We start from the raw sequence: 44,633 nt of genomic DNA, 5'->3' as shown, positions 1-44,633 counted from the left end.
CCCCGGCGGTGCTGACCGGGCTGGCGCTGGGCGGAGTCGCGGAGACCGCGCTGGCCGCCGTGCTCTTCGCCGTCGGGCGGGCGGGGCTCTCCCCAAGGCGATCGGTTCTCACTAGGCTGATCCAGAAGTTTCCTCTGTTCAGGTGCTGGAGCCGCTCATGACCCCCGCCTCGCCGGATGTCGCCCTCGCCCGCCGTCAGTCGCTCGCGGACCTGCTCCGGCGCTCCGCCCGGCGGCACCCCGGCCGCCTGGCCGTGGCGGACTCGGCCCAGTCCCGTACGTACGCGGAGCTCGACGAGGACGTGACGCGGGTGGCGGGCGCGCTGGCCGCCCGGGGCGTACGTCCCGGGGACCGCATGGCGGTGCTGTCGCGCAACAGCGTGGACTACGTGCGGACGATCTTCGGTGTGGCCCGCGCCGGGGCCGTCCTCGTGCCGGTCAACTTCATGCTCGGGGCCGACGAGATCGCCTACGTCCTGTCCCACTCCGGCGCGGTCGCGCTGATCGCGCAGGACGCCCTGTTGCCGGTGGCGCGCGACGCGGCCAAGCAGGCCGACGGGCTGCGGCTGCGCATGGTGTACGGCCCGGCGCCGGAGGAGGGCTGGGAGCCGTTCGACCCGCTGCTTCGGGAGGACGTGGCCGAGCCGGTCGTGCCGATCGGGCCCGACGACCCCGCACAGATCCTCTACACCTCGGGCACCGAGTCACGCCCGAAGGGCGCCGTGCTGTCCCACGCCGCGCTGATCGCCCAGTACGCGAGCTGCGTCATCGACGGCGGCATGACCCGCGACGACGTCGAACTGCACGCGATGCCGCTGTTCCACTGTGCCCAGCAGCACTGCTTCCTGGTGCCGGACATCCAGCTCGGCGCCTCCAGCCACATCCTCCCCGGAGCCGACCCCACGGCCGTGCTGGAGGCGATCGAGCGCCACAGGGTGACCAAGTTCTTCGCGCCGCCCACGGTGTGGATCTCGCTGCTGCGCCACCCGGACTTCGACCGGCGCGACCTGTCCTCGCTCCGCAAGGGCTACTACGGCGCGGCGATCATGCCGGTCGAGGTGCTGCGGGAGATCGCCGAGCGACTGCCGGACGTGCGCCTGTGGAACTTCTACGGCCAGACCGAGATGGCCCCGGTCGCGGTGATGCTCCAGCCGGAGGACCAGATCCGCAAGGCGGGCTCGGCCGGCCAGGCCGCCCTGAACGTCGAGACCCGGGTCGTGGACGCCGACGGCAACGACGTCCCTCCTGGGGAGATCGGCGAGATCGTGCACCGCAGCCCGCACGCGATCCTCGGCTACCTGGACGACCCCGAGAAGACCGCCGAGGCGTTCCGGGGCGGCTGGTTCCACTCGGGCGACCTCGGGGTGATGGACGAGGAGGGCTACCTCACGGTCGTCGACCGGATCAAAGACATGATCAAGACCGGCGGGGAGAACGTCGCAAGCCGCGAGGTCGAGGAGGTCGTCTACGAGCACCCGGCGGTCGCGGAGGTCGCCGTCGTCGGGGTCCGCCACCCGAGCTGGATCGAGGCGGTCGTCGCGATCGTGGTGACGAAGCCGGGCATGACCGTCACCGAGGAGGAACTGCGAGCCCACGTCCGGGCCCGGCTCGCCGCGTTCAAGGTGCCCAAGGCCGTCGCGTTCGTGGACGCGCTGCCGAAGAACCCGAGCGGCAAGATCCTCAAGCGCGAACTCCGGGACCGCCACGCCGCCCTCGCCGACCGCATCCCCGGCACCCGCTGAGCTTTCGCCACGGACTGCACACTGTCGGAGCGGGCGGCAGGTCAGAGGTGCGGGGCATCACCCATGCGGCGAGCAGCGTACGGCCGCCTGGTCGGCTTCGCCTCGCCCATCTGCCCGAGAGTGCACTTCAAGATGCATTTCCTCGCCGGGCTCATTCAGATGAATCGGCTCCGCGGAACCACTTTGGGGCCGCGGGGTCGGTCATCCAGGACTGCCTGCATGCGTCGCGCATAAGGCACTCGAAATGGTCCGCCTTCGTATTCCTGCACTGCCCGAGGGTGTTCCCCGGTTCGTCCAGGCACTCCAGATAGTCATCTGTCAGACGACCGCACGTGTAAGGGGTCAGACCTGCTTCCGTGCATCTCAGCAACTCGAGAGCGACAACCCGGCAAGCGGACTCATCGGGCTGCCCATACCTCTCCCGGCAGTCATCGTCGGCTCTGAGCGCCGCCCGGCACTGCTCCGCGCCCCAGTGGACGTACTTCTCCTCGAAGCACTGACCGTAAGCCTCGAAGGCCTCCTGGCACGTCGGCACATCGCTGTCCTTCTGGCACGCGACGAGAACCGTCCTGACAGGCCGCTCGACGACGTTCATGACTACCAGGACGGCCCCGCCGAGCAACAACACCGACATCGCGGCAAAGAGCAGCCGACGCCGCTTTCTCACCATGTAACCATCCTCACCCGAGCCGACGCTCGGCCTCCGCATTACCGCACCCCATCGCCCGGCGCCATCACGGCCCCGGCAGGGCCTCGATGCGGCAGCACCATCGCGGCCACTCGTTGTAACTGACCTTGATGGGATTGCCGGGATGGTTCTTCCTCGCCTTCTCCCAGTCGTCGTTCACCTGGTCGGTCCGCCATTCGATCATCTTGTTCGCCACCGCGCCGACCACTCCGCAGACGGTTGCGGCCGTTTCTAGATGCGGGGCCGCGGCGGGAGCGACGACGGACGCGATCGACAGGAACTCGCAGGGCTTGGAGACGTCACCCTCCCACTTGTCCTGCAACTTCGCCTTCAGCCAGGCCTGTACTGAGGAATACGTGTCGTTACAGAACTTACCCCCGGTTCGTCCCGAGACCACAGTGCACTTATGGACGGGCTTGGCACTGCACGCCTGCTGGTTGGGGTCGTAGACACAGGCGTAGAAATCGCCGGCAAGGTTCGCGCAACCCTTCAGGTTACGGGTTTCCGCCAAGCAGTTGAGCTGCACGAGGGCGACAGAGAAGCATGATTCGGGAGAGCCGCCACGGTAACCGCACTGCATGACTCCCCAGCCGACTCCGTTGCAGGTGCTGACCGATTGCCCATAACCGGCCCTCCCCTCCTTCGAGTAGCCGCTATACCTGCACTGCGCCCATATCTCACGAACGGCTTCACATCCGGGTTGGCTGCCCTGGGGCCGGCACCGTTCGTACGCCGAAACCGCTCCTGCGCAAACGTCGCCGTCCCTGTTCTTGTCGTATATCCTCCGGCACAGCAGGTACTCCTGGTTCCCCTCGATGCACACCACACGATGCTTGGGGTAGGCGCGTTTACAGGACTCATAGACGGGATTGGCGTTGTCGCACCAGGTGCCCCCCTTCAAGTATTTGCATGCGGCGTTGATGCCCACAACCTCGCAGCCCAGCTTGTCCTTGCTGCCAAAGCGGCAGTCCAGATAGGCCTTGCCGGCGGCCTTGCAGGCACCGCTGTCATCCGAGCCAACATACCCCTCCACACAATCGGCCACGAAGGCCTTCTGCTCTTTGAAGAGCTTCTCTTCGTCCTTGCAGCTCTTTCCCTTGAAGTCGTTATTCTTACAGCTCGCGTACTCCGCCTTGGTCACCTCGATCTTTTTGGTCTTCGTCTTTTTGACCTGCAAGCTCCCGCTCACCGTGGCCGTCTTGGCCTTGTGCCCGTCAGGGTCGGTGTTGGTAAGGGGGTTGTCGTTGGCGTAGGTGTAGCGGTTGAGCTGGAGCGACGGATCGGGCGCGAGGGTCACGGTGTCGCGGGAGACGAAGCTGCCGGTGGTGGGCTGGTACCAGCGCGCCGCCATGTTGACCTTCTTGGTGCTGGGGTCGGTGTATCCGCCCTGGTATCCGAGACTGTGCATGGTGCCGGTCCTAGCGATGACCTCCCCGAACGGGTTGTAGGCGGTGGAGTCGGTCAGGGCGGTGCCGTCGGCCGTGAAGGTGCCGATGAGGTCGCCGTGCAAGTCGCTGAACGCCAGCTGGCCGCTACCCGCGTCGGACAGGCTCACGGTGCGCCCGAAGGCGTCTCTGCCGTACGCAGCCTTCTTAACGCCGCCGCCGTCCGTGACGGCGACCAGGTTGTTCGTCTGGCCGTCGTAGGCGAACTTCATCGTCTGCCCGCCCTCCGTGCGGCCGGCCATGCGGTCGAGGGCGTCGTAGTCGTACGTGACCGCGTCGTCCTGGATGAGCCGGTCGAAGGCGTCGAACTTGGTGATCTCTACCTTGCCGTTGGACGATTCGGCGAGGGTGCCGCGTGCGGTGTATGTGTAGGTGTAGCCGTCGCCGGAGGTGAGACGGTTGCGCTCGTCGTAGGTGTAGGTCTTGTCGCCCGCCCGGATGCGGTTGCCGGCGGCGTCCCACCCGTACTCGGTGGTCTTGCCGTCGGTCGCGGTCCAGGAGGTGAGGCGGTTGGCCCAGTCGTACGTGTACGTGTTGGTGCCCGCCCCGGCCGTGCCGGTCGTGGTCTTGGTGGTCATGTTGTCGTCGACGTCGTAGCCGTAGTCGATGGACGCGATCGGCGAGTCCTGGCCGCTCTTCAGCTCATCCTTAGTGAGACGGTTGAGCGCGTCGTAGGAGAAGCTCCGGCGGGCACCGTTCGCACCGTAGGCCATGCTGGTCAACCGGGCCGCCTTGTCGTACCCGTACTCGATCGTCGAGGACGTCACCGGGTCGGTCATGCTGGTGAGGCGGTCGGCGTCGTCCCAGCTGAACGAGGCCGTGCCGGTGGAGTCTGCCCGCTGGACGAGTCGGTTGTCGGCATCGTAGGCGTAGGCGCTGATGTCTCCGCCGGGTCCGCTGCTCTTCAGCAGCAGGCCGCGGTCGTTCAGCGAGAAGGCCAGTTCGTCGGCGCGTGTAAGACGACCGGCGAGGTCGTAGCCGAAGTTCTTGTCCTCCGTGGCCGCCTCGGCGCCGCTACCGATCTGCTTGACCAGCCGGTTCAGCTCATCGAAGGTCCGCTCGACCTTTACACCGCCGGGAAGCAGACTCGTGACCTGGTTCCCCGCCGCGTCGTAGATGTTCGTCCAGGTTCGGTCGGACAGGTCCGGGTGAGCGGCGGTGCTCGGCTCGATCACCGACTCCACCAGACCGAGGCTGTTGTAGGTGGTGTAGGTGGAGTTGCCCCGCCCGTCGGTCGCCCGGGTCTGCTGACCAGCGGCGTCATAACCGAACGACGTGGTGATCGTCTCGGTGGCGGAGACCGGCTCGTGCTGCTCGACCAGCCGGTTGGCCGCATCGTAGGCACGGGTGGTGGTGTGACCCGTCGCAGTGGTCTGGCTGGTCAGGTTGCCGGCGGCGTCGTAGCCGAATGCCCGGGTGCGCAGCACCGCGCCAGCGGCGTCGACGTCCGCCGTCTCGATCTTTCTGCCAGCCTGGTCGTACTTCACCGTACCGGACACGCCGAGGGGGTTGGTCGTCTTGACGACCGCCCGGACAGGTCGTAGCCGAAGGTCGTGCTGTTCCCCAGCGCGTCCGTGTGTGACGTCATCTCACCGAACGCGTTGTAGGCGCGGATCACGGCATCGCCTGTCGGACGGGTGACCTTGGTGAGGTTGCCCGCGTCGTCGTATTCGTACCCGGTGACGTAGGCCGCAGCGGTCGGCTTGCGCTCGAAGGTCGTGGTGGTGATCTGGCGGCCCAGATCGTCGTACGTCGCCTCCCAGCGCGCGCCGGTCGGATCGGTCCGGGCCGTCGCCTCCCCGAGCAGGTCGTAGCCGAAGCTCGTCACCCCGCCTGGGGAACCGCCGACCGGCGGATCCGTGACCTGCACCTGGCGGCCGAGGCCGTCGTAGAGCGCGGTGGTGGTGTGACCACGCGCGTCGGTCGAGCTGATCTGCTGCCCTGCGGCATCGTAGGAGACCGTCGCCGTAGGCGTGATCGCCTGACCACCCGGCGGGGTATAGGCGGGCAGGGACTGGGAGACTGGCCGCCCCTCCCGGTCGTAGACGGAGGTGGCGGTGCGTCCCTCCGCGTCCACCGCATGCGTCTGGTCGCCGAATGTGTCATAGCCCAGCCGGGTGGTGGGACGTGCGAGTGCGGCGACGCCACCGTCGCGCTCCACCTGCACCGGGGGCAGTTTGAGTTCGACCGTCCCGCCCACCGCGTCGTAGCGGATGTCGGTCGTGTAGTCCACGGCGTTCGCGCCGGAGACCGTTCCGCGCGGATCCGTGATCGCGGTGACCAGCTTGCGCTCGTCGACGGTGACCGCGGTCACCAAGTCCTGGCCGTCATTGTGCACGGTCTGCCTGATCGGTTGGTCATCCGCGTTGTAGACGTATTCGGTGTTCTCCCTACGGTCGGTTCCGGCCGCCGTCTTGGTGACGCTGATGACGTTGTCGTTGGCGTCGTAGCCGTACGCCGTCTTCCTGGCCAGCAGGCCGGGATCGGCTGTCTGCGACGTCAGACGGCCGGCCGCGTCGTAGACCGCGTCAATGCGCAGGATCCCGCCATCCGTGGTCTGCCGGATGACATGCCCGGCCGGTCGTACAGCTTGGCGTCCAGCACCACGTCACGGCGTGTGGACGAGCCGTTCAGCCTGGCCCCGCCGACGATCGTCTGCGCGGCCAGGCCATCGTCGTAGTACGTGTGCGAGGTGGTACGGCCCATGGCGTCGGTCGTTGATGCCAGCCTCCCGGCGGGATCGTACGCGTACGACGTCATAACCACGTCGGCGGCGACCTGCGGGTTGACCGGGCTGCCGGTCCAGCCCTTGAGGACGGTCGCGGCGAGCTCTCCGCGCGCGGTGTAGGAGTAGTTGTAGACCGAACCACGCCGATCGGTGTAGCTGACCTTCTGTCCCTTGTGGTCGTAGCCGAATCGCTCGACACCGCCCTCCGGACCGGTGACCGAGTCGGCCCGGCCGTAGTCGTCGTAGGTATAGGTGGTCGTGCGCTGCGGATCGCCGCCGGTCAGGTCGGACATGGTCGTGGTCAGCGGGTTACCGTCGGCGTCGTAGGTGGAGGTCTTCCGCATCGTGTGGGTCACCCCCGTGACCTCGTTCCTGACGCCCGGACCCGTGGCGGTCGCGGGATGACCCTGGGCGTCGTAGGCGATGGTCGTCGTCACCCCTTGCGGGTATGCCGCTGACACCTCCGTCTGGCTGGTCGGACGCCCGATCGCGTCGTAGTCGTACCTGTTCACCAGTCCCGTCGGGCTGGTCTCCTCCGCGACATCCCCGGCGGCGGTGTACGCGTACCTCGACTCGTTTCCCTTGAAGTCCTTGACGGACTTCACCAGGCCGGCAGGAGTGACGCCACCGCCGACCGCCTGCTCGGTCCCATCGGTGTAGGTGAGGGAATCTGAGCGGCCCTGTGGGAAGTCGGGCGTGGCGGGAACCTTCCTCATGGTCGGCTCCCCGTATGAGTTGTACGTCGTCGTTATCGCGTAGGTGTCATCGGTGGCCGAGGCCGATCTGCCGTCCCGGTACGCGGTGACCTGGTCGTTGCGCGGGTCGAAAGGATCATCCGCTTTCAGGTAGTAGGAGTAGTACTCCGTGAAGCATGCGTCACTGCTGCGGCATGTCTTTCTGGCCAGGGGATTACCGCGAGCGTCGTACGACAGCTCGGTCACTTTGCCGTTTGGGTCGGTGAGCTTCGCCGGGAAGCCGCCGGTGTCATAGCCATATCGGGTGGTCTTGCCCAATTGGTCGGTAGTGGAGACGACCTGATATCCGCGCAGGGCGTTGGTGACGTAGGTCAACGTGCCGTTATGCGGATCGGTCACCGTGGTCGTGGCCGAGGTCTGCGTGCTGGATTCCCGGGCATAGACCAGGTCCGACAGCTTCCAGGTGCCGCCGTCGTCGTCGGTGTGCGTCGTCAGCCGGCCGCCGTCGGCGGCGTAGGTGTTCTCCGCGTGGACGCGGCCCGACGGCTGGGTCTCCTTTGTCAGCTGCGGCTGTGCCTGCCGTGCGGCGTAGTGGGTGCGGACGGTGGCGACTCCCAGGGGCTTGTCGTAGACCGCGACCTCGTCGATGCTGCCGGCGAACGGGAAGGACGAGAACGACGATGTCGTGGACGGCCAGCTGGGGGCGCCGAACCCGGCGCCGATCCGGGTGTCCCACATCGTTTCACTGCCGGTGTGGGTGATCTTCCCGGCCAGGCCGCCGACCGGCTGCCCGTCGAGGAAGAGGGTCTGAATGTCCTCCGCGCCGGACAGCACCACATGGTGCCAGGCGCCGTCGTTGACTCTGCCCGCGGAAGTGATCGGCGCGGCCGTGCCGTCCAGAACTGGCCACGCAGTTTCCCGTCGGTGCCAACGTAGACAACCGGTGCGTACGCTTCCGGCGAGCTCTCCGGCCAGCTCTGGTAACCGAGGATCGTGCCCGAGCCGGTGGTCTTGAACCATGCTTCGACCGCCAGGCTGCCGCCCAGGCCGCTCACCGTCGCCTCGGGCAGCGCCACGTACGCCGATCCGGTAGTGCCCGCGAAGCTCATCGCGGTGTCCGGGGAACCGGCGAGGGCACCGGCGACGCCCGCGGTCGCGTTGGCGGTGTTGCCCCTGAGCATGCCGTCGCCCGCGCCGGCATCGACGCCGACGGAGCTGGGCACCTTGCTGTTCAGGGAATCTGCGGTCCCGCCGAGGCGCCAGTAGCCGATGGGCCCGGAGTCGAGGACGACGCTGCGGTAGCGGGAGGCGTCGGTGTAGGTGTAGGTGGTGCAGGCGCCGCCTGCGGCCGGGGGGCACGCCTTGACCAGCTTGTCGCCGTCGTACTCGTAGGTCCAGGCGATGGGCGTCCCGTCCACGGGGTCGGTGGCGACGCTTGTCACGTGGGCGCCGCTCCAGGTGAAGGTGAGCGAACGCTCGCCGGTCGCGGTGACCTTCAGCAGCCTGCCGTCCGTTCCGTAGACCAGATCCTGGGTACGGCTCCGCTTGTCGCTGACCTTCGTCAGTCTTCCGGAGCTGTCGAACCAATAGGAATTCGACCCCTTGTCCATCAGACGCCAGCCGGCGTCATCCAGGCTGACCAGGGTCGCGAAGGTCCCGGGCGGGGCTGCATAGGTGCCGTCGCCCCTGGAGGCGAAGCGCTGCTGGGTGCCATCCGGGTAAGTGATCAGCACGGTGGCGGGCGGGGTGATCGTCGTCGTGTCAGCCAGCTTCTGGATCTCGGCCGATGACAGCGCCTTCTGGAACATACGGATGTCATCGACGGCTCCCTTGACGCCGCTGCCGAGCACCGTCGTACCGGTCGCGTTCCAGCCCGCCGGGACGCCGGTGACCGTCTTCGCCAGCGTGCCGTTGACGTAGAGGGAGATGGAGTCCGCGGCCTTGTCGTACACGCCAGCGACGTGGAACCACTTCCCGACGGGCGCGTCCACTCCCGACAGCACGGCGGTGCGGGCGGAACCGGCGGTGTCAGAGGCGTAGGTGGCGAACATCAGCTGGCCGGTCGCCTGATCGACACCGAGGTAGTAGGGGGAGCGGTTGACACCGTTCTGCCGGGCCACCTGGTAGGAGCCCGACCTGTCGTCCAGCTTCAGCCACGATGCGACCGTGTAGCTGTCGTCCGCGTGCAGCACAGGGCCGGGCACGGTGGCGACCGAACCGCCGGACGTGGCGGCGGCGCGGCCGACCTTCCCGTCGACCTGGGAGGTGCCGGCGGACAGCGCGGCGTTGAACCTGTGCCCCGAGGCGTCGGCCGCGAACACGCTGCCCGGCAGGTCGCCCAGCGGCCAGTGCCCGACCATGGACGGGTAGCTGAGCGCCTGTCCTTCGTCCTGCACCCGCATGTCCCATCGGGTGGACCAGCCGGAGCCGAACGCGCCGTCAGAGCGGGGATCGAGGCTGTTGTACGTACGGGTCACACTCAGGGGGAGGCCGGGAGCCGCGACGGACAGGTCGGCGATCGAGCGGGTGTAGCCGCCGTTGACGTGATTGAACTCGCGGCCTTCCGTCCCCGGCGCGAGCAGCGAGTTGACAGTGCCCTGCTCCGGCGCGGTGGTGAAGGTCCGCCAGGAGGAGGTTACGGTCGCGGCACTCGTCGCGGCCTTGGCGTACCACCAGTAGGTCTTGCCCCACTGCAACTTGTCCTTCGGGACGGTGAACGTCCCCTCCTTGGTCCACTCCTGTGAGCTCTCACACCATGTCCAGTTGTCCTTGGATCCGGAGCAGATCTGGAACCAGTAGACGACAGTGCCCTCTACGGACGACTGCGCGTGCGCGGACAACGTCGGCCGCAACGTGCCGACCTGGGTGTTGTCCGCAGGAGAGAAGGTCTGGAAAGGAAGGACGGACACCGTCGCGGTCTGCCACTGCGACCATGGGCCGTTCACCCCGCTCGTGGTGACACCACGCACTCGCCAGCGGATCCGCCAGCCCTCGGACAGCTTGCCCTCCGGGATGCCGGCCCAGGCCTTCGAACCGGACGGGGATGCGGTGGTGCCGGTCCCGGCCCAGATCTGCCCCGTTCCCTGCTCCGTCGCCTCGGGGTCGTGCTCGACCTCCACTCGAAGGAAGGAACTGCGTCCCTGCGGGTCGGTCACCGTCGCGAAAAACCACGGATTCAGCGACTGGGCCGTCCAGAAAGAGGCGCCCGCTGTTCCGGGCGTCAGACCGGGCGCGGCGACGGCCGGTTTGGTGACGTTCACGGTGGCGGTCTGCCAGTCCGACCATGGCCCGGCCACCCCCGTCGTCGTCACACCGCGGACCCGCCACCGCACCGCCCAGCCGTCGGAGAGCTTGCCGGCGGGCACCTGCACCCATGCGTTCGACCCGGATGCGTACGACGTGGTCCCGGTTCCCGACCAGATCAGCCCCGAGCCCTGCGACGGAACCGACGGATCATGCTCGACCTCCGCGCTCAGGTAGGAGGCTAGGCCGCCCGTGGCGGTCACCTTCGTGTACAGCCACGGCGTCTGGGAGGCCAGGATCCAGGAGGCGTCCCCGGTCTTGGTTCCGGGCACCACGCCGAGCCCGGTGCCGGCCGGCTTGTTGACGTCGATCTTCGCGGTCTGCCAGTCGGACCAGGGCCCGTTCACGCCCGTCGTGCTCACCCCGCGGACCCGCCACCGTACCAGCCACCCGTCCGTCAGCTTCCCGGATGGCACGGTGACGTACGTGGACGACCCGGAGGTCGCCGAGGACGAACCCGTCCCCGACCAGATCAGACCCGAACCCTGCGACGGCACCGACGGATCATGCTCGATCTCCACCCCCAGCCGGGACGAGCTGCCGTACAAGTAGGTGATCTTCGCCGAGAACTGCGGCGTCAACGACGAGATCGTCCACAGGCCCGCACTCTGCATGCCGTTCCACATCGACAGGTCCGACACCGTGGGCTTGGTAGTGTCGATCTTGGCCGTTTGCCAGTCCGACCAGGGCCCGTTCACCCCCGTCGTGCTCACGCCACGGACCCGCCACCGCACCAGCCACCCGTCGGTCAGCTTCCCCGACGGCACGAGGACGTACGTGGACGACCCGGAGGTCGCCGAGGACGAACCCGTCCCCGACCAGATCAGCCCCGAACCCTGCGACGGCACCGACGGATCATGCTCGATCTCCACCCCCAGCCGGGACGAGCTGCCGTACAAGTAGGTGATCTTCGCCACGAACTCCGGCGTCAACGACGAAATCGTCCACAGGCCCGCACTCTGCCCGCCGTCCCACATCGACAGCTCCGACACCGTGGGCTTGGTAGTGTCGATCTTGGCCGTTTGCCACACCGACCACGGTCCGGCCGCCCCCGACGTCGTCACACCGCGGACCCGCCACCGCACCAGCCACCCGTCGGTCAGCTTCCCCGACGGCACGAGGATGTAGGCGGACGACCCCGACGGGGCCGACGACGAACCCGTCCCCGACCAGATCAGACCCGAACCCTGCGACGGCACCGACGGATCATGCTCGATCTCCACCCCCAGATAGGACGAGCGGGACAGCGGATCGGTGATCTTCGCCAGGAACTCCGGCGTCAACGACGAGATCGTCCACAGGCCCGCACTCTGCCCGCCGTCCCACATCGACAGCTCCGACACCGCGGGCTTACTGACGTCGATCTTGGCCGTTTGCCACACCGACCACGGTCCGGCCACCCCCGACGTCGTCACACCGCGGACCCGCCACCGCACCAGCCACCCGTCCGTCAGCTTCCCCGACGGCACGAAGAGGTACGCGGACGACCCCGACGGGGCCGACGACGAACCCGTCCCCGACCAGATCAGACCCGAACCCTGCGACGGCACCGACGGATCATGCTCGATCTCCACCCCCAGATAGGACGAGCGGGACAGCGGATCGGTGATCTTCGCCAGGAACTCCGGCGTCAACGACGAGATCGTCCACTGGTCCCCACTCTGCATGCCGTCCCATATCGACAGGTTCGACACCGCGGGCTTACTGACGTCGATTCTCGCGGTCTGCCAATCCGACCACGCCCCGTTCACCCCCGTCGTCGTCACACCGCGGACCCGCCACCGCACCAGCCACCCGTCCGTCAGCTTCCCCGACGGCACGATGATGGAAGCGGACGACCCGGAGGCCGCCGAGGACGAACCCGTCCCCGACCAGATCAGACCCGAGCCCTGCGACGGCACCGACGGATCATGCTCGATCTCCAGCCCCAGATAGGACGACCGGTACAACGGGTCGGTGATCTTCGCCGAGAACTCGGGCGTCAATGACGAGATCGTCCACCCGTCCGAGCCCAGGGTTCCCGTCGCCGTGAGAGACGCCACGAAGGGAACATTGTCCCCTGCCGTGGCGGAGGTCAGGTTCAGGGTGGCGGCTCCCAGCGTGCCGGCCTGCGCCACCCGGGTGACCACCCTTGACGCGCCCTTACCCGGCACCACCCGCCTCAGCGACAGGCCCTGGGCCCGGACGGCCGCCGGAGGCGTCGCCGGCTCAGCAGCCGCCTCCTTGATCTCCTTAGGCAGGGGCGGCGGCGACTTCAGACCGCCTTCGGCCGGTTCGCCCGAAGGCGTGCGAGGCTTGTCCAGCGGCAGCCCGCCTTCCGGGCGCTTTCCGTCGTCATGCGGGCGCGGGCCGGGAATTGGGAGGTTCCTCGGTTCCGTGGCCGATGCGTCGACCAGGTGCGGCAGGTCCTTCGCCGAGCCCGACTGCTGCACTGGCGGAGCGCCCGCCGACCCGGACGTGTCGTTCGGCAGGTTCAGCACCACGCGCGGCGCGGCCACCGGGCCCGGATACGCCGGAAGCCGCATCAACCCGGGCGCAAGCGCGATCACCACCACAGTCGTGACACGCAGCAGCCATCGAGCCGGGCCGATTTTGCCCAGCATGAACCCACCCCGTCGCACCCCGTCCACCTCTCCGTCGGCACACAGCGAAGGCTGTTGTGGCGGCGCCCGCGTGAAGCTGAGCGTCAGGAGAGACTCGGCAACAGCGGATCGAGCATCAGCAAAGCGATCAAAGGGTAACCGCCGACGATAACGGCGTAAAGGCAGCATAAAATTCGATTTGCCGTATTACCGGGATTATCGGCAGTCGCTCAATCCCCGCAGTCCTCCCGGATCTGCGATGTCGCGCGTTTGATTACGGGGTGAACACGCGTGATTGCCTGCGCGGAGATGCCCCCGATGCGAACCTAAATCCAGTATTCGACCTTCCGATTCGGGCCGTACGTACAGGGTCAGGACGGATAGCCGTAGCGGCCGTGGAGACGGACGAAACGGGCCAGCGTGAGGACCTGGCGGGGTTCGAGACCGATGACGGTGCGCTCGAACAGCACGACCTCCTCCCGGCCGCCCGAGCCGATGGGCTGCACCAGGCGTCCACCGAGCCGCAACTGCTCGACCAGCGGCGCGGGAACCGTGGGAAAGGCGGCCGAGACGATGACGGCGTCGTAGGGGGCGTGCTCGGGCACCCCCTGGCCACCGTCGCCGACGAGCACCTCGGCGTTGCGGATGCCCTGCCGGGCCAGGTTGCGGCGTGCCCCGCGTACGAGGTCGGGCCACAACTCGACGCTGACCACGTCGGCGGCCATGCGGGCGAGCAGCGCGGTCTGGTAGCCGAGGCCGCTGCCGACCTCCAGCACGTGCTCCCGGCCGGTGAGTCCCAGCCCCTCGATCATCGTCGCCGACAGCGACGGCTGGGTCGTCACCTGCCCGTGCGCGATGGGGATCGGCACGTCCTCGTACGCGTGGGCGATGTGCTCGGTGGGGACGAAACCGGCTCTCGGGGTCGAGCGCACGGCCTGGACCAGGCGCTCGTCACGCACGCCCGCCGCCCGGACGGCCCGGACGAGGTCTTCGGGACAGGCGGCTGCGGTCACGTCCACCACGCTCACGTTCAGACGGGGAGCGGCGCCGTCCCCCACCGCGGCCCGCTCCCCCTCGGTGATGCCCCCTCAGCCGCGCCGGAACCTCAGCCCGCGTCGGCGGCGAAGGTCACCTCCGCCGTGCCGACGGTCCCCGCGCGGCGGCCCGGGGCGCTCTGCCACTGCCAGTAGAGGTTCGTGTGCGCGATCACCTGCTCGGGAGCCGGCGCACCGTAGGCGGTGAGGTCCTCGGTGGTGTGGGCGTCGCCGACCAGCGTCACGTCGTAGCCGCGGACGAAGGCCCCGTGAAGGGTCGAGCGGATGCACGCGTCCGTCTGGGCGCCCGTGACGACGAGGCGGCCCACCCCGCGCTCGGCGAGCAGCGCCTCCAGGTCGGTGTCCTCGAACGAGTCGCCGTACCTCTTGTGGACGAGCGGCTCCGCATCCTGGCGGACCAGCTCGGGCACGTACCGCCAGTTCTCACTGTCCCGCTGGAGACCGTGGTCGTCGGAGTGCTGCACCCAGATCACCGGCACGTCCTCCGCGCGGGCCTTGCCGACCAGGGTGTCGATGTTCGCGATCACGGCGTCGCGGTTGGGAGCGCCTTCCATCACCCCGTTCTGGACGTCGATGACCAGCAGCGCGGTGTTCGGGCGATCAGCCAGCGTTGTCATGGGGTCCACCCTAGAGCCGGCCACCGACAACTTCCGTTCCGTGCGAAGCACCCCAAATTGGAGTGCTACATACCGATTTGCTAGCGTCGAAATGTGCGGTTGACGAAGTTCACGGACCTGGCCCTGCGCGTCACCATGCGCCTGGCGGTCCTGGAACCGGGGGCGTCGCTCACCACCCGCCAGGTGGCCGACGCGATGGCGATCCCCTACAACCACACCGCCAAGGCCATCGCCCGCCTGCAGCACCTCGGCGTCGTGGAGGCCCGCCGGGGACGCGGGGGCGGCCTGGAGCTGACCGAGTTCGGCCGTACGGCCTCGATCGGCTGGCTGGTCCGCGAACTGGAGGGAGAGGAGGAGGTCGTCACCTGCGAGGGGGAGATCCCCTGCCCGCTACGGGCCGTCTGCAGCCTGCGCGGCGCGCTGCGCGCGGCACAGCAGGCCTTCTACGCCTCCCTCGATCCGATCACCGTGGATCAACTGGCCTCCTCGTCGTCGAGGCCGGTGCTGCTCAGCCTCTCCTGACCTGCACAAATGGGAAGAACCAGCAGGTTTCCGACGTTTAATTTGCGCATCAGATACCAATTTGGAGATTGCCATGCTCTCCCCCGAGTCGGCCGTGACCGTCCGCGCCACCCTGCCCGTGATCGCGGGCGCGATCCAGGAGATCACCGCCCGCTTCTACGACACGATGTTCGCCGACAACCCGGAGCTGCTGCGCGACCTGTTCAACCGCGGCAACCAGGCCAACGGTGAGCAGCGCATCGCACTGGCGGGCTCGATCGCCGCGTTCGCGACCGCGCTGGTGGAGCGCCCGGGGGAGCTTCCCGGCACGATGCTCTCCAGGATCGCCAACAAGCACGCCTCCCTCGGCGTCACCGAGGAGCAGTACGCCGTGGTGCACAAGTACCTGTTCGGCGCGATCGTCGAGGTGCTGGGCGACGCCGTCACGCCCGAGGTCGCCCAGGCGTGGGACGAGGTCTACTGGCTCATGGCCGAGACGCTGATCGGCCTGGAGCGCGACCTCTACCGCGAGGCGGGCCGGGGCTGGACGCGGGCCACCGTGGTCGAGCGGCGCGACGAGACGGCGGACGTCGCCTCCTTCCTCCTGCGCCCGGACACCCCGATGTCCTTCCGGCCGGGTCAGTACGTCAGCGTCCAGGTCACGCTGCCCGACGGGGCGCGGCAGATCCGGCAGTACAGCCTGTCGAACGCCCCGGAACGCGGTGACTGGCGGATCACGGTCAAGCGGGTGCGCGGCGAGGACGCCCCCGAGGGCGAGGTGTCCGCCTGGCTGCACGAACACGTCCGGGCCGGTGACGTGCTCGCGGTCTCCGCGCCCTTCGGCGACCTGACCCTGCCCGAGGGCGACGGCCCGCTGCTGCTCGCCTCGGCGGGGATTGGGGTCACCCCCCATCCTGTCGATGCTCGACCACCTCGCCGCCACCGGTTCGAGCCGACGGGTGATGGTCGTGCACGCCGACCGCTCCCCGGACGCCCACGTCCACCGCGAGGAGCTCGCGGACCTGGTCGCGGCCCTGCCCGGCGCCACCCTGCACCGCTGGTACGAGGACCTGCCCCCGGCGCAGGTGGGTGACGCAGCGCACGCCGCCGACCATGTCGCCGCCGTGGGCCGGGCCGACCTGTCGGCGCTCGACCTGCCCGGGGACGTCGTGGCCTGCCTGTGCGGGCCGCTGCCGTTCATGCGGGCCGTGCGCGCGCAGCTGGTCGAGCTGGGCGTGCCCGCCTCCGGCATCCACTACGAGGTGTTCGGCCCCGACCTGTGGATCGCGGCCGCGTGATCCGGTGACCGGCCCGCCGCTCGCCCGCGGCGGGCCCTCTCACCGGGCCCTCTCATCGGGTCCGGTCAGCGCAGCAGGCCGACGCCGGCGTAGCCGTCCACGCCGGGGATCCTCGGCAGCTTCGGCTCGTCGGGCTCGGGCCGCCACTCCTCGGTCACGACCAGACCCGGCTCCACCAGGTCGAACCCGTCGAAGAACCGCAGCAGTTCGGCGTGGGTCCGCGGGGTGACCGCCCCGGCGGAGGTGTTCTTGTACAGCTCGCGTCCCTCGCGGATCTTCTCCTCGTCGAGGTCGCCGTACGACAGGTGGCTGACGGCCATCGCGCTACCTGGGGCGAGCCGGTCGCGCAGCGTGGCAACGATGCGCCCGGCGTCCTCGGTGCCGGGGATGAAGTGCAGCACGGCCACCATGAGCAGGCCCACCGGCTTGCCGAAGTCGATGTGCTCGTTGATCCGGGGGTCGTCGAGGATGGCCTCGGGCTCGCGCAGGTCGCCGTCCACGACGATCGTCTGGCTGTTGTCGGCCAGCAGGGCCCGGCCGTGGGCGAGCACGATCGGGTCGTTGTCGACGTAGACCACCCGCGAGTCGGGGGCTTCGCCGAGCGCGACCTGGTGGACGTTCTCCTGCGTCGGCAGCCCGGCGCCGATGTCGAGGAACTGGCGGATGCCCTGCCGGGCCATGAGGGTCACGGCCCGGCGGATGAAGCGCCTGTTGGTCTGCACGCCCTCACGCGCGTTCGGGGTCAGCTCGATGAGCTTCTCGGCCGCCGCCCGGTCGACGGCGAAGTTGTCCTTGCCGCCGAGGAGGTAGTCGTAGATCCGGGCGACGCTGGGGACCGTCACGTCGATTCCCGGCGGGCCCTGCTCCTGGTTCATTGGTCCTGCCCTGATGCGCTCGTACGTTGATCAAAACGTAGCCGATTAATCCGGATTAGGCGCATCGAAGGGGGAATTGACCGGCACGCGCCAGAGGCGCGGCCGGCCAACCCGGAGCCCGGAGGGCTCCTCAGTCCCCCGCCGGGCGTTCACCCCTCGGGGTGCCGGCGACCAGGATGTCGACCGGACCCGTGGTCACAGGTCCGGTGACGACCGGGTCGGCGATGAAGTCGCGCATCCAGTGGAAGCTGGCCTTCGGCGTGCGCAGCTGGGTGTCGTAGTCAACGTGCACCAGGCCGAACCTGGCGGAGTAGCCCCGGGCCCACTCGAAGTTGTCCATCAGCGACCAGCAGAAGTAGCCGCGCACGTCCGCGCCCGCCGTCATCGCGTCGCGGGTCGCGGCCAGGTGGTCGCGCAGGTAGTCGATGCGCCCGCCGTCCTCCAGCACACCGTCGTCGCCGTACCCGTTCTCGGTGATGTAGACGGGCGGCAGGTCCGGATAGCGGGAGGTCAGCCCGACGAGGGTCTCGTACAGCCCCTCGGGCTCCACCACCCAGCCCAGGCCGCTGGTGCGCGCGTCCTGCGGCGTGACGGTGCGCACGCCCAGGTCGAACGCCGAGCGCCGGGCGGGGTCGGCCTCCTCGTACGGCGCGGCCTCCACGTGCAGGCGGTAGTAGTAGTTCACCCCGAGGAAGTCCACCGGCGTGCCGATGACGTCCAGGTCGCCGTCCCGCCGGAAGGAGAAGTCGGTGATCCGGCCGAACGTCTCGGCCATGTCGGAGGCGTAGGCCCCGCCGAAGAGCGGTTCGGTGAACTGCCGGTTGACCAGCAGGTCCATCCGCCGCGCGGCCTGGACGTCCCGCGGCGCGGAGGTCACCGGCACGGTCGGCGACATGTTGAGCGTCACCCCGACCTGCTGACCGGGTCTGGCCATCTCCCGCAGGCGCGCGACGGCCAGGCCGTGGCCGAGCAGCAGGTGGTGGGCCGCGGCCAGCGCGCCGTGCCCCTCCCTGGCGCCCGGCGCGTGCCGGCCCTCGCCGTAGCCGACGATGGCCGAGCAGTACGGCTCGTTCAGCGTGATCCAGTTCGAGACCGATTCGCCGAGGGCGTCGTACATCACCTCGGCGTAGTCGGCGAAACGCTCGGCCGTGTCGCGGACCCGCCAGCCCCCGCGGTCCTCCAGCGCCTGCGGCAGGTCCCAGTGGTAGAGGGTCACGTACGGCTCGATTTCGCCCTCCCGCAGGGCGTCCACGAGCCGCCGGTAGAAGTCGAGCCCGCGCCGGTTCACCGGTCCCCGGCCGTCGGGCAGCACCCGCGGCCAGGCAACGGAGAATCGGTAGGCCCCCGCCCCCAGGTCTTTCATGAGATCGACATCCTCTTGCCAGCGGTGATAGTGGTCGCAGGCGAACTCACCCGACTCACCCCGTGCCACCGCGCCGGGCATCCGGCAGAAGGTGTCCCATATCGAGGGCCCCCGGCCGTCGGCGCTGACGGCCCCCTCGATCTGGTAGGCCGCGGTGGCCGTGCCCCACACGAAGCCGGCGGGAAAGGTCCGCGGCATGGCGAGGCGTTCGTCGGTCGCCGTCATCCCCTGTTCGCTCCAGGTTCCGTGCCCGCTCGGGTGAACAGCCCGGACACGGCTGCCGGCCGTACGGGCGATGGAACCGTTCCCCCCGAAGGCCGCGGGACCCGCCGAGCCGTACGGCGGGCACACACGCGGGCAGACGGAGTTCCGCAGCGGACACCTGAACTCCCTCACAGGAGAAAGGGAAGCGGCTGCGAGACACGACGGCGGCCGAGCCCGTGGCAACGAGAAAGCGCCGGCCGATGCCCGCCATCACACATAAGAGGAGGGGAAGCTGTCAAGTCACAAAAACATGACGGAAGGAAATTCCGATTACTGGTTGACGGACTTCCCGGCGGTTGCCTATTTTGGAGAAACCGGTTGCATGAAACCGGTTACAGCGAGATGCGATAGCGTTTGGTCCGTGGCAACGATCAGAGAGCTGGCGCGCCTGTGCGGCGTGTCTCCCGCGACCGTCTCCCGCGTGTTCAACAACCCCGAGGTGGTGAACGCGAAGACCAGGGAGCAGGTGCTGCGGACGGCCCGCCAAATCGGCTATCTGCCCAACGAGTCCGCCCGCACGCTGGCCACCAAGAAATCCTTCATGGTCGGCCTGGTGTGGGACACCGACCACCGCCGCCCCGGCTGGCGGCACCCGTTCTTCCAGGAAATCCTCATCGGCCTGAAGACGGCGCTCAGCGGGCGCGGATATCACCTCCTCATGCTCGCGACGAGCGGGGACACGAGCGGGGAGAGGACCGAGGACGCCTACGTGCGCGCCGCGCGCAGGCACAACCTCGACGGCGTCGTGATGATCGACAGCGGCACCTGGGATCCCTCACTGCAGCGGCTGTCCGAATCGGGGGTGCCCTGCGTCAGCCTCGACCGTCCCGTCGAGGGTCCCCACGCCACGTACGTGACCTCGGACAACGTCGGCGGCGCCCGCCTCGCCGTACGGCACCTGCACGAGCGGGGACGGCGGGCCATCGCCACGATCACTGGCCCGGCGCACACGCGGCCCGGCGCCGAGCGTCTGCGGGGCTACCAGGACGAACTGTCCCGGCTGGGGCTGCCGCGCCGGCCCGAGTTCGTGGTCGAGGGCGACTTCTACCTGTCGGGCGGCCACGCCGCGATGCGCCGCCTGCTGGAGGCCGACGAGCGGCCCGACGCCGTGTTCGTCGCGGGCGACGAGATGGCCGTCGGCGCGCTGCGCGCGATCGGCGAAGCCGGGCTGAAGGTGCCCGAGGACATCGCCCTGGTCGGGTTCGACGACATCGAGGTGGCCGCGCTCGTGCCGCCGGGCCTGACGACCGTCGCCCAGGACAAGGCCGGGTTCGGCACCGCCGCCGCCGAGGCGGTGGTCTCCATGATCAACGGCGCGGAAGCCCCGCCGCCCCGGATCCTGCCGACGACACTCGTCGTGCGCGGCTCCAGCACGCCGCCGCTCTGACCCCCTCAGCCCGCCCGTGGGCCGGACACCTTCGCCAGACTGGGCCGCGATCGGCACTGCCCGCGCGCCGGACGCGGGACGGGCGCTCCCGCTTGAGGTTTCGCCCTCTCTGAGGGTTCTGGATCGTTGTGCTTCCGGAGGCGCTTATCGTGATGAGGCACCCATCACCCTTGACCCTCCGGGGGACTTCCGTGTCCGAGCAGTCCTGGCCTGTCCGCATCCGTGCCGAGTTCGCGCAGCGCGTGCTGGACCTGCGGCACCAGCATCCGGGGGTCCTCGCCTCGCTGGACCAGCACATGACCGCCGTCAAGCACGCCATCGCGGAGCTGGGCGAACGGGTCGGGCCGGCCTCCCTGCTCGCCTACCTGATCGGCTACTGGGACGGCGCGCGGGAGAAGGGCTGGCGGGCGCCGGGACCGGACCAACCGCTCGACTTCGCCACCCTGCGCATGAGCGCGGTCTGCCTGATGCTCGACGCCGCGGCCGAACCGGCCTGACCCCATACAGCGGCGGGGCGCCCCTCCGGCTGAGGGACGCCCCGCGCGACCGAAGGGCTCACCGGCGCGGCGACGGCGGCTCCTCCGGGGGATTCGGCCGGGAGGAGGTGGGCCGCGCCACCTCACCCGGCGCGTCCTGCGGCATCGGGGCGCCCGAGGTGCCCGCAGCCGGAGGAATGGGGGTCGTCGGAGCGCCCGGAGCGGCCGGCGGGGTGCTCTCGGGGTACGCGGGCCGGCTCGCCCGCGCGTCCTCGCCGCCCTGCACGCCCGGGGTGTTCCCGCCGACGTTCGGCGGCTGCGCGACGTTCTGCGCCTGCACGGTGTTCGGCGGCTGCGCGGTGCTCTGAGGCTGCGCGGTGCTCTGAGGCTGCGCGGTGCTCTGAGGCTGTGCCGTGCTCTGCGGGTAGGCGGCGGAGGCCGGCTGGGCGAAGGCCCCCACCCGCTGCCGCGGCTGCTCCGCCCGTGACACGGCGGCGGTCTCCATCGCGTCGGCGCGGCCCCGGCTGTAGGCCGCGGCCTGGGCGCGGATGGTGTCGGTCTCGGCCTCCGCCCGGCTCAGCCAGTGCTCCCAGCGCTGCTGCATGGGCCGGACCAGGCCGCCGCCGACGCCGACGATGAGGATGCCGGCCATGGTGGCCAGGATGGCGATCAGCACGGGTGTCGTGACGGTGGTCGCGACCTCGATCTGGTTGAGCGCGGCGATGACGCCGAGGCCGATGATGAACACCGACGCGATCGTGGCCAGCGGCCGGCCGTACGGCAGGGAGCCCAGAGCGGCGGTGACGATGTCCTTGACGGCCCTGGCGATGGCGCTGGCGACCACGATGATGACGATCGCCACGGCGGCCTTGGGCAGCCATGCCACCACTCCGGAGAGCAGGTCGCTGACGGGGTTGGGCCCGAAGACGGAGAAGGCGATCTGCAGCGTGATCAGCAGGATCGCGTAGTAGACGAGTTTCGCGAGCAGGCCGGACGCGTCGTACCTGCTGCGCGCCAGCGCCCGCCCCACGGCCCCGCGCTCGACCCATCGGTCGAACCCGACGCGTTCGAGTACGGCGTCCACGGCCTTCCGCAGTGCCGTGGCGACCAGCCAGCCCACCACGAGGACGACGACGAATGCGAGGAACTTGGGGACGAACGTGGCGATCGACGACCAGGCGTCGGCCACTCCTCTTCCCCAGTCGACCGGAGCGGCCATGGGTCCTCCCGTTGAGAGCCTTCACGACGTACGGGCCCACGGCTACCCCGTGATCCGCGTCTCATACGCGCGCTCGGCTAACGCGACCGATTGCGCCCCGCACCCTTCGGAGTCAGCAGGGAACGCAGCGCTGATCGCGTGGCTGCGCGAAGAGCGGCTCCCCTCCGGCGCTCGACGTGAGAGAGTTCCAGTTCTTCTTGGGAAAAGTCCTGATAGAGGCGGATATCGCGAGCACGCGGAGTGCGGATCCACAAAGGAGCGCCGATCAGAATCCGGCTCGGGGGAGTCAGGTCCTTGTATCTGGTTTCGGACAGATCCACGTCATAGAAGATCTCGGCCACCCATTCGGCATTGCTCTCGATATCCCCGTACGTGAAGGCGCGCCGCCACGCCTGGAACGTGTCACGACCCCCCTGGTGTCGCGCTACCTGGCAGGCATGGAAGGCGAGTTCCTCCCGCGTGAGCCCCTCGAATCCCCGAGCGCACTTCTCTTCAAGGAATCGGCGAACCTCCGGCGCCGATGACGATGTCCATCCCCACCCAGAGGTCCACTCCGCACCTTGGACGTGATCTGCGAAGTTCGTCATGCTGCCGAACAAGCAGACACCTATGGAACCATCGCCGTCCGCCTCCGTATAGATCATCGCTCGATTCTGGCTTCCCCCATCGGGGCCGACGAATTCGCCGAAGACCACGGAGCCTTGCCCCCGTGCGTAGCGGACACCGGGCGGAGTGCTCTCGATGTCCGTGACGATCGTCTCGCCGAGCGCCCTTTCGACCTGGTCAGACAGTCTCGCGCGATGGTGAACCGTTTCGGCGGCGGTTATCTCGACCTGCGGAAGCATTCCGCCGAAGTCAGGGGTAGTGGTCTTGGTCGTCCACTTACGCAGGTCGATGCCATTGTCCTCGAGCGTTCTCCGCACGCGGCGCTCCGACCAGTAAAGGTACGTCACCGAACCGCCGAGCACACCCATGCCGATCCTCCAGACCTACTGCCCGGCTCCCCTAGCTCGCCTGGACCAGTCCTCCATCCTTGCGCCACCAGTCGATTAACTTCCTGGGATTCGGGGCATTGAAGTGGAACGCCTCGATGTTCAGCCGCTCGTCGGTCCAGACGAGGTTGTACCAGATGCCATTTCTTCTACAGGTCAGCCGACCGGAGGATTCACCGTCGATGGTGTATGCGCCCTCTCCGACGAAGTCCTTCGGATACGTGTCGCAGGGTGTTTCGCTATGCGCGGCACAGGGGGCCGCACACCACGCCGACGATCGACGCGTCTCGCACATTGGTCGCTATCTGTTCCTTCGACGGGCGTACGCAATTGACTCGCGACGCCGCCGGGATGTGCCGTAGCAGAGCCTGCTCGGCGGCCGTGGGGAACGCGGGTCGCGCCTGCGCGTTGATGACCCGCGCGACCTTGTCCATGGAGGGAGTGTCGGACGTGCTCCACCAGTCGGCCAGCTTGCGGGGGTCCGTACCGGACACCCGGGCCAGAATGAGGAACGGTTCGACGCTCCACTCGACGGCGAACCCGCCGCCTGCCTCCGGATGGCACAGCACGCCGCCGATCTCCACACTCTTGTGGTCGTACCGGTTGCTGCCGAGAAACCCGCGCGGGTTGGTCGCGCAGGAGATGCCGTACGGCGCCCGGATCCTGCCCGCACGCTCGTCGTAGGCGCGCCGCAGCGCGGGCAGGTCGGTGAAGCGATAGTAGGAGACCGCGGTGGCACCCGCGCCCGGATCGCACTCGACTCCCGCCACCGCCTCCGGATACCTGTCCAGGTCGCCGGGCTCGACGCGCTTGCAGCCCTTCGCCTCCATGTCGTCGATCAGCGACCTCTCGTCCCTGGTCGGGAACGGCGGTTCGCCGAGGAGGGCGGCCCATGTGCGGGGCAGGCCCGGCTCTGCCGCCCTTCGACATGCCGGCGCGCGCCACGGTCCTCGCCGCGGTGTCGGTCCAGATCAGGGACCTGGTGTCGCCCGCCGTCCGGCACAGGACCCGCCCCTTCGGGGGCCCGACCCCGGGGTAGCGGTGCTCGCCCGTGTCGGCCGATGCGCAGTCCCCGCTGCCCTGGACGACACCGGCCTCGCGTACGGCGGCTTCGTACGCCTCGTCCATGTCCGCCGCCGTGTCGAACAGGCCGAACACCACCTCGTCGCCGGAGCCGTCACGGCAGCTCAGCGAGATGTCCGCCCCGGGAAATCCGCCACGTGTGCCGGCGCGGGCACAGGTCGCCTGTAGCGACTTCGGGACGCGCGCCAGCGCGGCCGAAGCGAGGTCGTCCCTGTTCACCACATACACGATCACGCCGATGGCGATCACCGGCACCGTCGCCACCAGCATCGTCAGAATGCGCCGCCCGCGGCTCCCCGGCGGCGGGGGTGGTGGCGCAGGAAGGTCCGGCCCCGGCACGGCGCCGACGACCTCGGCGAGCCGGGCGGCCAGTTCGGCGCACCCTGTGAAGCGGTCGTCCGGCTTCTTCGCCAGCGCGGTGGCCACGATGTCGTCGATGCGGCTGTCCAGATTCGGACACGAATCAGTCACCCGCGGCGGCGGCGCATGGAGATGGGCCCACATCACCGAGACGGGGACGGGCTCGGGGTATGGCCTGCGTCCGGTCAGGCACTGGTACAGGACACAGCCGAGGGAGTAGACGTCGGTCCGCTCGTCGACCTTGCGGCCTTGGATCTGCTCGGGCGAGGCGTAGTCGATCGTGCCGATGAACTGTCCGGCCGACGACGTCTCGTCCGCCACGTGCTTCGCGATGCCGAAGTCACAGAGGTACACATGTCCGGAGTCACGGTCGATCAATATGTTGTGCGGTTTGACGTCCCGGTGCACCAGGCCCTTGCCGTGCGCGGCGTCAAGGGCGGCGGCGACCTGGCGGATGATCCGCGCGGTCCTGGCCAGGCCGAGGGGGCCCTCGGCACGCAGGAGCCCGGCCAGGTCGGTGCCCTCGACGTACGGCATGACCAGGTAGAGCAGTGGGCCCGCCTCACCCGCCTGATGGATCGGGATGACGTTGGGGTGGCCGAGCCGCGCCGCACTCTTCACCTCACGGTGGAAACGCTCCCGGAAGCTCGGTTGATCGCACACGCTCGGGTTGAGGACTTTCAGGGCGACCCTGCGGTTGGCGAGGCCCACCTCCTCCGCCAGGTGCACCTCGCTCATGGGCGTCTGGGAGAGCCGGCGGATCAGTCGATACCCGGGCAGTAGCCGCTGCAGCTCGGGCCGCGTGGGAAACGTGTCGGCCGCCGAGCCGCCCAGCCCCATCTCCATGGCCATCTCCAGGAAAGCGTCCGGCTGATGGGGCCCCGGACCCCTCACCAGACCGGAACAACGACGAAGACCAAAGTTTTACCACGCACAGGATTCGTCTCGTTACTGTACGCCACGACATCCCGGATATCTCCCGCCCGAGTGCCGCGCCGACTCGTACCAGCGCTTCGTATGCTGTACGGTACGCCGTACGGCAGAAAGGGGCATATTTCGTGTATGAGCCGAGCGGCGAGGAACTGAAGAGCATCGAGGACTGGTTCGCCCAGTACGACGCGCTCGCCGAGCAGGGGGCGATCGAGCAACTCGCCGACCTCGCGGTCTTCCCGATGAACCTGGCCACCGACGTGCCGGGCGGCTTCGCGGCCGTACGGCAGTGGACGCGCGAGGAGTACGTCGAGGCGATGCGGGAGGCCATGGGCGGCGGAACGGCGGGGCTCGACATGGAGTCGGTGAGGACGCCGCACTTCCTCAGCCCCAACCTCGTGTTCGTGGAGACCACGGCGACGATGACGGTCGAAGGCCGGCGGGAGAGCATGCGCTACGGCGACCTGCTGGTGCGCACCGAGGACGGGTGGGCCTTCCAGACGATGGCCCAGGGCGGCTGGGGTTACGGCTGGCCGCCCGCCAGGCGCGGCTGATCGGGCCCAAGGGCCGGCCCTGTTCGTGCAGGGGAAACGTCGGCGGCGGGGTGCCCGTCGCCGACGTATCCGTTCGCCCGCCGAAGCCGGGGCGACGTGGGGGCGATGTGGTGCACTCCGGAGAGTTGTATAAGCTTCCTATGTAAATTCGGTTCCCGTCCGGAGGAACACCTGTGTCCGTCACCCCGAGCGCCGATCCCCCTGAGGAGTCCCAGGCGGTCGCGGCCGTCCTGGACGACCTCGCGGTGCTCGCCGTACGGCGGCTGTCCGCGCAGAGCGACCTCAGCCTCACGGCCGCGACGACCCTGTCCTACCTGGACCGCAACGGCCCGGAGCGGCTGAGCGTCCTGGCCGCGAAGCAGTCCGTCACCCAGCCGTCGATGACCCAGCTCGTGCAGCGCCTGGAGCGCGAAGGCCTGGTGTGCCGGGCGGTCGACGACCTCGACGGCCGCGCGGTGCGGGTCAGCGTCACCGACGCCGGCCGGGCGCTGCTGGCCGAGCGGCGCCGGCGGCGCAGAGAGCGGCTCACCGAGATGCTCGGCACGCTGTCCCCCGGCGAGCTGCGCGAGCTGACGCGGGTCGCCGGCGAGTTCCTCCCCCTGCTCCGGCGCCTGCTCGAGGGCACGGCGGACGAGTAGGGACCAGGGCGCTCCCCCTCGCTTATTTCCAGGAGGTCCGGTGAGCTCTGCTCATGCCCCCGTCTCCAACCCCTTCAAGCAGCCGAAGGCGGTCTGGGCCGTCGCCTTCGCCTGCGTGATCTCGTTCATGGGGATCGGGCTGGTGGACCCGATCCTGCCCGCCCTCAGCGCGAAGCTGCACGCCACGCCCAGCCAGGTGTCGCTGCTGTTCACGAGCTACCTGGTCGTCACCGCCGTGGCGATGCTGGTGACCGGGTGGGTCTCCAGCCGGATCGGCGCCAAGCGCACCCTCATCGTGGGCCTCGCCCTGATCGTGGTGTTCGCCGCCCTCGCCGGGGCGTCCGGCAGCATCGGCGGCATCGTCGGCTTCCGCGCCGGCTGGGGCCTCGGCAACGCCCTGTTCATCGCCACCTCGCTGGCCGTCATCGTCGCGTCGAGCAGCGGCGGCTTCGCCGGTGCGATCATCCTGTACGAGACCGCGCTCGGCGTCGGCATCGCGGTCGGCCCCCTGCTGGGCGGCGTGCTCGGCGGCATCAGCTGGCGCGGCCCGTTCTACGGCGTCGCGGTCCTGATGGCGATCGCGCTGATCGCCACCGTCACCCTGGTGCGGCCCACGCCCACGCCGGCGAAGAAGACCGGCATCGCGGCCCCGATCAAGGCCCTGCGCCACCGCGGCCTGCTCATCCTGGGCCTGACCGCGCTCTGCTACAACTGGGGCTTCTTCACGGTGCTGGGCTACGCGCCGTATCCGATGGAGCTCGACGAGCACCAGCTCGGCCTCGTCTTCACCGGCTGGGGAATCCTCGTCGCGATCTTCTCGGTCTTCGGCGCCCCGCGGCTGCAGGCCCGCTTCGGCATCGCCCGCACGCTGTACGCCAATCTCGTGCTGTTCAGCATCGACATCCTGGTGATCGCGCTGTTCACCGACAACCGGATCGCCGTGATCTGCGGCGTGATCGTGGCCGGCGTCTTCATCGGCGTCAACAACACCGTCACCACCCAGGCGGTCATGACCATCTCGCCGGTGGAGCGGCCCATCGCCTCCGCGTCGTACGGTTTCATCCGGTTCATCGGCGGCGGCCTCGCGCCCTTCGTCGCGGGCAAGCTCGCCGAGCACTTCGACAGCCGGCACGCGCCGTTCTACATGGGGGCCGCGGCCGTGCTCCTCGGCGCGGTCGTCCTCACCACCGCGCACCGGCAGCTCGGCGAGGCCGAGCGCGCCCAGGCGGCCGAGATGGCCGCCGCCGGCCCGGCGCCGCACGGCGGGAGGAACTGGAGGAGGAGGCCCTGGCCGAGGACCTCGGCTCGGCCACCTCGATCGACGCGCCGGCCGGGGGCCGGGCGCGGCGGTCCTCGGCGCGGCCCGTGCGATTTTCCCATTGTTTTGCCGCGGGTGCGGGAATGGTATGGCCCGCCCGGTTGTGGTTACTCATGTGTGGGCTGGTCGTGGCCTTCAGAAGTGAGGGGATGCGGCCGGCCTCGACCACGGGAGAACCGAATGGGTCCCGAAGTCCCCTCCGCTCTTCCTCCCGCGCAGGAACCACCCGCCGTGTGTGCGTGGGCAGGGATGACGCGGATCATCGCGTGCGGTGAGATCGACATAAGCACGTCCGGGCAACTGTACGGCGGCGTCCTCGAGGTCCTGCGGCGGCAGCGGCCGAGCCGCATCGAGGTCGACCTCGCGGGGGTCACCTTTCTCGACGCGTCCGGCATACGTGCGTTACTCATGAGCCAGACCGCCGCGGCCGAGGTGGGATGCCGCCTCACGCTGATCAAGCCGAGTCGCATCGCCCACAGAGTCCTGGAGATCGTCGGCCTGCTCGAGACCTTCGGTCTGGCCGTGCTCCCGCCGCTCTTGCCGGGTCCGCGGCGGCCGCACGGCTGATTCCGCCCCGCCGGCCGGTCAACGGTCTCCACGGGTGCGCAGCTCCCCGGTGTCCACCAGATACTCGGCGACGTCGACCAGCTTGGTGTTGGTCTGCTGACTGGCGCGTACGAGCAGGGAGAACGCCTGGTTCGCGGTCAGCTTGTGGCGTTCCATGAGGACGCCCTTCGCCTGGCCGATGAGGTCGCGGACAGCCATCGCGTGCCTCAGTTGCTCCTGTTGCCGCGCTCCCGACATCGCCACCGCCGCGTGGGCCGCGAACAGCAGGCCGACATGCTCGGATGCGTCGTCGAAGGCGTTCTTCTCACGTGAGTACAGATTCAGGGCGCCCAGGTTGTCCTTGTGGACGTACAGCTGGAAGGAGAGCATGCTCTTCACGCCGAGATCGAGGGCGCGCCGGGTGAACTCCGGCCATCGCTTCTCCTGGGTCATGTCCGACAGCCGCACCGTCCTGTGCTTGTAGGCGGCGTCGAGGCACGGTCCCTCGCCCGTCTCGTACTGCGCCCTGTCCACCTGCCGCACCACGTCGCCGGTCGCGGCCGGGGTCTCGACCTCACGGCGGCGGATGACGACCGTCAGCCCCGCGTGCTGCGCGCCGGGGACCGTGTCGACGGCCGCGCCGACGATGGCGTCCAGCGTCTCCTGGGCGGTGTCCTCATCCTGTAGTGTCCGCGCGAGATCGCTCAGCTTCACGGCGAGCTCGTCGTCGGCGGCGTGTCCGGTGAAGGCCGAAGACGGCCGGCCTCGCCCGTTGCCCCCACTCGCATCCCTGACGGCCACACACCTCACCACCCCTCGGCTGCGACGGCTCCGAGTGGCTCATTCGCACCATGCCCGCACCATGACGCCGTCATGCCGAGCGGAGGCCGCCAGGGGCAGCGGATTTTCCGAGCGACCCGGGGATCGACCACGCGAGGGCCGGGTCAGATCCGGGTGAGCAGGTCCGGGGTGAGCGCGGCGAGCCCGGCGCAGCCGGACAGGGCCAGGGTGAGATCGGTCTCGGCCAGCACGCAGCGGATCACGTGCTCCACCCCCGCCTGGCCGTCCAGGCCCAGTCCGTACGCGTACGGGCGGCCGAGCAGCACGGTCCTGGCGCCGAGCGCGAGCGCCTTGACGACATCGTCCCCGGTGCGGATGCCGCCGTCGAACAGCACGGTGAGCCGGTCGGCCACGGCGTCGGCGACGGCCGGCAGGGCGTCGGCCGCCCCGATCGAGCCGTTGACCTGGCGTCCGCCGTGGTTGGAGACGACGACGCCGTCCATTCCGGCGTCGGCGGCCAGGCGGGCGTCGTCGGGGTGCAGGACGCCTTTCAGCACGATCGGGCCGTCCCAGTGCTCGCGCAGCAGCGCGAGGTCGGGCCACGTCTTGCCCGGGTCGCCGAACATCCCCACGAAGTGCAGGACGGCGGCGTTCGGGTCCTCGTGCACGGGCCGGGCGAGCCCGGCCTGGAACGCCGGGTCGGTGAAGTAGTTGGCGGTGCCGACACCGCGCAGGAACGGCAGGTAGGCCTGGTCGAGGTCGCGGGGCCGCCAGGCCAGCAGCGGCGTGTCGAGGGTGACGACCAGCACGGTGAACCCCGCCGCCCTGGCCCGGGTGAGGAAGCTGAGGGTGACCTCGCGGTCCTTGCCCCAGTAGAGCTGGAACCACCGCTCGCCGTCCCCCATGGCCGCCGCGACGTCCTCCATCGGCGTGCTGGAGGCCGACGACAGGACGAAGGGCACGCCGGTCGCGGCGGCGCGCGGGCGGCGGCCCGCTCGGCCTCCGGATGCATGATCGACAGCACGCCGATCGGCGCCAGTGCCAGCGGCGCGGGCAGCCGCCTGCCCAGCACGGTCACCGACAGGTCGCGTTCACGCACGTCGCGGAGCATCCGCGGCACGATCCGCCAGCGGTCGAGCGCCTCACGGTTGGCGCGCTCGGTGCGCCCGCTGCCCGCGTTGCCGGCGACGTAGCCGACAGGCCCCGGGCCGAGCCGCCGCTCGGCCATCTCCTCCAGCCGGTTCAGGTCGGTCGGCAGCCGGGGCACGGCCCCCGTCATGCCGTTGAGATAGATCTCGTACTGGAAGTCCGCCCAGCTCATCGCGCTCGCCCTCGCTCCGCTTCCACCCGGCCGTCGCCCCGGCGGCTTCCGGCGAACACATTATCGGGAACCGATCACCACGCCCCGCGCGCCGGGTGAGGGTTCGCGGCGCGGGAGGTGAGGCGTTCCCAGTTGCGGTGGGCGATGTCGGCCTTCTGCTCGTCGGTGAAGGGGGCGTTCTCCAGGAAGGAACGGGCGACGCCGGCGCTGGTGTCCACGAAGGGGAAACCGCCGGGGCGGAACCCGTAGGTGAAGGGGTAGTCGGTGGAGTACAGCATCCGTTCCGTCCCCACGACTTCGGCCGTCCAGCGGAGGTAGCGGGGGCTGACGGTGCCGCTGCCGGCGACCCAGAAGTTGTGCGTGAAGTAGTCGGCGAGAGGGCGGGCCAGGCCACCGGCGTCGGCGAAGAATCCGGTGTGGTCGAGATAGAAGAGCACGACCTCTCCCCAGTGGCCGGCGATCACCTGGAGATCGGGGTACCGGTCGAAGACGCCGGAGAAGATCATCCGTAGGTACTGCACGCCCAGGTCGTAGTACCAGCCGATCGCAGGCCCCGCCAGCGCGGTCCCGATGGGACCGATGTTCGAGTAGTAGGCGTCCATCACCGCCTGCACAGGCATCTGCGGGTGGAAGTGGAGGGGAACTCGCAACCGCTCCGCGGCGGCGTACAGCTCGTCGTACTGGGGGTCGTCCGCGAGCTTGGATCCGGTGCGCCCGTAGAGCATGGCGCCCGGGAAGCCCAGCTCGGTGACCGCCCGCTCCAGCTCCGCGGCCGCGGCCGACGGCGACTGGGTCGGGATCGCGGCGAACGCCTGGAACCGGTCGGGGTTGCCGGCCACGATCTCCGCAAGCTGGTCGTTGGTGTCGCGGGCCACGGCGACCGCATCCGCGTCAGGCAGGTTCTGCGCGCCCGGTGACGAGATCGACAGCACGGCCACGTCGATCCCCTGGTCGTCCATGTGCGCAAGCCTCGTCTCCGTGGTGTCGCGCAGTCGCCGGGCGACGGGACTGTCCCCGAACCCCAGGTTCGGCAGCTCCGGCACCCCGGCCCGCGACCACGCCTCCATGATCGCGGGCAGGACGACGTGCTCTTCCACTGCGACGATCCGCAGTCGGTCGGACATGCGATGCTCCTCAGCGTTCTGTTTCCACTGGAACCAGAATCAGCGTATCAGCGTTAATAACGTCGGAACTACATGCTCGTTATCACTGATACACTTCGACGTGTCCGCTGAGTGGGAGCAGCATTGCTTACGCCGCGGCCATCGGCCGATCAGCGGGGGCCGGGGGCGCGGCGGAAGGCGAAGGGCTGGCTCTCGCGGCCCGGTACGACGAACCAGCACTCCCCGGTGCCCTCGCTCGCCAGCAGCGAGAAGAACGCGTCGACGACCGTCTCGACGTCGAGGATCGGGAACTTCATCTGGTCCAGCAGCGCCTTGGCCTCGGCGTCGAGGATCGCCGTGTCCGCGAACGACGGGCACAGCCCCTGCACCCGGATGCCGAGGGGCTCCAGTTGCGGGCCGAGCGAGCGGACGAGCCCGACGACCGCGTGCTTGTTGGCCGCGTAGACGGGATCGGAGGGGATGCCCACGATCCCCGCCATGCTCGCGGTGGCCACGATCACGCCCCCGGCCCGCATCGCCGGCAGCGCGGCGTGCACGCCGAAGACGACGCCGTCGAGGTTGACCCCCATCACGCGGCGGTAGCGGGCGAGGTCGAAGTCCTCGCCGAGCCCGAACCCCGAGGCGACGCCCGCGTTGAGGAAGGCGAGATCGAGCCGCCCGTGCCGCTCGACGGCGAGCGCGACCGCGGCCTGGTTGTCCTCCAGCCGCGACACGTCGGTCCGCACGAACGCGGCGCCGATCTCGTCGGCGGTGCGCGCCCCGGCCTCGGCGTCGACGTCGGCCAGCACGACGTGCGCGCCGTACGCGGCCAGGCGGCGGGCGACCCCCGCGCCGATGCCGCCCGCGCCCCCGGTGACGAGCGCGACCTTGCCGGAGATGTCGTCGGTGTTCACAGCGGGAGTCCTCCCGTCGCGGCCCTGGTCGAGCCGGTGGCCCGGTACGCCTCGATGGTGCGCTCGGCGATGCGCATCTGGTGGATCTCGTCGGCGCCGTCCGCGAAGCGCGCCCATCGCGCGTGCTGGAACATGTGCGCCAGCGGGGTGTCGGTCGAGTAGCCGAGCGCCCCGTGCACCTGGATGGCCCGGTCGACGATCCGGTTCAGGCTGTTCGCCACGAAGTGCTTGGCCATCGAGACCTCGGTGCGGAAGTCCTCACCCTTGTCGATCTTCGAGGCGGCGTGCAGGACCATGAGCTTGCACTGGTAGAGCTCCATGGCCGAGTCGGCGATCATCCACTGCACGCCCTGCTTGTCGGCGAGCAGCGATCCGTGGCTGAACCTGTCCAGCGCCCTGCCCACCATCATGTCGAGAGCCGTCTCCGCCTGCGATATCCACCGCATGCAGTGCGCCAGCCGCGCCGGGCCGAGGCGGTACTGGCCCAGCCGGTGGCCGTTGCCCCGCCCGCCGAGCACGGCGGAGTCCGGCAGGCGCAGGTCGGTGATGACGATCTCGCTGTGGCCGGTCGAGCCGTGCATGGTCTCGATCTCGCGTACGTCGTTCCAGCCGTCGGCGGGCAGGTCCACGAGGAACGCGGTGTTGGCGCCCCGCGCGCCCTCCGGCAGGTCGAACTCGGTCTTGGCGATCAGGATGGCGAAGCTCGCCCTGCGGGCGTTGGAGATGAACCACTTGTGCCCGTTGATCACCCACTCGTCGCCGTCCTTCAGGGCGTTCGTACGGATGAGCGTGGGATCGGAGCCGGCCACCTCCGGCTCGGTCATCGCGAAGCACGACATCTTCACGCCGTCGAGCAGCGGGCGCAGGTAGCGCTCCTTCTGCTCGTCGGTGCCCCAGTGCAGCAGCGTGTGCATGTTGCCCTCGTCGGGGGCCGCGCAGTTGAGCACCCACGGGCCGAGCCTGGTCTTGGCCGCCTCGGCCTGCACCATGGCCAGTTCGACGTGGCCGAGGCCCATGCCACCCCACTCCTTGGGCATGTGCGGCAGCCAGAGCCCCTCCTGCTTGGCTTTGCGGCGCAGGTCGAAGATCGTGCGCAGGTACTCCTCGCGGGTGAGGACCTTCTCCTCGGAGTCCTCGAACGGTTTGACCGCCGGGATCACCGTCTCCTGGACGAACGTCCGCACCCGCGCGCGTATCTCCTCGTGCTCGGGGGCGAGCGTGAAGTCGATGGCCATGATCCTCCCTCGGGCACGATAATGCGACTGACGTGCCGAATAATGCGATCGCCTGAAATACCGTATCCTTCGGCCGTACGAGCGACAAGGGAGGCGCGATGCCGGCGGAGACCACGGTCCGGAGGCTCGTGGACGCCGCCGAGCGCCTGTTCGCCGAGCGCGGCATCGACGCGGTGTCGCTGCGCGAGATCAACGCCGCCGCCGGGCAGCGCAACTCCACCGCGCTGCAGTACCACTTCGGCGACCGCGCCGGGCTGCTGAAGGCGGTGCTCGCCAAGCACGGCCGGAGATCGAGGCGCGGCGCCACCAGCTTCTGGACGAGTACGAGGCACGCGGCCCGTTGCCTCAGGCCGAGGCCCTGCGTTCGCTCGCCGCCGCGCTCGTCCGCCCGGCCGCCGCCAAGCTGGCCGACCCCGACGGCGGGCGGGACTACCTGCGCGTCATGGAGCAACTGGTCCACCGCATGCCGCCCAGCCTCCCCGAGGACGGCGGCGGCAGCGTCGACCGCTGGCGTGAACTGGTCGCCCCCCTGCTCCCCGAGGCCGCCGTACGCCTGCACCAGCGCTTCATGGCGATCCGCATGACGTACGTCGAGCTGGCCCGCCGGGCGAGCGGCCCTCCGGCCCGGGACGAGCGCCTGTTCACGAGCCACCTGATCGACGTGGTCTCGGCGGTCCTCGCGAGCGAGGTCTCCGACGAGACCGCCCGCCTTCTCGCCGAACGCGAGCAGCGCCCCTGAGACCGCCGCAAGAGCCCGAGATCGGACGCGTCTCGGCAGTGCCACCAAACCGCTTGACGATGTGTCACGCTATGGCATGTAATAGTCACGGTCGGTGACAAGAGGTCCAGGGGACCTCTTCCCGGGCGACCGGGATAGCCGACCTCATTCATGCGGTGCCCCAGGGAGTCGTCATCGATGCCAGATGCGGCCGTATGTGACTGTCGAACCATTTGCACGGCCGCCCTTCCAGATCGCGCTGCACCGCCCACAGGGCATAGTCGGCCACTTGAATACCCCACGTGCTTTGTGCGTCCCACACGCAGAGCACGACATCTCTATCTGCCGACAAATCTCGGCAAACCTCGGCAAGCGCCTGCCGCGCGTTCATAACCCGTCGGTTCGTGGTAAGCGTGGCCACGATCACATACAGCGTATCGCCCGGCTTGCTGATAATCGGCAGCAAACCCCTGAAATGCGCATACCACGCCAGTTTATAAAGCCAATATGATCGTTCTCGCACCGACGGGTGAGCCCCTCCTATCACAGGGATAAACATTGACCCCTGCAATAGGAGCGACCACAGGACCGGCCTTTTTGCAAGCCGGGATGGCGGTGGCACGGAAGGCGATCTGCCTGCTTTGTTCTACTACGTCCGAGCGGAGCGCCCCGGATGCTAGCGTGATCATGCCCATATCCACGTATCTGGGGTGATCGATGATCCGACGAAAGCCTTTGAAGATCACTCGTTGGGCCGCGGGCGGCATGACCCTCGCCACCGCTGCCGCCCTCACTCTGGTGTCCGCCGGGCCGGCGCAGGCCTATCCCAAGGGCTCGTGCGGGCAGTCGTACCGCAAGGTGGCCGACTATCGGCTGACGCAAGGGGCCAAGGACGGGAAGTCGTACGGCACCGTCACGCTGTACCAGAGCCCCACCGCGCACGCGAAATGCGCCATCGCCCGGGTCGCGCCCGCTTACATCGGCAAGACGAGCTACCTGTACGTCGAGCTCTTCGTGGACGAGAACGGGAACAAGAAGTACGACGGCCCGGACAAGGAGGCCGCCAGCGGCAGCGAGAAGTACAAGTGGTTCGCGGGCCCGGTGCACATCTACGGCGTCGACCACCGCTGCGTCCAGTTCGCCGGAGCGGTCAGGATCGGCTCCAAACCCCTCGTCCGCGGCGGCACCCCGTCGGGCAAGTGGATGTACTGCGGTTAGAACAGCCGCTCGCGGCGGGCCGCCGCGGCGCTCGGCGCGTGGATGAGGGGATCAACGCAGGGCGCGGGTGAGGGCGGCGACGCGCTCGGCACGGGCCCGGCGGCTGAGTGCCGCGCCGGGCACGACGGTGTCGAAGCCGTGGAAGGCCCCCGGCCAGAGATGGAACTCGACCGACACCCCCGCCCGGGCCAGCCGCAGCGCGTACTCGGCGCACTCGTCGCGGAAGACCTCCAGCTCGCCCACGTCCACGTACGCCGGGGGGAGGCCGGACAGGTCGGCGGCCCGCGCGGGGGCGGCGTAGGCCGGCACGTCCTCGCCTCCGGCGGCGTCGCCGAGCAGGGCCGACCAGCCGAACCGGTTGGAGCCGCGATTCCACGTCACGGCGTTGTCGAAGGAGCGGCCTGAGGGAGTCACCTCGCGGTCGTCGAGCATCGGGCACAGCAGGAGCTGGAGGACGAGCGCGGGCCCGCCGCGGTCGCGGGCGAGCAGCGCGGTCCCCGCGGCGAGCCCTCCGCCGGCGCTCACGCCGCCCACCGCCAGCCGGCCGGCGTCGATGCCGAGATCGGCCGCGTGGGCGGCGGTCCAGGCGAGACCGGCGTAGCAGTCCTCCACGGGCGCGGGATGGGGATGCTCCGGTGCGAGCCGGTAGTCCACAGAAACCACCACGCAACCGACGCGGCGCACGTACGACCCGGCCCGGGCGTCGTCCGCCTCGGGGCTGCCGAGCACCATGCCACCGCCGTGGATCCAGTACACCCCCGGCAGCGGGCCGTCCTGGGCGGCCAGCCGGTAGACGCGCAGCCGCATGTGGCCGCCAGGGCCGGGGATGACCACGTCCTCCACGCGGACCCCCTCGCCCACCTGTGGCGCCGCCGCGGCCAGGCCGGCCGCCCGCCGGGCCCGCAACGCCAGGAGGTCCTCGTACGTCGCGCCCGACAGGTCCGCGGTCGCGGGAGGCTCCCGCTCGACGGCCGCCCTCAACTCCGGGTCGAGGTTGGGGTGCATCGTCAGCCTTTGAGTCCGGTGTGGGCGAGCCCCTCGATGAACTGCCGCTGCGCCACGACGAACACGATCAGCACCGGGATCGCCGTCATCGAGGCCGCGGCGAGCTGCACGTTCCACATCGGGCCGCCGTACGCGTCGACGAACTGCGTGAGCACCTGCGGCAGCGTGAACTTCTCCGGGGACGACAGGTACACGATCGGTTCGAGGTAGAGGTTCCAGGAGTGGAGGAAGGTGAAGACGGCCACCGCGCCGAGGGCGGGGCGGGCCAGCGGCAGCGCCACCCGGGCGAACGTTCCGAACCGCCCGAGACCGTCCACCCGGGCCGCCTCCTCCAGCTCGCCCGGCAGGCTGACGAAGAACTGCCTCATTATGAACGTGGCCAGCACGCTCGGCGCGCCGAAGATCGGCACCAGGATCAGAGGCCAGTGGGTGTCGGTCAGCCCCCACCCGTTGAACATCTGGAACAGCGGCACGATCGTGACCTCGCTCGGGATGAGCAGGCCGAGCAGCACCACGAAGAACAGCACGTTCTGCCCGGGGAAGCGGATGCGCGCGAAGGCGTACCCGGCCAGCGCGGCGACCGCCATCGTGCCGGCGGTCACCACCAGCGCGATGTAGAGGCTGTTCCAGTACTGCTGCGCGAACGGCTGGAGCTGGAACACCTGCCGGAACGCGGAGACGTCCCACCGGCCGGGCAGCAGCGACGGCGGGAACGCGAAGATGTCACCGACCGGCTTGAACGACGAGGTGACCATCCACCACGTGGGGAAGACGAACGGCACGCAGAGCACGCACAGCAGCCCGTACACCGCGGTCTTGGCCCTACGACTCATTGAAGACCCACTTCCGGCGCATCCGCCACTGCACGAGGGTGAGGGCCGCGACGATCGCGAACAGCACGACCGACAGGGTCGCGCCGTACCCGAAGTGGTGGAACTGGAACGCCTGCTGGTACAGGTAGTAGACGAGCACGGTGGTCGACATGCCGGGACCGCCCTGCGTGAGCACCGCGATCTGGGCGAACACCTGGAGCGACCCGACCACCGTGATGATCGACGTGAGCAGGATCGTGGGGCTGATCAGCGGAACGGTGATCCGCCGGAACCGTGTCCACGCGCCCGCGCCGTCGAGCTGGGCGGCCTCGTAGAGCTGCTTGGGCACGCCCTGCAGGGCGGCCAGGAACAGCACCATGTTGAGGCCCACGTTCTTCAGCACCTGCACGACGATCACCGAGACCATCGCGGTGGCCTCGCCGCGCAGCCAGTTGGGCCCGGTGACGCCGAACGCGCCGAGCACGCCGTTGATCCCGCCGTTCGACTGGAGCAGGAACTGCCAGACGATCGTCCAGGCGACCAGCGACACCACGACCGGCGAGAAGAACAGCGCCCGGAAGAACGTCGTGCCGCGCAGCCGCTGGTTGAGCAGCACCGCCAGCAGGAGGGCCAGGCTGAGGTTGAGCGCCACCAGGCCCACGGAGAAGAACGCGGTCGCCCACAGCACCGAGCGCAGGTTGGCGTCGCCCAGGAGCTTGGCGTAGTTGTCGCCGCCGGTGAACTGGAAGGTGCCGGCCAGCACGTTCCACTCGTGCAGGCTGTACCACCCGATGAGCGCCAGCGGCACCAGCACGAACAGGACGCTTCCGGCGAGCTGGGGGGCGATGAACAGGTAGCCCGCGAGCACGTCCCGGCGGCGAGTGTTCCAGAAGGGGGCCCCGCGGGTGGCGGTCCGCGCCGTCACCCGCGAGTCGATCTCCGTCACCGCCACGTCACGCGCCCAGCATCGGCTGGATCTTCGCGCAGACGCCGTCCAGCACGGTCTTGACGTCGGCGCCGGGCTGCCACAGCGGGTCGAGTGCCGCCCTGACGGTCTGCGCCAGCTCCGCCTGGCCCGCGTGGTTGGGCTTGACCACGCCCTTGGCGATGCCGTCGATCACCACGCGCTGCAACTGCTCGGGCTTGAGCAGCGGGTTGCTCTTGGCCAGCGTCTCGGAGGTGAGCTGGGAGGCCCGCGGCGGCGGGAAGTACGCCGCGAGCTTGGCGGAGTTGGCGGGGTCGGTGAAGAAGGCGAGGAAGTCGGCCGCGAGATCGGCGTGCGGGGAGCTCTTCAGCACGCCGATGCCGGCCTGCCCGAACACGGCGTACTCCCCCTTGGGCCCGGCCGGGAGCGGCACCAGGTCCCATGTGAATTTCGCGTCCTGCAGCAGGGACGCCCGGGAGATCTGGGTGATCGTCATGGCGGCCTCGCCGGCGAAGAAGTCCACGCTGGTCCCGGGTCCGGGCAGGGCCTTGTCCGTGAAGATCGCCTTGTGCAGGGTCGTCATCGCCTCGACCATCTCGGGGCTGTTGAACTGGCAGGTCCTGCCGTCGTCGCTCCACGCCCTGGCGCCCCAGCCGCCCCAGAACGAGGCCAGGTTGTCCCAGCTCTTGTAGTCGAAGTCGCGGATGACCAGGCCCGCCTTGCCCTCCTTCTTCGCCACGGCGGCGTTCATGGCCAGGGCCTCGTCCCAGGTCCACTTCCCGGCTTTGATCAGCTCCTCGGGGGTCTTCCGCCCGGCCGCCTTGAGCAGGTCCTCGTTGACGAACACCCCGAAGGGCGAGGTCGAGAACGGATAGGCGTACAGCTCGCCGTCCTTCTCCCACAGCTTCGTCGCCGCGGGCGTCAGGTCGGCGAGGTCGTAACCCTGCGCCTTGCCGAGCATGCCCTTCAGCGGCACGAGCGCCCCGGAGGAGACGAAGTCGGGCGCCGAGCCCTCCAGGATCCAGGCGAGGTCGGGGGCCTTTCCGCCGGCGATCTGGGTGGTGAGCGTGGTGGTGTAGCTCTCGAACGGGATGGGGTCGAACGTGATCTCCCCGACGTCCGGATGCGACTTCCGGTACTCGGCCGCGATCTCGTTGAACAGCTTCAGGTGGGCCTCGTTGGAGGTCCAGATCGTCATGCGGAGCGGCTGCGGGCCGCTCGCCGCCGGCGCGGCGGCGTTCCCGCCGCCGCACGCGGTGGCGAGCAGCGCGGCCGTCGCGAGGGCCGCCAGCCTCCCGAGTGGTTTCATTCGTCGGTCTCCTTACCGTGCGTCCCCCGAAGATCGTGTTTTCAGTAGCCGGCGACCTGCGGCCAGCGAAGCTCGACGCCGTCGTCGGTCAGACGGCGCTGGAAGTCGTCGAGGAGGGCGTCGCCCTCGCGTACGGCGTGGGGGGTCGTGCCGCGGTCGAGGCAGAAGGCGGCCAGCGCGCCCGCCGCCTCGCCGATGTTCCACTCGACCGGATGCAGCCGGTAGGCCCCGTTGGTGATGTGCGTGGTCCCGATGTTCTTGCCGGCGGGCAGCAGGTTGGTCATCCGCCGGGGGATGAGCGCTCCGAGGGGGATCTCGAACGGCGAGCAGCCCACGTCGATGTAGTTGTCGCCGCCCGTGCTCGGGTGGAGGTCGATGCGGTACATCCCCACGCCCACGGAGTCGGCGTAGCGGACCGCGCCCTTGTCGCCGCGTACGGCGAGGGACAGGTCCTGCTCGACCACCGTGTAGAGGGCCCTGATGCGCCGCGACTCCCTGATGTAGGCGGCCTGTGCGAGACCGTCGGCGCCGCCGGTGACGTCGCCGCGCAGCCGCAGGCCGGGGAAGCCGGTGCCGCCGTCCGGCCGGGGCGCCTCGGTCTGCAGCCAGTAGAGGACCGACAGCGACAGCTCACGGGCCGCGGCGAGGTGCCTGCCGGCGTCCGGGACGTCGATGACCGGCCCCTCGAGGTAGTCGATCATGGGCCAGTTGACGAGCGTGATGTCGCTGTCGTACGCGCCGGGGACGAAGTTGCGCCGGGCGGCGATCCTGCGGAAGGTCCACAGGTTGGCGTCGCCGGGGCTGAGCCGCTGGTCGGCCACCACCGACAGCGGGTCGTCGTCGGGGTTGGGGGTGAACGACCGCTCGACGATCTCCAGGGTGCGGGGGTGCGGGCAGCGCCACGACAGCAGCCGGTCGCCCCAGAAGGGCGGCTGGTACTCCCGCCAGAACCCGTAGGAGGCGGGCCTGTCGACGGTGTGGTCGCCGTCGACGTGGTCGATCGCGAAGCACACCGAGACCGCCTGCATGTTGAGCGGCTGCGCCTCTGCGGGCGCGCTCGGCTCCCCGGTCTCGGCCTGCGACTCGAACCCGGTGACGTACTCGGTGCCGGTCATCGGCAGCAGTTCGCCGGTCTCGGTGGCGTCGAGCACGTACGGCGCCGTGACCGTGATCCGGCCGCCGCCGTCGCGGTGCTCCACCGTCACGCTCGTCACCCGGTCGCCGTCCACCTCCGCGGCCACCGGCCGGTACGGCTGGAGCACCCGCAGCCGCCCGGACCCCCGGTAGGGCGCCAGCATCGCCTCGATGACGGCGACCGCGACCCTCGGCTCGTGACACAGGCGGCTCACGTGCCCGGCGCCGGGGTTCAGCTCGCGCCAGGCCCGGGACCGCTCGGTCAGCGGATAGTGGTCCCGGTAGTAGCGCCGGATTCCGTCGCGCAACGCCCGGTAGCTCGCCGTCACGCCGAACCGCTCGACCCACGAGTGCTCGTCCGGCGGCACCGCCTGGCTGGTGAGCTGGCCGCCCAGCCAGTCGTACTCCTCGGTGAGGACCACGGTGCGGCCGGCCCGCAGCAGGGCCAGAGCGGCGGCGACCCCGCCGAGCCCTCCGCCGACGACCAGCGCGTCCGCCGTTGTCTCGCTCACGTGCGATTACCTTCCTTCGTCGGGCCGTGCGGAGGCGAGGGTCGATCCCTCGACGAACTCGCACGGCAGCAGCTCCTGGGGCGTTCCGCCGCGTTCGAGCACCTGGGCGAGCAGTTCCACGGCCCTGCGGCCCATCTCGCGCCGGGGGATGCGGAACCCGGTGAAGTCGATCTCGACGTGGACCGGCCGCGTGGGGGCGCCGAGCGCGAGGATCGACAGCTCACCGGGCACGTCCACGCCGCGTTCCCGAGCGGCCTGCACGATCGCGACGCCGTCCGCGGACTCCTCCACGAACGCGGCGGTCACGCCCGCCGCGGCCAGGTCGTCGAGGACGTCTCCCGGCCCGCGATCGGCCACCGGCACGTGGATCCACTCCGTCCCGACGGCGGCGACCGCCTCGCGGAAGCCGCGCATGCGATCGGCCGGGGACTCCGCGCCCGTCCCCGCCCCGACGTACGCCAGCCGCCGGTGGCCGAGGCCGTACGCACGCTCGACCAGCGCGCGTACGGCCGGCGGGGTAGTCGGCCCCGACGTACGGCACCGGCCCGCCCGCGTCGTCGCGGCGGCCGACCGACACGAAGGGGATGTTCTCGGTCAGCAGGCGGGCCAGGTCGTCGCGATCGATCGTGCGGCCGAGCAGCACGCATCCGTCGGCCAGCCGGATGCGGCTGTCGGGGTTGAAGATCCGCCGCCGCTCCCCCGACGCCTTGGCGCTGGTGAACAGCAGCAGGTCGCAACCGAGCTCCTCGGCGCACTCCTCGATGCCGACGAGGAACGGGTGGTAGAAGTCGGCGCTCGCCGTCGGGAAGACCGCCTCGTAGGTGAACACGCCGAGGATGCGGTTGCGCCGCTCGGCGAGCCGCCGCGCGACCGGGTCGGCGACGTACCCGGTCTCGCGGATCACCCGCAGCACGCGCTCACGGGTCTCGGGCGCGATCCGCACGTCCGCGTCGGACCGGTTGTTCAGCACCAGCGAGACCGTGGTCTGGCTGACACCGGCCATGCGGGCGATGTCCTGCTGGGTGAGGCGGCGGTTGGTCACCACGTGGGTCCTGTCTGATAATGCGCATTAGCGAGAGAGAACTTCATTCTGGAAGCCGCGGAGTGTCCGCGTCAAGACGTGTTCTTCCTGGAGTAATACGCATTAGCCGCACGTGATGCCGACGTCGATGCTGCCGTCGTGAGGGACGCGCAGCACGTGGACGAGCCGCCTGGCGTCGCGGAAGTAGGTGGAGGAGCCGAAGCGCAGCGAGGCCGTGCGCGCCGTCCCCCAGCGGATCCGGATCAGCGCCGCTCCCCTGCGCACGTCGATCCCGTCGGCCGTCGCGGTGGTGTTCACCCGGTACGGCGCGGGCGTGCCGTCGGTGAAGACGACGGTGTCGGTCGGCAGCAGGACGAGCGGGATCTGCTCGGTCGCCGCCGCGTCCGAGCGGACGGCGCGGCGGACGGTGTCGCGCGTGACGGTCACCTCCGTGCGGATCGATCCGTCGGCGGTGCCGTAGCGGATGCCGAACGTCCCCTCGCCCCTGGAGTGCCGCCCCGTCCATGGGACGCGCCCGGCTCGCCGGCGAAGTACTCGGCCGGCTGATCTCCCGCGTTGTCCGGCACGCCGTTCGCCCGCACGGTGCCCCAGCAGCCCTGGTTGTTGTTGTTGAGGGAGTGGACGATCGTCCCGGCGTCCGGGTGCCACAGGAACGTCAGGCCGGTCCTGCCGTACGACGTGCCGCGGGCGCCGAAGTAGCCGCCCAGGTAGAGGCCGGGACGGCGGACGAACACGAAGTCCTGCCCCAGATCGCTGCGGATCTCCACGAAGTGCTTCCACTTCAGGTACGGCAGGCTTCTGACCGCCTTGTCCTTGGCCTTCCTGCTGGGGAAGCGTTCGCCGTAGATCGCGTGGGTGAGGATGCGCGGCGAGGTGTCCTGCTTCTGGGCCGGGGCCACGGGGGCGGTGTCGGCCGCCCAGGCGGCCGCGCGGCGGCCAGGTCCTCACGGGCGGTCATGAACGCCGCCAGCGCGGGCACCTCGGGCACGAACAGCGAGTTGAGCGCGGTGCGGTCGGGGTCGGGCCGCACGTCGTCGTAGAACCGGCTGCTGGTGCGCGTCGACGGCGCGATGTTGCCGATGTAGCCGCTGCCGTCGGGCTCGCGCACCAGGTTGTAGCCCAGCCAGTCGGCGAACCGCCCGGCCATCGCGACGAGCGTCGGGTCGCCCGTCTGGTGGTAGGCGTCGGCCATCTCCGGCAGCATGACCTCGAAGTTGTAGTTCATGTCCATGCCGCGCTGCTCGTAGAAGAACCCGGCCGGGCTCTGGCCGTCCGCGGCGAGCCTGGCGATACCCTCCGCGAGGCGCTGCCGCAGCGCGGGATCGGGGTCGAGGTTCAGGGCGAGTGAGGCCCCGGCGAGGCCCGAGGTCGTCTGGTTGGCGTAGGCCAGCGGCTTGTTCTGCCACACCCTGGTGGTCGCCGGGTCGAGGAACCAGGTCATTCCCCGGTGCAGAGCGGCTTTGATCTGCTCCTGGCGCTCCGGCAGCGCACCGGACCGCCGGAGGATGTCCAGGGTCTTGCTCAGGTAGCCCATGCCGAAGCCGGTGGGCGCCATGCCCCGCTCGTCGATGTCGTACTCCGGCCACGAGCCGTCGTCGTGCTGCAGGCCGAGGTAGTGGCCCAGCGCCGCGTCGAGCGCGGCGAGCAGCGCCGAGTCGCCGGCGTACGGGTTCCAGGGGCGGGCGTTCGCGTAGAACCAGGCCAGCGTGTAGACGTGCTCCTGGACGCGAGCGTTGTACGGCGCCGACGGGGTGCGCCACCAGCCGCCCTTGAAGAAGCCGTAGGCGGCCGGGTCGGCGTCCTCGATGTCGTTCACCATCGGCGCGAGGATCATCAGGTAGGGCGCGTAGCGCTGCTCGGCTGGGGCGAACAGGCGGCGGTCCGGGGCCCCGGCGGGCAGCGCGGCCAGGTCCGGCAGCGGGCCCGTCGTCGCGGCGTCCGCCCGCC

35 protein-coding genes and 6 pseudogenes are annotated in these 44,633 nt (G+C 69.6%); 12 read left to right on the top strand and 29 right to left on the bottom strand.

What is annotated here, in order from left to right:
• Positions 1 to 157: 157 nt before the first annotated feature.
• On the top strand, positions 158 to 1,741 hold the full coding sequence (locus B1L11_RS31015) for an acyl-CoA synthetase (RefSeq protein ID WP_079318946.1): 1,584 nt from the start codon (positions 158 to 160) through the stop codon (positions 1,739 to 1,741).
• A gap of 151 nt (positions 1,742 to 1,892) precedes the next feature.
• On the opposite strand, the gene B1L11_RS31010 is transcribed toward B1L11_RS31015, so the two are convergent.
• The 7 genes and pseudogenes from B1L11_RS31010 to B1L11_RS30975 all read right to left on the bottom strand — a co-directional run bounded on the left by B1L11_RS31010 (position 1,893) and on the right by B1L11_RS30975 (position 14,854).
• A complete protein-coding gene (locus tag B1L11_RS31010) occupies positions 1,893 to 2,411 on the bottom strand; it encodes a hypothetical protein (protein ID WP_079318941.1) in 519 nt (172 codons plus the stop codon).
• 64 nt (positions 2,412 to 2,475) lie between these two features.
• On the bottom strand, positions 2,476 to 5,373 hold the full coding sequence (locus B1L11_RS31005) for an RHS repeat domain-containing protein (RefSeq protein ID WP_079318940.1): 2,898 nt from the start codon (positions 5,371 to 5,373) through the stop codon (positions 2,476 to 2,478).
• On the bottom strand, positions 5,358 to 6,212 hold the full coding sequence (locus B1L11_RS31000; RefSeq protein ID WP_079318939.1) for an RHS repeat domain-containing protein: 855 nt from the start codon (positions 6,210 to 6,212) through the stop codon (positions 5,358 to 5,360). The genes B1L11_RS31005 and B1L11_RS31000 overlap by 16 nt, the downstream gene beginning before the upstream one ends.
• A 161-nt stretch (positions 6,213 to 6,373) precedes the next feature.
• Entirely contained in the window at positions 6,374 to 8,317 is a 1,944-nt protein-coding gene (locus B1L11_RS52395; protein ID WP_079318938.1) for a LamG-like jellyroll fold domain-containing protein, read from the bottom strand.
• A 764-nt stretch (positions 8,318 to 9,081) separates the two neighbouring features.
• A pseudogene (locus tag B1L11_RS52390) lies at positions 9,082 to 11,214 on the bottom strand (LamG-like jellyroll fold domain-containing protein); the annotation flags it as partial.
• Between the two features lie 2,339 nt (positions 11,215 to 13,553).
• Positions 13,554 to 14,210, bottom strand: coding sequence for a protein-L-isoaspartate(D-aspartate) O-methyltransferase (locus tag B1L11_RS30980; RefSeq protein WP_256863038.1), 657 nt, complete (start codon positions 14,208 to 14,210; stop codon positions 13,554 to 13,556).
• A 77-nt stretch (positions 14,211 to 14,287) separates the two neighbouring features.
• Positions 14,288 to 14,854: a cysteine hydrolase family protein gene (locus B1L11_RS30975; RefSeq protein WP_079318936.1), complete on the bottom strand. Its 567-nt coding sequence runs from the start codon at positions 14,852 to 14,854 to the stop codon at positions 14,288 to 14,290.
• A gap of 93 nt (positions 14,855 to 14,947) precedes the next feature.
• Between B1L11_RS30975 and B1L11_RS30970 the strand changes: the two genes are divergently transcribed.
• A complete protein-coding gene (locus B1L11_RS30970; protein WP_079318935.1) occupies positions 14,948 to 15,376 on the top strand; it encodes an Rrf2 family transcriptional regulator in 429 nt (142 codons plus the stop codon).
• A gap of 73 nt (positions 15,377 to 15,449) precedes the next feature.
• Positions 15,450 to 16,653: pseudogene (locus tag B1L11_RS30965) on the top strand (globin domain-containing protein).
• 65 nt (positions 16,654 to 16,718) lie between these two features.
• Here B1L11_RS30965 and B1L11_RS30960 read toward each other — a convergent pair.
• Both B1L11_RS30960 and B1L11_RS30955 read right to left on the bottom strand, forming a co-directional pair.
• Complete coding sequence (locus B1L11_RS30960; protein ID WP_079318934.1) at positions 16,719 to 17,528, bottom strand: SAM-dependent methyltransferase; 810 nt, start codon at positions 17,526 to 17,528, stop codon at positions 16,719 to 16,721.
• 130 nt (positions 17,529 to 17,658) lie between these two features.
• Positions 17,659 to 19,116, bottom strand: a complete 1,458-nt coding sequence (locus B1L11_RS30955; protein ID WP_143737662.1) for a GH1 family beta-glucosidase — start codon at positions 19,114 to 19,116, stop codon at positions 17,659 to 17,661.
• Between the two features lie 400 nt (positions 19,117 to 19,516).
• On the opposite strand from B1L11_RS30955, the gene B1L11_RS30950 reads away from it, so the two are divergent.
• Entirely contained in the window at positions 19,517 to 20,542 is a 1,026-nt protein-coding gene (locus B1L11_RS30950; protein WP_218671423.1) for a LacI family DNA-binding transcriptional regulator, read from the top strand.
• Between the two features lie 191 nt (positions 20,543 to 20,733).
• Complete coding sequence (locus tag B1L11_RS30945; protein WP_079318932.1) at positions 20,734 to 21,039, top strand: DUF6401 family natural product biosynthesis protein; 306 nt, start codon at positions 20,734 to 20,736, stop codon at positions 21,037 to 21,039.
• 58 nt (positions 21,040 to 21,097) lie between these two features.
• Here B1L11_RS30945 and B1L11_RS45780 read toward each other — a convergent pair whose 3' ends face one another.
• From B1L11_RS45780 to B1L11_RS52385, 3 genes are all read right to left on the bottom strand, one after another.
• The gene (locus B1L11_RS45780; RefSeq protein WP_079318931.1) at positions 21,098 to 22,237 is read right to left on the bottom strand and encodes a hypothetical protein; all 1,140 of its coding nucleotides are present in this window, start codon (positions 22,235 to 22,237) and stop codon (positions 21,098 to 21,100) included.
• 77 nt (positions 22,238 to 22,314) lie between these two features.
• Positions 22,315 to 23,211, bottom strand: coding sequence for a hypothetical protein (locus tag B1L11_RS30935; protein ID WP_079318930.1), 897 nt, complete (start codon positions 23,209 to 23,211; stop codon positions 22,315 to 22,317).
• A 257-nt stretch (positions 23,212 to 23,468) separates the two neighbouring features.
• Positions 23,469 to 24,059, bottom strand: a complete 591-nt coding sequence (locus B1L11_RS52385; RefSeq protein ID WP_256863037.1) for a hypothetical protein — start codon at positions 24,057 to 24,059, stop codon at positions 23,469 to 23,471.
• A 62-nt stretch (positions 24,060 to 24,121) separates the two neighbouring features.
• On the opposite strand from B1L11_RS52385, the gene B1L11_RS52380 reads away from it, so the two are divergent.
• On the top strand, positions 24,122 to 24,268 hold the full coding sequence (locus B1L11_RS52380) for a hypothetical protein (protein WP_256863036.1): 147 nt from the start codon (positions 24,122 to 24,124) through the stop codon (positions 24,266 to 24,268).
• Positions 24,269 to 24,756: 488 nt separating this feature from the next.
• Here B1L11_RS52380 and B1L11_RS55330 read toward each other — a convergent pair.
• Positions 24,757 to 25,410: pseudogene (locus B1L11_RS55330) on the bottom strand (serine/threonine-protein kinase); the annotation flags it as partial.
• Between the two features lie 320 nt (positions 25,411 to 25,730).
• Here B1L11_RS55330 and B1L11_RS30925 point away from each other — a divergent pair.
• The 3 genes from B1L11_RS30925 (at position 25,731) to B1L11_RS30915 (ending at position 28,679) form a co-directional block, all read left to right on the top strand.
• Positions 25,731 to 26,156: a hypothetical protein gene (locus tag B1L11_RS30925; RefSeq protein ID WP_079318928.1), complete on the top strand. Its 426-nt coding sequence runs from the start codon at positions 25,731 to 25,733 to the stop codon at positions 26,154 to 26,156.
• 173 nt (positions 26,157 to 26,329) lie between these two features.
• Entirely contained in the window at positions 26,330 to 26,794 is a 465-nt protein-coding gene (locus B1L11_RS30920; RefSeq protein WP_079318927.1) for a MarR family winged helix-turn-helix transcriptional regulator, read from the top strand.
• A 40-nt stretch (positions 26,795 to 26,834) separates the two neighbouring features.
• A complete protein-coding gene (locus B1L11_RS30915; RefSeq protein ID WP_143737659.1) occupies positions 26,835 to 28,679 on the top strand; it encodes an MFS transporter in 1,845 nt (614 codons plus the stop codon).
• Between the two features lie 18 nt (positions 28,680 to 28,697).
• Here B1L11_RS30915 and B1L11_RS30905 read toward each other — a convergent pair whose 3' ends face one another.
• The 5 genes and pseudogenes from B1L11_RS30905 to B1L11_RS30885 form a co-directional block, all read right to left on the bottom strand.
• A complete protein-coding gene (locus tag B1L11_RS30905) occupies positions 28,698 to 29,459 on the bottom strand; it encodes a GAF and ANTAR domain-containing protein (protein WP_079318925.1) in 762 nt (253 codons plus the stop codon).
• Between the two features lie 143 nt (positions 29,460 to 29,602).
• A pseudogene (locus tag B1L11_RS30900) lies at positions 29,603 to 30,666 on the bottom strand (lactate 2-monooxygenase).
• A 167-nt stretch (positions 30,667 to 30,833) separates the two neighbouring features.
• Complete coding sequence (locus tag B1L11_RS30895; protein ID WP_079318924.1) at positions 30,834 to 31,883, bottom strand: amidohydrolase family protein; 1,050 nt, start codon at positions 31,881 to 31,883, stop codon at positions 30,834 to 30,836.
• A 149-nt stretch (positions 31,884 to 32,032) separates the two neighbouring features.
• A complete protein-coding gene (locus B1L11_RS30890; protein WP_079318923.1) occupies positions 32,033 to 32,776 on the bottom strand; it encodes an SDR family oxidoreductase in 744 nt (247 codons plus the stop codon).
• Entirely contained in the window at positions 32,773 to 34,011 is a 1,239-nt protein-coding gene (locus tag B1L11_RS30885; RefSeq protein WP_079318922.1) for an acyl-CoA dehydrogenase family protein, read from the bottom strand. Before B1L11_RS30885 ends, B1L11_RS30890 begins: the two co-directional genes overlap by 4 nt.
• Positions 34,012 to 34,109: 98 nt before the next feature.
• On the opposite strand from B1L11_RS30885, the pseudogene B1L11_RS55325 reads away from it, so the two are divergent.
• Together B1L11_RS55325 and B1L11_RS52365 are read left to right on the top strand one after the other, a co-directional pair.
• A pseudogene (locus B1L11_RS55325) lies at positions 34,110 to 34,220 on the top strand (TetR family transcriptional regulator); the annotation flags it as partial.
• 131 nt (positions 34,221 to 34,351) lie between these two features.
• The gene (locus B1L11_RS52365) at positions 34,352 to 34,750 is read left to right on the top strand and encodes a hypothetical protein (protein WP_256863033.1); all 399 of its coding nucleotides are present in this window, start codon (positions 34,352 to 34,354) and stop codon (positions 34,748 to 34,750) included.
• Positions 34,751 to 34,898: 148 nt separating this feature from the next.
• Here the strand turns inward: B1L11_RS52365 and B1L11_RS45775 are convergent, their stop codons facing one another.
• Entirely contained in the window at positions 34,899 to 35,252 is a 354-nt protein-coding gene (locus B1L11_RS45775; protein ID WP_143737656.1) for a hypothetical protein, read from the bottom strand.
• Between the two features lie 212 nt (positions 35,253 to 35,464).
• On the opposite strand from B1L11_RS45775, the gene B1L11_RS30875 reads away from it, so the two are divergent.
• Entirely contained in the window at positions 35,465 to 35,947 is a 483-nt protein-coding gene (locus B1L11_RS30875) for a hypothetical protein (RefSeq protein WP_143737655.1), read from the top strand.
• A gap of 51 nt (positions 35,948 to 35,998) precedes the next feature.
• On the opposite strand, the gene B1L11_RS30870 is transcribed toward B1L11_RS30875, so the two are convergent.
• From B1L11_RS30870 to B1L11_RS47245, 10 genes and pseudogenes are all read right to left on the bottom strand, one after another.
• A complete protein-coding gene (locus tag B1L11_RS30870; RefSeq protein WP_218671421.1) occupies positions 35,999 to 36,952 on the bottom strand; it encodes an alpha/beta hydrolase in 954 nt (317 codons plus the stop codon).
• Between the two features lie 2 nt (positions 36,953 to 36,954).
• Entirely contained in the window at positions 36,955 to 37,785 is an 831-nt protein-coding gene (locus tag B1L11_RS30865) for a carbohydrate ABC transporter permease (RefSeq protein WP_079318920.1), read from the bottom strand.
• Positions 37,775 to 38,716, bottom strand: coding sequence for a carbohydrate ABC transporter permease (locus B1L11_RS30860; protein WP_218671420.1), 942 nt, complete (start codon positions 38,714 to 38,716; stop codon positions 37,775 to 37,777). Before B1L11_RS30860 ends, B1L11_RS30865 begins: the two co-directional genes overlap by 11 nt.
• 1 nt (position 38,717) lies before the next feature.
• Positions 38,718 to 39,998, bottom strand: a complete 1,281-nt coding sequence (locus tag B1L11_RS30855) for a sugar ABC transporter substrate-binding protein (RefSeq protein ID WP_079318919.1) — start codon at positions 39,996 to 39,998, stop codon at positions 38,718 to 38,720.
• A 41-nt stretch (positions 39,999 to 40,039) separates the two neighbouring features.
• On the bottom strand, positions 40,040 to 41,644 hold the full coding sequence (locus B1L11_RS30850) for an FAD-dependent oxidoreductase (RefSeq protein ID WP_079318918.1): 1,605 nt from the start codon (positions 41,642 to 41,644) through the stop codon (positions 40,040 to 40,042).
• A 6-nt stretch (positions 41,645 to 41,650) separates the two neighbouring features.
• Positions 41,651 to 42,106 (bottom strand): substrate-binding domain-containing protein, encoded by a 456-nt coding sequence (locus tag B1L11_RS52360; protein WP_256863039.1) that lies wholly within the window; start codon positions 42,104 to 42,106, stop codon positions 41,651 to 41,653.
• Positions 42,107 to 42,536: 430 nt separating this feature from the next.
• Positions 42,537 to 42,686 (bottom strand): annotated as a pseudogene (locus B1L11_RS52355) (LacI family DNA-binding transcriptional regulator); the annotation flags it as partial.
• A 102-nt stretch (positions 42,687 to 42,788) separates the two neighbouring features.
• Positions 42,789 to 43,112: a hypothetical protein gene (locus tag B1L11_RS30840; RefSeq protein WP_079318917.1), complete on the bottom strand. Its 324-nt coding sequence runs from the start codon at positions 43,110 to 43,112 to the stop codon at positions 42,789 to 42,791.
• On the bottom strand, positions 43,109 to 43,453 hold the full coding sequence (locus B1L11_RS30835; RefSeq protein ID WP_079318916.1) for a hypothetical protein: 345 nt from the start codon (positions 43,451 to 43,453) through the stop codon (positions 43,109 to 43,111). The genes B1L11_RS30840 and B1L11_RS30835 overlap by 4 nt, the downstream gene beginning before the upstream one ends.
• Positions 43,454 to 43,467: 14 nt before the next feature.
• The coding region (locus B1L11_RS47245; RefSeq protein ID WP_218671417.1) for a hypothetical protein at positions 43,468 to 44,633 on the bottom strand (1,166 nt) is incomplete at its 5' end.

It is taken from the genome of Microbispora sp. GKU 823 (assembly GCF_002027145.1).
Classification (GTDB): domain Bacteria; phylum Actinomycetota; class Actinomycetes; order Streptosporangiales; family Streptosporangiaceae; genus Microbispora; species Microbispora siamensis.
This window is presented reverse-complemented; position numbering and strand designations above follow the sequence as displayed.

Bases quoted from the DNA above. Each gene is read 5' to 3' on its own strand.
- B1L11_RS31015 (WP_079318946.1), top strand. From the start codon at position 158: ATGACCCCCGCCTCGCCGGATGTCGCCCTCGCCCGCCGTCAGTCGCTC.
- B1L11_RS31010 (WP_079318941.1), bottom strand. From the start codon at position 2,411: ATGGTGAGAAAGCGGCGTCGGCTGCTCTTTGCCGCGATGTCGGTGTTG.
- B1L11_RS52395 (WP_079318938.1), bottom strand. From the start codon at position 8,317: ATGGTTCAAGACCACCGGCTCGGGCACGATCCTCGGTTACCAGAGCTG.
- B1L11_RS30975 (WP_079318936.1), bottom strand. From the start codon at position 14,854: ATGACAACGCTGGCTGATCGCCCGAACACCGCGCTGCTGGTCATCGAC.
- B1L11_RS30960 (WP_079318934.1), bottom strand. From the start codon at position 17,528: ATGAACCAGGAGCAGGGCCCGCCGGGAATCGACGTGACGGTCCCCAGC.
- B1L11_RS30955 (WP_143737662.1), bottom strand. From the start codon at position 19,116: ATGACGGCGACCGACGAACGCCTCGCCATGCCGCGGACCTTTCCCGCC.
- B1L11_RS45780 (WP_079318931.1), bottom strand. From the start codon at position 22,237: ATGGCCGCTCCGGTCGACTGGGGAAGAGGAGTGGCCGACGCCTGGTCG.
- B1L11_RS30935 (WP_079318930.1), bottom strand. From the start codon at position 23,211: ATGGGTGTGCTCGGCGGTTCGGTGACGTACCTTTACTGGTCGGAGCGC.
- B1L11_RS52385 (WP_256863037.1), bottom strand. From the start codon at position 24,059: ATGGAGGCGAAGGGCTGCAAGCGCGTCGAGCCCGGCGACCTGGACAGG.
- B1L11_RS52380 (WP_256863036.1), top strand. From the start codon at position 24,122: ATGTGCGGGGCAGGCCCGGCTCTGCCGCCCTTCGACATGCCGGCGCGC.
- B1L11_RS30895 (WP_079318924.1), bottom strand. From the start codon at position 31,883: ATGTCCGACCGACTGCGGATCGTCGCAGTGGAAGAGCACGTCGTCCTG.
- B1L11_RS30885 (WP_079318922.1), bottom strand. From the start codon at position 34,011: ATGGCCATCGACTTCACGCTCGCCCCCGAGCACGAGGAGATACGCGCG.
- B1L11_RS30870 (WP_218671421.1), bottom strand. From the start codon at position 36,952: ATGCACCCCAACCTCGACCCGGAGTTGAGGGCGGCCGTCGAGCGGGAG.
- B1L11_RS30865 (WP_079318920.1), bottom strand. From the start codon at position 37,785: ATGAGTCGTAGGGCCAAGACCGCGGTGTACGGGCTGCTGTGCGTGCTC.
- B1L11_RS30855 (WP_079318919.1), bottom strand. From the start codon at position 39,998: ATGAAACCACTCGGGAGGCTGGCGGCCCTCGCGACGGCCGCGCTGCTC.